General features: G+C 41.4%; 44 protein-coding genes (1 of these 44 running past the window's edge). 27 read left to right on the top strand and 17 right to left on the bottom strand.

Translation table 11 applies throughout. The annotated features are described in order from the left end of the window. The coding region (locus tag VK179_13220; protein ID HLO59701.1) for a TldD/PmbA family protein at window positions 1–1,017 on the top strand (1,017 nt) is incomplete at its 5' end. Window positions 1,018–1,030: 13 nt separating this feature from the next. Beyond that, complete coding sequence (locus VK179_13225) at window positions 1,031–2,347, top strand: TldD/PmbA family protein (GenBank protein HLO59702.1); 1,317 nt, start codon at window positions 1,031–1,033, stop codon at window positions 2,345–2,347. A 48-nt stretch (window positions 2,348–2,395) separates the two neighbouring features. Here the strand turns inward: VK179_13225 and VK179_13230 are convergent, their stop codons facing one another. The 3 genes from VK179_13230 to VK179_13240 form a co-directional block, all read right to left on the bottom strand. Beyond that, entirely contained in the window at window positions 2,396–3,652 is a 1,257-nt protein-coding gene (locus tag VK179_13230) for a uroporphyrinogen decarboxylase family protein (protein HLO59703.1), read from the bottom strand. 64 nt (window positions 3,653–3,716) lie between these two features. Next, window positions 3,717–4,247 carry an RsmD family RNA methyltransferase gene (locus VK179_13235; protein ID HLO59704.1) on the bottom strand — a complete coding sequence of 177 codons (531 nt, stop codon included), beginning with the start codon at window positions 4,245–4,247 and terminating at the stop codon, window positions 3,717–3,719. Then, a complete protein-coding gene (locus tag VK179_13240; protein ID HLO59705.1) occupies window positions 4,202–5,089 on the bottom strand; it encodes a DUF3822 family protein in 888 nt (295 codons plus the stop codon). The genes VK179_13235 and VK179_13240 overlap by 46 nt, the downstream gene beginning before the upstream one ends. An 86-nt stretch (window positions 5,090–5,175) precedes the next feature. Here VK179_13240 and VK179_13245 point away from each other — a divergent pair, with 86 nt between their 5' ends. Further along, complete coding sequence (locus VK179_13245) at window positions 5,176–6,591, top strand: AAA family ATPase (protein HLO59706.1); 1,416 nt, start codon at window positions 5,176–5,178, stop codon at window positions 6,589–6,591. A 133-nt stretch (window positions 6,592–6,724) separates the two neighbouring features. Here the strand turns inward: VK179_13245 and VK179_13250 are convergent, their stop codons facing one another. Continuing rightward, a complete protein-coding gene (locus VK179_13250; GenBank protein HLO59707.1) occupies window positions 6,725–8,779 on the bottom strand; it encodes a LamG-like jellyroll fold domain-containing protein in 2,055 nt (684 codons plus the stop codon). A gap of 80 nt (window positions 8,780–8,859) precedes the next feature. Then, window positions 8,860–11,211, bottom strand: a complete 2,352-nt coding sequence (locus VK179_13255; GenBank protein ID HLO59708.1) for a TonB-dependent receptor — start codon at window positions 11,209–11,211, stop codon at window positions 8,860–8,862. A gap of 80 nt (window positions 11,212–11,291) precedes the next feature. Between VK179_13255 and VK179_13260 the strand changes: the two genes are divergently transcribed. Both VK179_13260 and VK179_13265 read left to right on the top strand, forming a co-directional pair. Then, complete coding sequence (locus tag VK179_13260; protein HLO59709.1) at window positions 11,292–12,068, top strand: LuxR C-terminal-related transcriptional regulator; 777 nt, start codon at window positions 11,292–11,294, stop codon at window positions 12,066–12,068. A 25-nt stretch (window positions 12,069–12,093) separates the two neighbouring features. Continuing rightward, window positions 12,094–12,480, top strand: coding sequence for a phosphoribosyl-AMP cyclohydrolase (locus tag VK179_13265; protein ID HLO59710.1), 387 nt, complete (start codon window positions 12,094–12,096; stop codon window positions 12,478–12,480). Between the two features lie 2 nt (window positions 12,481–12,482). Here VK179_13265 and VK179_13270 read toward each other — a convergent pair whose 3' ends face one another. The 3 genes from VK179_13270 to VK179_13280 all read right to left on the bottom strand — a co-directional run bounded on the left by VK179_13270 (window position 12,483) and on the right by VK179_13280 (window position 17,160). Beyond that, entirely contained in the window at window positions 12,483–13,106 is a 624-nt protein-coding gene (locus VK179_13270) for a hypothetical protein (GenBank protein ID HLO59711.1), read from the bottom strand. Window positions 13,107–13,116: 10 nt separating this feature from the next. After that, window positions 13,117–16,260, bottom strand: a complete 3,144-nt coding sequence (locus VK179_13275) for an ATP-binding cassette domain-containing protein (GenBank protein ID HLO59712.1) — start codon at window positions 16,258–16,260, stop codon at window positions 13,117–13,119. A 69-nt stretch (window positions 16,261–16,329) separates the two neighbouring features. Further along, window positions 16,330–17,160 carry a hypothetical protein gene (locus tag VK179_13280; protein ID HLO59713.1) on the bottom strand — a complete coding sequence of 277 codons (831 nt, stop codon included), beginning with the start codon at window positions 17,158–17,160 and terminating at the stop codon, window positions 16,330–16,332. A gap of 211 nt (window positions 17,161–17,371) precedes the next feature. Here VK179_13280 and VK179_13285 point away from each other — a divergent pair, with 211 nt between their 5' ends. The 22 genes from VK179_13285 to VK179_13390 all read left to right on the top strand — a co-directional run bounded on the left by VK179_13285 (window position 17,372) and on the right by VK179_13390 (window position 48,148). After that, window positions 17,372–19,315 (top strand): KUP/HAK/KT family potassium transporter, encoded by a 1,944-nt coding sequence (locus VK179_13285; GenBank protein ID HLO59714.1) that lies wholly within the window; start codon window positions 17,372–17,374, stop codon window positions 19,313–19,315. Window positions 19,316–19,318: 3 nt separating this feature from the next. Beyond that, a complete protein-coding gene (locus tag VK179_13290) occupies window positions 19,319–20,017 on the top strand; it encodes a 16S rRNA (uracil(1498)-N(3))-methyltransferase (protein ID HLO59715.1) in 699 nt (232 codons plus the stop codon). A 142-nt stretch (window positions 20,018–20,159) separates the two neighbouring features. Next, complete coding sequence (locus VK179_13295) at window positions 20,160–21,596, top strand: MBOAT family O-acyltransferase (GenBank protein HLO59716.1); 1,437 nt, start codon at window positions 20,160–20,162, stop codon at window positions 21,594–21,596. 12 nt (window positions 21,597–21,608) lie between these two features. Beyond that, entirely contained in the window at window positions 21,609–22,742 is a 1,134-nt protein-coding gene (locus tag VK179_13300; GenBank protein ID HLO59717.1) for a hypothetical protein, read from the top strand. An 18-nt stretch (window positions 22,743–22,760) separates the two neighbouring features. After that, on the top strand, window positions 22,761–23,537 hold the full coding sequence (gene rfbF, locus VK179_13305; GenBank protein HLO59718.1) for a glucose-1-phosphate cytidylyltransferase: 777 nt from the start codon (window positions 22,761–22,763) through the stop codon (window positions 23,535–23,537). A 52-nt stretch (window positions 23,538–23,589) separates the two neighbouring features. Next, window positions 23,590–24,636 (top strand): NAD(P)-dependent oxidoreductase, encoded by a 1,047-nt coding sequence (locus VK179_13310; GenBank protein ID HLO59719.1) that lies wholly within the window; start codon window positions 23,590–23,592, stop codon window positions 24,634–24,636. Next, the gene (gene rfbC / locus VK179_13315) at window positions 24,633–25,184 is read left to right on the top strand and encodes a dTDP-4-dehydrorhamnose 3,5-epimerase (GenBank protein HLO59720.1); all 552 of its coding nucleotides are present in this window, start codon (window positions 24,633–24,635) and stop codon (window positions 25,182–25,184) included. Before VK179_13310 ends, rfbC begins: the two co-directional genes overlap by 4 nt. Next, entirely contained in the window at window positions 25,181–26,410 is a 1,230-nt protein-coding gene (locus VK179_13320) for a class I SAM-dependent methyltransferase (protein ID HLO59721.1), read from the top strand. Before rfbC ends, VK179_13320 begins: the two co-directional genes overlap by 4 nt. Before the next feature lie 60 nt (window positions 26,411–26,470). Next, a complete protein-coding gene (locus VK179_13325) occupies window positions 26,471–27,727 on the top strand; it encodes a DUF4910 domain-containing protein (protein HLO59722.1) in 1,257 nt (418 codons plus the stop codon). A 22-nt stretch (window positions 27,728–27,749) separates the two neighbouring features. Further along, window positions 27,750–28,679 carry an aminotransferase class IV gene (locus tag VK179_13330; protein HLO59723.1) on the top strand — a complete coding sequence of 310 codons (930 nt, stop codon included), beginning with the start codon at window positions 27,750–27,752 and terminating at the stop codon, window positions 28,677–28,679. Window positions 28,680–28,845: 166 nt separating this feature from the next. Then, window positions 28,846–31,923: a LamG-like jellyroll fold domain-containing protein gene (locus VK179_13335; GenBank protein ID HLO59724.1), complete on the top strand. Its 3,078-nt coding sequence runs from the start codon at window positions 28,846–28,848 to the stop codon at window positions 31,921–31,923. A gap of 80 nt (window positions 31,924–32,003) precedes the next feature. Further along, window positions 32,004–35,144, top strand: coding sequence for a LamG-like jellyroll fold domain-containing protein (locus VK179_13340; protein ID HLO59725.1), 3,141 nt, complete (start codon window positions 32,004–32,006; stop codon window positions 35,142–35,144). A gap of 101 nt (window positions 35,145–35,245) precedes the next feature. After that, window positions 35,246–37,477, top strand: a complete 2,232-nt coding sequence (locus VK179_13345; protein ID HLO59726.1) for an Ig-like domain-containing protein — start codon at window positions 35,246–35,248, stop codon at window positions 37,475–37,477. 52 nt (window positions 37,478–37,529) lie between these two features. Beyond that, window positions 37,530–38,729, top strand: coding sequence for a hypothetical protein (locus tag VK179_13350; protein ID HLO59727.1), 1,200 nt, complete (start codon window positions 37,530–37,532; stop codon window positions 38,727–38,729). Beyond that, window positions 38,726–39,961 (top strand): acyltransferase, encoded by a 1,236-nt coding sequence (locus VK179_13355; protein ID HLO59728.1) that lies wholly within the window; start codon window positions 38,726–38,728, stop codon window positions 39,959–39,961. The genes VK179_13350 and VK179_13355 overlap by 4 nt, the downstream gene beginning before the upstream one ends. Beyond that, entirely contained in the window at window positions 39,958–40,920 is a 963-nt protein-coding gene (locus VK179_13360) for a glycosyltransferase family 2 protein (protein HLO59729.1), read from the top strand. Before VK179_13355 ends, VK179_13360 begins: the two co-directional genes overlap by 4 nt. Further along, window positions 40,917–42,341 (top strand): lipopolysaccharide biosynthesis protein, encoded by a 1,425-nt coding sequence (locus tag VK179_13365; protein HLO59730.1) that lies wholly within the window; start codon window positions 40,917–40,919, stop codon window positions 42,339–42,341. The genes VK179_13360 and VK179_13365 overlap by 4 nt, the downstream gene beginning before the upstream one ends. A gap of 23 nt (window positions 42,342–42,364) precedes the next feature. After that, a complete protein-coding gene (locus VK179_13370; GenBank protein ID HLO59731.1) occupies window positions 42,365–43,528 on the top strand; it encodes a glycosyltransferase in 1,164 nt (387 codons plus the stop codon). Window positions 43,529–43,547: 19 nt separating this feature from the next. Further along, complete coding sequence (locus tag VK179_13375) at window positions 43,548–44,468, top strand: glycosyltransferase family 2 protein (GenBank protein HLO59732.1); 921 nt, start codon at window positions 43,548–43,550, stop codon at window positions 44,466–44,468. A 14-nt stretch (window positions 44,469–44,482) separates the two neighbouring features. Further along, the gene (locus VK179_13380; GenBank protein ID HLO59733.1) at window positions 44,483–45,652 is read left to right on the top strand and encodes a glycosyltransferase; all 1,170 of its coding nucleotides are present in this window, start codon (window positions 44,483–44,485) and stop codon (window positions 45,650–45,652) included. A 12-nt stretch (window positions 45,653–45,664) separates the two neighbouring features. Next, window positions 45,665–46,657 (top strand): polysaccharide deacetylase family protein, encoded by a 993-nt coding sequence (locus VK179_13385; protein ID HLO59734.1) that lies wholly within the window; start codon window positions 45,665–45,667, stop codon window positions 46,655–46,657. Window positions 46,658–46,666: 9 nt separating this feature from the next. Further along, entirely contained in the window at window positions 46,667–48,148 is a 1,482-nt protein-coding gene (locus VK179_13390; protein HLO59735.1) for a hypothetical protein, read from the top strand. Here VK179_13390 and VK179_13395 read toward each other — a convergent pair whose 3' ends face one another. The 9 genes from VK179_13395 to VK179_13435 form a co-directional block, all read right to left on the bottom strand. Beyond that, complete coding sequence (locus VK179_13395) at window positions 48,149–49,144, bottom strand: NAD-dependent epimerase/dehydratase family protein (protein ID HLO59736.1); 996 nt, start codon at window positions 49,142–49,144, stop codon at window positions 48,149–48,151. Between the two features lie 32 nt (window positions 49,145–49,176). Continuing rightward, complete coding sequence (locus VK179_13400) at window positions 49,177–50,001, bottom strand: WecB/TagA/CpsF family glycosyltransferase (GenBank protein HLO59737.1); 825 nt, start codon at window positions 49,999–50,001, stop codon at window positions 49,177–49,179. A gap of 22 nt (window positions 50,002–50,023) precedes the next feature. After that, entirely contained in the window at window positions 50,024–50,878 is an 855-nt protein-coding gene (locus VK179_13405; GenBank protein ID HLO59738.1) for a hypothetical protein, read from the bottom strand. Window positions 50,879–50,883: 5 nt separating this feature from the next. After that, a complete protein-coding gene (locus VK179_13410) occupies window positions 50,884–51,894 on the bottom strand; it encodes a Gfo/Idh/MocA family oxidoreductase (protein HLO59739.1) in 1,011 nt (336 codons plus the stop codon). Beyond that, a complete protein-coding gene (locus VK179_13415; GenBank protein HLO59740.1) occupies window positions 51,891–52,907 on the bottom strand; it encodes a DUF354 domain-containing protein in 1,017 nt (338 codons plus the stop codon). Before VK179_13415 ends, VK179_13410 begins: the two co-directional genes overlap by 4 nt. 131 nt (window positions 52,908–53,038) lie before the next feature. Continuing rightward, window positions 53,039–54,232 (bottom strand): hypothetical protein, encoded by a 1,194-nt coding sequence (locus VK179_13420; protein ID HLO59741.1) that lies wholly within the window; start codon window positions 54,230–54,232, stop codon window positions 53,039–53,041. Continuing rightward, on the bottom strand, window positions 54,232–56,376 hold the full coding sequence (locus tag VK179_13425) for a bi-domain-containing oxidoreductase (GenBank protein HLO59742.1): 2,145 nt from the start codon (window positions 56,374–56,376) through the stop codon (window positions 54,232–54,234). Before VK179_13425 ends, VK179_13420 begins: the two co-directional genes overlap by 1 nt. Before the next feature lie 10 nt (window positions 56,377–56,386). Beyond that, window positions 56,387–57,151, bottom strand: coding sequence for a ChbG/HpnK family deacetylase (locus VK179_13430; protein ID HLO59743.1), 765 nt, complete (start codon window positions 57,149–57,151; stop codon window positions 56,387–56,389). Between the two features lie 12 nt (window positions 57,152–57,163). Then, window positions 57,164–57,671 carry the end of a glycosyltransferase gene (locus VK179_13435; GenBank protein HLO59744.1) on the bottom strand. The gene runs 572 nt beyond the window's last position, so 508 of the gene's 1,080 nt are visible here — the last part of the coding sequence; the start codon falls outside the window, past its right edge — the gene reads right to left on this strand; it ends in the stop codon at window positions 57,164–57,166.

Raw genomic sequence — 57,671 nt, forward strand, 5'->3', positions numbered from 1 at the left:
CGATTGAATGACGGCATTTTTGCCGGTGACAAACGCGTTACAAAAGTGAATGTATACCAGAACGACAGCAGTTCTTATATTCTTTTCTATAATTCAGAAGGTCTTCTTGCTTATGACTACCGTCCGATGGTTGCCCTGAGCGGAGTTTGCATTATGGAAGACAACGGCCGTACCGAAAATTTCTATGTAAGCCGTTCATACAGGAAAGGCGCTGAATTCCTGACTAACGATATGGTTGATGTTCTTGTGAAAGAAGCCATTGATAAAACATCCATCCTGTTTGAAGCCGGCAAACCAAAGGCCGGTGAAATGGAAGTGGTGATGGGCGCCGGAGAATCGGGTATCCTGTTGCATGAAGCCATGGGTCATGCCTTTGAGGCCGACTTTAACAGGAAGAATACCTCCATTTTCTCGGATAAAATGAATAAGAAGATTGCCGAAGATTTTGTAACCATCGTGGATAACGGAATCAGGCCTGGTGACAGAGGTGCCCTTAACTTTGATGACGAAGGTAATAAATCCGAAATTACTACGCTTGTTGAAAAAGGTATACTTAAAAGTTACCTGCACGACCGCATCAGCGCAAATTTCTATAAGGTAGCGCCAACAGGAAACGGAAGAAGACAGGACTTCAGGAATATTCCGATTCCGCGTATGCGTTGCACGTACATGGAAAACGGACCTCATAAAAAAGAAGAAATCATAGCCAGTGTTAAAAACGGTATCTATGTCGAAAACTTCAGCAATGGTGAAGTGAATATCGGACAGGGCGATTTTACTTTCTTTGTAAAGCTTGGATATATCATTGAGAACGGTAAGCTTACCAAACCTATAAAGGACATAAACATTATCGGTAACGGCCCGCAGGCGCTTGCTGATGTGGTTATGGTAGCAGACGACCTTGCCATCGCCGAAGGCACCTGGACATGTGGTAAAAACGGCCAGGGTGCACCGGTTACACAGGGCATTCCTACAGTGAAAATAAAAAAACTTACCGTTGGCGGTGTAAACGCCTGATAAATCAATTGCTATGAATACAAACGAAAAATACGAACTCGCAAAACTTGTGATGGAGCATGCTCTCAAAGCAGGTGCCCAGCAGGTTGCTGTCAAAATATACGATAGCAGGAGCAGCAATATTGAAATCCGCGATCAGAACATTGATACCCTGAAAGAATCGAACAGGGCCGGACTGACAATTGATCTGTATGTGGATAAGAAATATTCATCGAATTCTACAAACAGACTTAAAAAGGAAGACCTTTTCAAGTTTGTGGATGATAACGTTGCCGCCACCCGTTTTTTGGCCGAAGATGAATTCAGGATCCTTCCTGATACGGCGTTGTACTACAAGGGTAACGGTCCGGATTTGAACGTTTTTGATCCTAAAATGGATCAGGTAGAGGCCAAAACAAAGATCGACCTGGCCATGAACGCCCTGAATGAAGCTTACAAAAAGGACGAAAGGATTGTTTCTGTTACTTCGGATTACGGCGACGGAATATCAAACGAGGTAATGGTTACCAGCAACGGGTTTAAAGGGGATCAGAAAAACACATGGGTATCCATGAGCGTAAGTGTTTCTCTGAAAACCGACACCGGAAGACCTGTGGATTACTGGTATGAGAATAACATTTTCGCCGATAAACTGATCACAAAAGATATTGGTAAAAAGGCACTTGAAAAGGCCATTCAAAAAATCAATCCTTCAAAGATTGCCTCAGGGAAATATACAGTTGTAATCGACAACAGGGTTTCCGCAAACCTGCTATACCCTGTATTCAATGCACTGAACGGCTACAGCCTTTACCAGAAACAATCCTTCCTGGTTGGAAAAATTGGAAAACCGGTTGCATCACCGTTACTGAACGTTGTTGATGATCCTTTCATTCCGTCAGGTCCCGCATCGAGACTATATGACAGTGAGGGTCTTGCCCTTGTGAAACGTCCTGTAATCGAAAATGGTGTGCTGAAGACTTACTATATTGACACCTATTACGGACGTAAGTTAAAAATGGATCCTACAAGCGGTGACAGCACCAATTTTATCTTCACACTGGGTACAAGAAACCGTGAGCAAATGATCGGTGATGTTAAGAAAGGCGTGTTGATCACCGGTTTTATAGGAGGTAACTGCAACGGAACAACAGGTGATTTTTCCTATGGCATCGAAGGATTCGTGATTGAGAACGGTAAACTTGGTCATCCTATTAATGAAATGAACATTACGGGCAATATGAGCGACTTCTGGTTCAACCTCGCTGAAATGGGTAATGATATCCGTGAAAGCGATTCGATCAGAATACCATCAATTATGCTTAAGAATGTTGACCTGAGCGGAATTTAACCGTAATATAGAATTAAAAAGCCCCGGTAAATTCCGGGGCTTTTTTTATTAGTAGCCGTTAAACCTATTTAGTGCCTTAAATATGGCCGCAATATTTTCTACCGGCACATTAGCCTGGATGTTGTGAACCGTATTGAATACAAAGCCACCGTCTTTCGAAAAGATTTCACACAGATCAAGAACCTGTTTTTCAACATCCGCAGGTGTTCCAAAGGGCAATACTTTTTGGGTATCAACTCCCCCACCCCAGAAAACAAGATCCTTTCCGTATTTCCTTTTAAGTGTTGCCGGGTCCATACCTGCTGCGTTAATCTGAACCGGGTTGATAATATCAAAACCCGACTCAATAAACGATGTCATGAGTGTTTCTACTGCCCCACAGCAATGTTTGAATGTTTTCCACTCTGTATGCCCGTGGATCCAGTTATTCATTTTCTGATAATACGGTTTGAAAAGCTCATCAAAAGTATCAATCGAGCAAAAGGTTGAATCCTGTGTTCCCAAATCTGTCCCGCAAAGAAAAACAGCATCGATATCATTTCCGACTATTTCATAAAGAAGCCTGAAATTTTCAAGGGCAATGTCGGTTTGCTTTTCGAATATACTTTTAAGGTAATCCGGTCGAAGCATCATGGACATATACCACTCCGCCACATCGCGAATACCTTTAGGCCTTTTCAAAAACAGGCCAGGAACAAGGGCAATATCGCCCACTGCTGTGCCGCCGAAATTGGCTATGATTCCTTTGCCCGATTCACGGCCAATGGCCACCTGGTTCTTCCAGTATTCAAGATCAATCGTCGACAATACGCCAAAATCTTCAAGATTGTCTACAGGGTCCAGGTTTTCTTCGACAATCGGTTCCTGGCGGATAATGGCATCGAAAAAGAAGCCTGTTTTGGGCATTTTTCCGCTAGGGGGAACGGTTACATCGCCCTCCGGACAAATCAGGTAATCGCCATTTGAGTCGGTAATGATATTGAATAACTCAGGTACAAGCAATAGCTGATTCCAGTGGGTACGGTATTCTCTGAATTTCTCATTCGGAAAACCGAACATGTTATTCCTGGGATTTATTCCAATGGTATCCAGGTGCAATACTTCAGCAAGATCGTCATCAACCTGGCCCAGCATCTGAAAAGGTTCAATAAGCTTTACCGGCCTTTTTTCAAGACCATAAAAATCCCGAAGCCTTTCCAGGGCCAGAACATGTATACCCGTCACACCTGTTGTGCCCATGTCCACCGGAACCTTGTCGGTCTGCCTGTGATTGAGGGCCGCTTTAAGACGCTCACGCTTTGTCATACCCGTATATTTAAAAATAAATATAGCGAAAGCATTTGTAGATTGAGCCTCCTGAATAAAAAAACTATCTGAAGAAGGAGAAATGAACGCTGCCGTAATTGCGTTCTTCGGAAAAGCGGGGATGATTTGTAAATTTATTCGACTTGCCATGTTCAAGTACAAACCAGCCGTTCTCTTTAAGCAGGCTGAACTGCATGATCAAATCAGGGATAGTCTCAATATTTTTTAGTTCATAAGGAGGATCTGCAACAATAATATCATACTTCTTATGACACACTGGGATAAACCTGAAAACATCCATCCTCACGGCATGAATTCCTTTCATTCCAATCTCCCCGGCTGTTTTAGAAATAAATTGAGTGGCCCTCCCGTTGATCTCAACAAGGTCGATATTTTCACAGCCCCTTGAAGCAAATTCAAAACTTAAACTGCCTGTTCCACTGAAAAGATCCAGCACTGCAGCATCTTCAAAATCAAAATGATTGGTGAGAATATTAAAAAGGGCTTCGCGGGCAAAGTCGGTTGTAGGTCTTGAATCAAAACCTTTGCTTACCTCAATCCTTCTCCCGCTGTATTTTCCACCGATGATCCGCACATCTGTAAATTTAGTAAATTTAGGAACCTGGAAGTGACCAGTTGTTTAAGTCCTGACGCCAAGGCCGGAATTTCTGCCGGTTCATCATACCGGCAATCCTGGACATATTGTGAAATTAAATCCCAGTAGCTGAGTTTGGATGCCTGCTCTCCTGAGATTCTTAACGGAGTTTTAGCCGGATCCAGTCCCATTTTCTGAAATACAAGCAGCAGGTAATATAGAAGGTCATTTTCATTGGTATATTGGAATGTGTTATAAATCCTGAGTTTTGAATTCCCCGTGCAGGCGATGTCAAAAAATTCAGGATACAATCCCATGAAAACACAGTTCGCAGTAAAATGATTGGGTTGAACGGCTATGTGCCGGACAAAAGGTGTTGTCTGGCTTAGAAATTCAACCTTGCGGAAATGCAGGCTGACCAATGAGACGAGTTCCTCAGGTAAGGCAAAAACGTTAAACAGTCCTGCTTCTGGAATGAAATTGCTGAAAACCGAAATGTGAATATCTTCGCCCTGGTTGAATTTAAGATACTTGTCAGTTACATTTTGATCAAAGAATTCCTGTGGTATTAGTGTTGTGTGCTGTGTATAACCGGCGAAACAAACATTCCTGAAAGGAAGTGAAAGAAAATCATCACTTAAAAGGGCTTCTTCAGTTTTCCTCACCAGGTCACCGGTCATAATGACCTGCTCAAATCGTTTACGGCGGAAAACAACATAATTTTCAGTTGCCGGGTTATAAATGCAATAGGAAAGTCCTTTTTTATTAACCTGAATAAGCAGCGAATACTCTTCTGCGGCTTCCTGTTTAAATGTCCTGTCGATATAATTAATCTCGTGCATCCGGTGTCTGACTTTTGCGAAATTAAATAAAATAACGGGAATGGTAAGTGGTATAATCAATAACTTTGCGAACAGATGAATTAACTATGATTGCTGACCATTTCATTCAACAGATCAGGCAAAACCTTGGGCATGTGCCTACGGAAGGCCAGGAGAAGTTGATGAAACAATTAACTGAATTTATTCTTGACCCTGGCAGCAACCGTATCTTTGTTGTCAAAGGGTTCGCCGGCACCGGGAAAACCTCACTGATCAGCGCACTTGTTAAGACGCTCGATTCAATGAAGATCAAGTCAATGCTCATGGCACCGACAGGAAGGGCGGCCAAGGTTTTTTCAGGATATGCCGGTAAAAATGCATTTACCATTCACCGTAAAATATACAGGCAAAAAGCCGCAGGCGATGGCTTCGGTGAATTTGTCATCAGTAAAAATCTATACAGCAACCTGGTTCTCATTGTGGATGAGGCTTCCATGATTTCGGATTCATTGAATGAAGGAACCCGTTTTGGTTCAGGAAGGCTGCTGGCCGACCTCATGCAATTTGTCAGGGATGGCGCCAACTGCAAGCTGATCCTGATAGGCGACACGGCGCAACTTCCACCTGTAGGGATAGTCGTGAGCCCGGCACTCGACAGAAACCAGCTGGCCCTGTATATGCCCGTGGCAGGCGAATTCCTGCTCAGGGATATCGTAAGGCAAAATCTCGATTCAGGAATCCTGCATAATGCCACACTGGTAAGGAACCAGATCACGGAAACCAATATGTCGATGCCGGCACTCGAATATAAAAAATACAGGGATATTTTTTTCATTGGTGGCACGGAGCTAACCGATGTTATGGAAAGTGCCTACAATAAATACGGCATCGACGACACCATTGTGCTGTGCCGGTCGAATAAACGGGCAAACCAATACAACGCCGGCATCAGGAAACAGGTGCTGTTTCGGGAAGAAGAACTGGTTCCGGGCGATCTGCTGATGATTGTAAAGAACAATTACTATTGGATTAAAGACCAACCTGAAATCGAATTCATTGCAAACGGTGACATTGTAAAAATCCTGAAGATAAAAAAATACGAAGAGCGCTATGACTACCGGTTTGCCTACGCGCTGATGAAACTGGTTGATTACGATATTGAATTCGAAGCCCGGATCATGCTGAATGCATTGACGGCTGATTCTCCCTCCATGAGCCAGGAAGATAACCGCAAGCTGTATTACAGCGTTTATGAGGATTACCAGCACCTGAATTCAAAAAGTAAGCAATACAAGGCGGTTAAAGAAGATCCCTTCTTCAATGCCCTCCAGGTGAAATATGCCTATGCAGTTACATGCCATAAGGCGCAGGGCGGCCAGTGGAAAGCAGTCATTATTGACCAGGGTTTCATGAAAGGTGAGAACATCGACATGGAATACCTGCGATGGCTGTATACTGCCATTACAAGGGCCACAGAAGAATTGTATTTTGTAAATTTCCCGAAGGAGTTCATTAAAAATTAAACACAAAGCCGCTAGTGCCGGAATCTTTGTAGTATTCACTTTTGCTATTGACAAAGAGCCACGCTAGTGGCGAAATCTAAGATATCGCCACTAGTTTGGCTCATGCTCCGTGGGTGGCCTGTATTAAAAGCAACTATTCCTTCATCAGTTTCATTTCATGATTGCCTGAACTGGTTCTGAGTTGCAAAATATACATTCCCGGTTTCAGGGCAGATACATCAATACGCTCAGAGCGTCCTGAACCGGCAACATTCCGGTTGATCACAAGTGAACCTGTAAGATTGTAAATCCTGAGGCTGTTCACTTTTTCAATGTAGTATACTGTCAAATAGTCTTTCACCGGGTTCGGATAAATCATAAAACCAGATTCATTTTCCACAGGTGGCACACCGGTTACTACCAGCCCGATATCAACATAGTTCGTATCATGTGCCACATTAATGGTGGTATCTGCATTCAGGTTATTCACCACAATTCTCCACGAATGATCGGTCGGAGGCACCTGGTACACGTTGTCACCGTTAAAGTCGATATAATAATCAATATGATAATCCTTATCTTTTTGCAGCGAATCAAGAACCAGTGTGAAATCAGCGGTATCAACCGGGGTCAGCCTGAGGCTATCCAGAAAATCTCCGGTTTCCTTATCTCTCAGATAAAGTACCAGATTCTTTCCTGTTTCAGGAGTGAACCCTGTGAAATTTATTGTGATTGAAACAGCTGAGTCTCCTCCAGACACAGGGAATATATCCGTGTATTCGGTATTGTAAGAAACGTTCATCACTGTATCCTTTGTGATTACCGGTAATTCTTTTCTCCAGGCATGATCCACTGGGGGTGCGGAATACATGCTGTCGTTATTGACATCGGAATAGTAATCAAGATTATAACGTTCTCCGACTGTCAGCGAATCAAAAGCAACCGTGAAATCACCCGAATCTACAGGTGATAAATACAGACTATCAACAATGCTGTCATTTTGCTGCTGCCTGATGTAGACTGTCATATTCCTGTCAACTTCCTGGTTGAAACCGATAAAATCCAGAGCCAGGCTGAAATGCGTTGAATCCACCTCGGGCTGAACATCAAAAATCCGTGTGTAGTTGGTGGAATAAGCAAAATTGATTGCTGAGTCCGAATTGAGCTTTATGTTTTCAACCCGCCATGATTCATCTACAGGTGGTGCGTTATATTTACCGTTTGCATTTTTATCCGACCAGAAATCAAAATCGTATGCTGTCCCGGCCAGGATCGAATCAAATCGAACGGAAAAATTCCCGGTATCAAATGTCAATGTGGCACTGTCAAGCCTTTCTTTACTATTGTGGTTAATTACATACATACTGAAAGGTTTATCTATAACGCTTGTCATCCCTGTAAAATTCACTGTAAGTGCATAGGGACCTGTAGCCGGTTCAGGGGCAACCTGGCAATAAGCTTTGCCGGCACCGTTGTTAAAATGTGCCCTGAAGAGAGATGTATCAATAGCCGTGTTATACAGGGCCAGTTCATCGAGGTAACCCTCAAAGTGATACTGCTGTCCCGCACTCAGCCATCCTATACCAATGGGCGCTATTGAAGCAAAGTCATCAGTAAACGTATAGGTTGCAGTAGTATCCAGCTGACCGTCAATAAAAATACTAGTTGTTTTTGCCGTACCGTTTCTTACTATCCCAATCAGGTGCCACAGTCCGTTAATCACCCCTTTCTTGCTTTCGAGTGTCTGGTTAGTGCCATCGTTTGAAATGAGTGTAAAATTCACTCTTCCGGGATTCGTACAGCTGATTCCGGCCCACCAGTGAACCTGGGTTACATTATCATCCCTGCCAATAATCACATTATTACTTGAATTGTTGCGGTTAGGACAGGCATTTGTTTTCCTCACCCAGAATTCAATTGTAAAGCTTGCATCTTTGCCCCAGTTAAAGTCCTGGTTGGCAGGCAGGGTGACCTGTTTATTCCCGTCGAAGTAGGCGGCTGAATCCACCTTGCCGGGAACATACTCCGGAGGCGATTGAAATTCGCCATCCAGGTTACCAATACGATCCACAATTTTACTGTGTGATCTTGTATCGAATTTCCAGAAATGGATCAGGCTCTGGGGGCACTGATCCTGTGCTGCCGTATTGCCGGAACTGAGATAAATCGCAATTAGGCATAACGACAAAATCGTAAAAAATCTTTTCATAGACATTGTTTTATAAGTTTATTGCTGATAAGTGGAATTGCGTAAATCAGGAACAAACCCATAAAACGAAAGTTCAACTGTCAGAAATCGATTCTATAGCTCAGATTCGGAATGACAACCACTTCACGAAGGGGCTCAACACGGTCCGTTCTGAAATTATACCTGTAGCCGTAAAATTCTTTCTGGAAAAGGAGATTCACAAATTGGACCGACCAGGTGGCTGAATACCGGGGATGATTTTTATGCCAGGAGGCCGTGAAATCAAGATACCAGACATCCGGTTTTCTTTCCTGAAACGCATGCTGTTCATCATAAATAACGTCATTACTGATATACGAAGCGGCATAATTTACTGGCGATATACGATCCCCTCCCAATACACTAAACTTCCAGTTTAAGCTGAGCAGGTTATTTCTATTTTTTCCCGGTGTCCATTCTTTTCCAAAGAGGAAATTAACCACATAATTTTTATTGAATCTTGAATTTCGTTCTACGCCGTCACCTCCTTTGTATTTTGAATCAAATAACGATGCCGTAAAAAGATAGTAGAATCCGTCGTGCAGAAACCGTTCAAGAGTAATATCAGCACCCACATTATACCCTGATCCTCGATTTACAAGGGAGTCATAAAAAAACCAATCCATTTCAAGGTTTTGCATTGAAAAAGAACTGTTGGGCATAACAGGCACCTTTGACATTTTCTGAAAGTATGGTTCAAGGCGGAAACGACTGTATTCACCTGTTTTTAATTCCCAGGATAAAATATAGTGTTGAGAACGGGTAAATTTTAGCCGCAGGTTAGGCTCAATAGTGCGGCCATCCATTTGCTGCATGGCAAAATAGAATCCAAGTGGTTCCATGCGACTATGCAATCCGTAAGCCACGCTGAATGAATTTCTGTCAGTGGCATTCCATTTAAGGCTGATTCTCGGCTCAAAGGTCAGATCGCTGTTGAGCGTGAACCATTGCGAATGAATTCCTGCATTGAGTATGAAATGATCAGCAAGATCTATTCTTGATTGAGTGTAAGCCTGAATCAGTGTGCTGTTCCCGGTTTTGTCGGCAAATGTCCTGAATTGATCCCTTCCGTCATTTTGCTTCAGGTTTACCTTGTATGTCAGGTAATTGATATTGATACCGGTACGATTGATATGGCGGCTTCCGAATTTATGATTTACAAGGAATGAGAGCGTGTACTTCCTGTCATTCTGGGCTATTTCATCCCTGGGATACAAATTCATGGCACTGTCAAGTCGCTCCCTGTGCCAGTAAATCAGGTTGCCTGTGGCTGCAACAGCTGTATTCAGGTAAGTGCTTTCTGACAGGATCGTTTTATAATTTATTCCTGCTGCTCCCATTCGGTTTTTATTCACATCTTCCTCTATATCCTGGTAATAAATCCATTGGGTGGAATCTTCCTTAACCTTTGAACCGGTCCGGTCAGTTGAAAAAAGTCCCCAGGCACTCAGTGTGCCCTTCCTGCCCATGGGAAAATTAAGTTTGAATGAAAGGTCCTGGTATTTTATACCCTGCGCATTCTGCGGCAGCAAGGGAGATATCAGTGCCAGCGTTGAGTATCTGTAATTCATAAGGTATGATGACCTGCGACCTTTAATAAATGGCCCTTCGGTGGCAAAATCAATTCCAATAATTCCGGCTTTAATTGTGTGTTCGCGTTTTTCATTGTTTCCGTTCCGTATTCTCATATCAAAAACACCTGAAAGGGCATTTCCGAATTCAGCAGGAAAGGCCCCTGTGAAGAAATCGGAATTACTCAGCATTTGAGAGCTTAAGGCAGTTATACCACCTCCGCCGAATGTGGATACATTGGCAAAATGACTGGGGTTGGGAATTTCAATCCCCTCCATCCTCCACAATAATCCTTTTGGTGCATTTCCGCGGATCACTATGGCATTTGACGACAAGGAGCCGGCCACTCCGGCAAATGCCGTTGCAAGTCGGGCAGGGTCATCGATTCCCCCGGCATATCGTGAAGCTTCTTCCATTGTAAGCTGGCGCGAACTGATCATAGCCATGGGATTTACTGCCTGCTCCTTGTTTGCAAAAGCCTTTATTGAAACTCCTTCAAGTGCCGTTGCCGATTGTTTCATCAGAATTTCAAGGATAGTCTCCTTACCCGTTTGCACAAGCACTTCGGCCACCACCGTTGATTCATAACCGATATAACTAACTTGTATGCTGTATCTTCCGACAGGAATATTTTCGATTCTGAAAGCTCCGTTGCCATCTGTTGTTGTTCCCAGTAAGGGATTTGTATTTAAAATCATAATGGTGGCACCGGGAAGAGTTTCCTGTGTGTTGCGGTCTTTCACAATACCCCTGACAATCCTGTTCTGGCAATCCGCATCAAAGGACAGGGTGAAATAAAGAACAAAACCTAAACCGTAAATTGACGATTTTATACCTTTCATATCTATTTTACTAATTTTGACAAAGATGGCCACATGTATTTTTTTATGAAATCCTGAAATATCAGTATTTTTAACTCTCTATGGAACTCAAGGAATTATTCACGGAATATATGGCTCTTCTGGATGAACAGGTTTTTAAACCCGAAGATCTCGATTATCGGATCCTTGATTACCATTTACCCCTGCTTGAAAGAATTGATGTGGTAGACAGCGGTTGCATCTCTGTTTTTGATTTGTACAAAAGAAAACACGTTTATTACTCACCTAAATATAAGTCACTGCTTGGATGGGATCCTGAAAGGGCTTCAGAGGATATGAATTACACGAACAGCATGATTCATCCGGATGATTTGATTCCCCTTATGAAAGCCGGGCTTTATTTTATCAGGCTTGGTTTTTCATTACCCGATAAAAAGGAAAGCCTCCATTATAAAACCATTTTTGAATACCGGGTAAAAGGCAGGGATAATGAATATGTAAGAGTAATTGAACAACAGGTGCCGCTTGAGTTTGACGCATCGGGAAATGTATGGCTGGCACTGAGTATGCTTGACCTTTCTCCTGACCGGGACATTACGGCGCCTTTCAGGGGAAGACTTAAAAACCAGGTGACCGGAGAATTATATTACTTTCCGCCTGAAGATGACTTGCCGGTTTTGAAAGAAACCGAACTGACTTCAAGGGAAAAGGAGGTCCTTCAGTTAATTGCCCGCGGACTGATCAGCAAGCAAATCGCTGATAAACTGTATATCAGTGTGAACACCGTGAATACACACCGGCAGCGGATTATTGAAAAGCTGAATGTAAGCAACACCTATGAAGCCATCCGGTATGGGCAGGATCGCGGGCTTTTCTGATAACTGCTGCACTAAAAAACCGATTATGTTAAAAGAAGATACAAATCAATTAATGCTTGATTTCGGGAAAGACGGGAATCAACTTGTACCTGTAATAACCCAGAATTCAATCACGAAGGATGTCCTTATCCTATCATGGGTAAACAGGGAGGCTTTTGAAGAAACCCTTAGGAGCGGGTATGCTACCTATTGGAGCAGATCGAGAAAAGAGCTCTGGAAAAAAGGTGCCACATCAGGTGATTACCTGAAAGTGGTTGACATAAGAATAAACTGTGAACAGAACTCACTTCTTTTCCTTGTGATTCCTGAAGGCAAGGGAGTATGTCATGCCAGAAAACCTTCGGGACTGCCCTACTCAACCTGCTATTACAGGCAAATCGTTGAAGGCGGATTGAAAATTATTGAAGAATAAGATCAGAAACTTACAAACAGGCTGAAAACGCCAATAATGATGAGGACTATCCCAGACAATAGTTTCTCATGATGGTCGAGAAAATGCGACTGGATTGACCGAACCCCTTTACTGGCAAGAAATACAAGGAGAAGCATACCAGACACTGTAAGGATAACATACACAGCTGACACCATAATAATTCCCAGCCACCCGGCTGCAGCGGCCTGCAGGTAATAAGCTTCAATTTCAAGACAGGGACTCAGAAACATGGCAAGGGCAAGTGAAGTGATAATGGCCATTTTTGATTTCTGATTTACCGGTCTGTCTAAACCATGGTGATGCTTGTGATGATGAAGCCTGTCGATTACCAGGTAAATAATGCCAAGCAGGATCAGCAATCCCGGTGCGATTTTCTCTGAAATAACTTTATAGTTGCTGCTCAGACTGATTCCGATAATGCCAATAGTTATCCCTACAATTATGGTACTCAGTGTATGAGCAAAACCGCTGATTCCGGTAACCATCATCGTTTCGCGGAGAGTCCATTTCTCTGCCCTTCCAATGGCCACAACAGGCAGCCAATGATTCGGAATTACGGCGTGAACCATGCTTAAAAGGAGACTTCCAAAAAACAGCTGAATCATATAGCCAAAGTTATCTTTTTGTTCTGATGTTCACGCTCAGATCGGCTATTTTTAGTAACCTATTGAGTTTGATTTTATTCAACCGGTTAATTCGCAAGGTTTCCATGTATGTCAGTGCACGGCGCATCACATCATAATACAAAAGCACAAACAACAAACCTGTGAATAACCATATCACACAAAGGTTAAACCAGAAGGTAGCCACATAATAATTGAAAAAGTCTTTATGGGGAGCATAAAAATGGGCCCGCCATGAATTATTTGCTGGTTCACGGTATATGGCATCCTTTATGGGGATCATTTCGCCGTCATGGATTGTATAATGCATGATCTCCTTCTCATTGGTAAGAACTGCCGCAAGCTGTTTGTTGAAATATTTCTTTTTGAATGTCAGGAAATTATCCTCACCTCCCAATTTCTCTATAAGTTCTTCATAAATCCGGTCGCGCTCGGTGACCGCGTTATTATACCTGTTTTTGTAAATGCGGAGAGCTTTATTCAGGATTTCATTATATGATTTATTCAATGAAGGTTTATAGGATTTTCTGTCAAGACTGTCAGAAAAGGAAGGCAGCGGCGTTCCGATATCGTGGCAGATTCTTTTGAGTTCCGATTTAAGAACATTCAGATTATTGTTGAACCGGAAGGTATCTGAGTTATTAAAGTAAAGGTCTTCAGAATCATCAAGCAACTCCTGTAACCCTGTAATTGCATATGACCTGTAATAACCTGCTGAATTGGCCCTGCTTTCGGCATCAAAGAAATACCTCTCATACAGGTTGTCCTTGAATTGTGTTACTGCGAGCGCTTCATAAGCCCACCTTGAGGTCATCAGGTCTCCGATGATCGGAACCTGTTTATCATTCGATATCTTATTGTGCATTTTCGAAAAGTCGACGACCACGCCGCTGAAGAGCAGCTGGGGAACCAGGATAAGCGGAACAAGAATATAGATAGTAACTACCGAATTAAATCCGGAAGAGATGTTCAGTCCCAGCATGTTTGACCAGCACGCGGCAGTAAAAAGTACAACCCAGTAACTGAAAAGCATTCCCCTGATTTCAAGCATTGAGTTGCCTATCAGCACAAAAATGAGGGATTGCAGGGCTGAGATGCCGAAAAGGATTATAATTTTAGAAAAGAGGTAACTCGACCGGCTCAAATTCAGGAACTTCTCACGCCTGAGGATCTTGCGGTCCTTGAAAATCTCTTCGGCACTGATGACAAGGCCCAGGAAAAGGGCAACAATTACCGCCATGAAGAGAAATGCCGGGATTACCTGGTTTTCACCGAATATATATTTCGGCATACCATTCACAAAAGTGTAATTTTTTGAAAAGAAAGCCAGTATAAAACCCAGTATAGGTGCTTCAAGCGCCAGCAGCATCAGGTACTGCTTATTGTAGTATTTTGCCAGCAGGTCGCGTTTCAGGAAGATCAGAAACTGGTTGAAATGATCAGGGATCCTGAAATTGTTCTTGGGTACCTGGGCATCGTGTTCTCTTACGATCAGCTTGGTTTGCGTGTCAATTTTTGTAAGGAATCTCTGGTACCATTCTTCGGGTGAAGTTTTGCGTTTGCGGGTCAAACGGCCATTGGCATCCACTTCGCGGGCCTCAACAATTCTGAGAATTTCATCTGAATTGATGTTACCGCAACTGAGGCATTCGGTCTCCTCGGCGTCAGGATAATGAGCTTCCTGCTTAAAATAGGTTATTGCGCTCATCGGATGCCCGTAGTAGATAACGCGGCCACCCTGGTCCATAACCAGCAGCTTGTCGATCATCCTGAACACATCGGATGAAGGCTGATGAATATTGGCAATGATAAGTTTTCCTTTCAGCGTTTGCCTTTTCAGAAGGGTTATAACTTTTTCAGAATCGGCAGACGACAATCCGGACGTGGGTTCATCCACAAAAAGGATCCATGGCTCCCGGATCAGTTCAAGGGCAATGTTGAGACGCTTCCGTTGGCCACCGCTCAGAAAAGTTGTGAAGGCATCACCTACATTCAGGTCGCGTGCTTCCAGCAAATCAAAATCGATAAGCGCATCCTCGACCACATCAGCAATCTCTTCCTCGGTATAAGAATCAAAGCAGAGCTTGGCATTGTAATACAGGTTCTCGTAAACGGTAAGTTCTTTAATTAGCAGGTCATCCTGTGGCACATAACCGATAATACCTTTTACTGATTCCTTATCCTTATGAATATCATACCCGTTAATCCTTATAGAACCGTGCCTTGGCTTAAGATTGCCGTTCAGCACATTCAGAAGCGTAGATTTTCCGGAGCCACTTCCACCGATTATGCCAACAAGTCTTCCTGATTCTTCCGTAAGGTTAAATCGTTTGACACCGTTACGGCTGTTGAAATAGTTAAACTCAATGTCTTCAGCCGTAAAAATGAATTTCACTTCAGCCATGGCATGGATAAACTTTCCGCGAACCCAGCTGAAATAGATAGAACCTATTTTGGGACTCCGGATAACCGATCCGACAGACCATATGTAGGAACGCCCTGAATGAATGCGGTGACCATTCAGAACGAGTTTCATATTCCCGTAATAGCGGAAGACATAAACATCAGCGCTTGGAATATGGAGGACCAGGATCTGTCCTTCGAGCTTATCAATGCCCAGTTGCTTAATGTCAGAAGTTGTAGCGTCTTTTGGCCTGATTACAAGTAACCAGTCACGGTTTACGATATCATTGATCTCTTCAAAAGTGAAATGCTTGGCATCACGGAATTCATCATCGCTGATCTTAAGGAAAGATGCTGCTGTGCGAACAAGGCTTACCTCTAAACGTGTAAGTCTTTCACCGCTGTGAATGAAGTCGAGAAGATACACAAGAACAATGATCTTCTGTTTGTGCTCAAGCTCTTCATTGATCTGGGTGCAAAGTTCGATGATCCGGCTCTGTGCGTTTTTTTTGCGATCATCAGGGTTTGAGATTATCGGATCATTATTGAGCTGATGAAAATACTTAACCTGTTCATCAAAGAAATTGATGTATTTCTGAACTATTTCACGGCTGTATTGCTGATCGAGGTAATCCATCACAATACTTCGCTTATTATCCGATTGTCCGTTCTTTTTGATATCGGAAACAATCGCGAATAACCGCATCAATGCCCGGAGAATAGATTCATTCATAACGTATTATGCTAAAACAGCCCTGCGATAACAGGGCTGTTTGTGTAAAAAATACCGACTGTTATACTATCAGATCAGTGAATTCCTGACCTGTTTAATCGTATTTAAAATCACCGTGTAATCAGCCTGTGAAAGACCCTGGTCAACCTTGGCGAATGCAGCCTGCAAAGGCTGAAGTTTTGTTTCAAGGTCTTTAATGTCAGGATTTGAATTACGGCTTGCCAGAAGGCTCATTACTTTTTCATAGGATGCTTTTTGTTTCACAATGAGGTCAACGAGACCGGTGAAATTATAGGAGTCCTGTGAAATATTGGTAGCAATATACATCAGTTCAACCCAGGCGCCGGTAACCATATCAACAGCCAGGTCAGGATTGCTTTTTTCTTCGAGATATTTGTATGTTCCATAAATTGTATTCGTTACAATCTTGGTAAGTGAATCCTTGTTGCTGTATTTTGCTTTGTATTCTTCTGACATCAGTTTCTCATAATCATAGGAAACACCAAGCTGATCGGCAAGAGTTTTTATCGAACCAAGATAGGTCTGAACGTCCTGCTGCTGCTCGAAGGTTGCAGCATACGAAAGGTCAGCTACATAAACTCCCATATTCAGGGCTTTGCTCTTTTCAGTGATATACTTTTCAACTTTATTGGGAGCGTTGAGATTCTTTGATGTATACTTTGCTCCGATGTTATTGAGCATTTGGGTCAGTTCAAAAGGTGAAGGCAGCGGATACAGAATTTCCTGAATGTTTGTAGCCAGGGTATCCTTACTCAACGAATCAGATGCAGCCTGATTCTGATCATTTGTGGTTGTGTTCTTACATGAAACAACAACTATCAAGGCTGTTGCAATCATAAGAAATGAACAGATCCTTTTAACCTGATTTTTTGTATGCATAGTATTGATTAGTTTAATAGATTTAATCTTAGAGTTTAACACCGTGCAAATATACATATTGTTTCACACCTCAGCAAACACGGTTAAACATAAAATTAAACAGAGGGAATCATTTTAACTGAAAGCAGAACAATAAGAAACCAAAATATTAGCTTTCGAAATTGAACTTTTAGAGTAATTTAGCAGTCTTTTTTGAAAACAGAATAAATAGATGAGTGGCAACGGGAAAAGCCATGGTATAAAATTCAGCTTAGCAGGGATTATTATAACTCTTGGCATTGTTTTCGGTGATATCGGCACATCACCCCTTTATGTGATGAAAGCGGTTATCCGTGGTGTTGATCCCGGCCGGCCTGAATTTGTACTCGGCGTTCTTTCTTGTGTGATATGGACACTCACCATACAAACAACTGTAAAATACGTCCTGATCATGCTCAGGGCGGATAACAAGGGTGAAGGCGGAATTTTCTCACTATTTGCCCTTTTGCGCAAGAGCAAAAGATGGATTTACATGCTGGCTATTGCAGGGGGAAGCCTTTTGCTGGCTGACGGAGTGATTACACCTGCCATCACTGTAGTTTCATCAATTGAAGGGTTGAGAATGATCAACCCCCAAATCAGTGTTATTCCCATTGTTATCATTATTCTCACCCTGCTTTTCTCAATACAGCAGTTTGGTACCGAATACGTAGGCCGGTTTTTCGGCCCCATTATGTTTATCTGGTTTCTGATGCTGGGTGTGCTGGGTCTTCTTGAGATTCATGAAAAGATACTTGTTCTTAAAGCATTCAATCCGTATTATGCTATTAACCTGCTTATAAACTACCCGGGCGGCATATTGCTGCTTGGCGCCATTTTTCTGTGTACAACCGGTGGAGAAGCGCTGTATGCCGATCTTGGCCATTGCGGTATAAAAAACATCAGGGTTTCGTGGATATATGTGAAGATAATGCTGATTCTGAATTACCTTGGCCAGGGAGCCTGGATTCTCAGCCATGGTGAGCAAATGAAGAACATTATAAATCCTTTTTTTTCAATTATGCCTGCCTGGTTTCTGCCTATTGGTGTGCTTGTTGCCACAGCAGCCGCCATTATCGCCAGCCAGGCGCTGATTTCAGCATCCTATACTCTTATCAGCGAGGCCATTTCGCTTAACTTCTGGCCGAAAATAAAAATCAAATACCCCACCCTGCAGAAAGGGCAGATGTACATTGCCAGCATCAATATTTTTCTCTGGCTTGCCTGTATGGCCGTTGTTCTAATATTCAGGGAATCGGATAAAATGGAAGCCGCATACGGGCTCTCCATCAATATTACAATGCTTATTGATACTTTTCTGCTTATCGTTTACCTGTCAAATAAAAGGACCAACCCGTTTCTGATCTTGCTCTTCTTCGTTGCATTTGTAACTGTGGAAGGTTCTTTTCTGTACGCCAACATGTTTAAGCTTAAGGATGGAGGTTGGTTTCCTTTAACAATAGGAGGCTTTCTGGCCATTATTATGTTATCATGGTATAACGGCCGGAAAATTGCCAACCGGTTCCTCAGGTTTCTACCTCTTGAACAGTATGTGGGCGTAATAAAAGATCTCAGGAATGACAACAGCATTCCGAAAACTGCAACCAATCTGGTATTTCTTACAAAAGCAAACAGAGCTACTGATATTGAATCCAAAATTGTATTATCCATTCTGAACAAGCAACCCAAGAGGGCTGATCATTACTGGCTTATTCATGTTGATATTACTGATGAACCAAGAACCCATGATTATAAGGTTACCCATATCATCCCGGGTATACTTACCCGCGTCGACTTCTCTCTTGGCTTTAAAGTTGAACCGCGAATCAATGCCATGTTCCGGCAGATAACAAATGAAATGGCAAGTACCGGTGAGATCGACCTTTTCAGTGGTTACCCGTCGTTGCGGAAACATAATATATTGACCGATTTCAAGTTCATTTTGATTGAACGTCTGAATATTACCGAATTTGATTTTAAATTCAGGGAACGCATCCTAATGATACTCTACCTTTTTATTTCAAGGAACAGCCTTTCCGATGTGAGAGCGCTCGGCTTTGATGCCAGCCTTGTGCAAATCGAACAGATGTCACTTGGTTATGATACAATTCCGTACCACCTGAACCGAAAAAACTAATTCATGCATGTTTTCTATAATACCGGAATAATTGACAGGAATGCGGTGTTGAATGCCGAGGAATCAGCCCATTGTGCAAGAGTACTAAGGCTTACAGCCGGTGAAACGGTGCTTTTGCTTGATGGCTCTGGCAAAATGTACAGGGCAAAACTCACCAGCTCTAATCCCAAAAGATGCGAACTCGAAATAGTTGAGACAATTGCTGTAAACCGGTCCAGGGATTTCGATATCAGTATCGCAATTGCCCCGACTAAAAACATGGACCGTTTTGAATGGTTTGTTGAAAAAGCGGTTGAAATAGGTGTTGATACTATTACACCGCTTCTTTGCCAGCGTTCGGAAAGAAAGGTTATCAATATTGAAAGGCTTCAGAAGCTTGTAATTTCAACAATGAAACAGGCGATAGTAGCTAAGATGCCTGTCATACGGGAAATGACAAAGTTTGACAAATTCATATCCGCCTACGACGGCCCTTTACAGAACCGGTTTATTGCCCACTGTCTGAACGATGACAAGAAACTCCTTCAAAAAACTATACTTCCGTCAACACATGCCGTTATCCTGATTGGTCCGGAGGGCGATTTCACACCCGAAGAAATCCAATCCTCTCTGAATCATCAATTTATTCCGGTTTCGCTGGGGGATAATCGGTTGCGGACTGAAACGGCCGGCGTTGTGGCATGTACCGTTTTAAACGCCTGAAAGGTTTTGCCAAATTTCCCACAGGATTAATCTAAGGAATAACCCCCTTGGTAAAAATTACCCTGTAATAATTTTAAAAAAAAACAACCTTTGCCAGCGATTAAATGTATATAGATAAAATTGTTAAAAGTCATTATCAAAAATGCTATTTAATTCGCTCGAATTCCTAATCTTCTTTCCTATTGTTGTTGCGCTTTATTATGCGCTTCCCCATAAAAACCGCTGGGCGCTCCTTCTGATAGCGAGCTGTTACTTTTATATGGTATTTGTCCCGATTTACATCCTGATCCTCGGCTTTACAATCGTCGTGGATTATTTTGCCGGAATTTGGCTTGAAGATGCTAAAGGGAGGAAACGAAGACTTCTGCTTATTGCCAGCATTATAGCCAACACAGGCGTTCTGGCTATTTTTAAATACTATAATTTTCTGAATGAGAATCTTACAGTGCTTTTGAAAGGTTTCTCAGTTCAGAATCCCATACCATTTTTATCTATTCTGTTGCCTATCGGACTTTCGTTCCATACGTTCCAGGCCATGAGTTATACCATCGAGGTGTACAGGGGAAACCAGAAGGCCGAGCGCAATTTTGGCATATATGCCCTGTATGTTATGTACTTTCCACAATTGGTGGCAGGGCCTATTGAAAGGCCTCAAAATATGCTTCACCAGTTTCATGAGGAGAAGTTCCTCAGTTTTGAAAATTTCGCTGAAGGACTCAAACATATTGTTTGGGGACTTTTCAAAAAAGTGGTTATTGCCGACAGGATCTCGGAATATGTAAATGTGGTTTACGGAGATCCCCACCAGTATGGGGGGGCACAGTTGCTGATGGCCACTATATTTTTCTCCTTCCAGATTTATTGTGATTTCTCGGGTTATTCATCCATTGCAATTGGCACATCACGGATTTTTGGAATAAGGCTTATGCAAAACTTCAACCGGCCCTATCTTTCATCAAGTATCCGTGAATTCTGGCACAGGTGGCATATATCACTGTCAACATGGTTCCGTGATTATCTTTATTTTCCTTTAGGAGGAAACCGTGTTGCCATTCCAAGAGCCTACCTGAACACCTTTATTGTTTTCGTAGTGAGCGGATTGTGGCACGGAGCAAACTGGACATTTGTCATTTGGGGTGCACTCCATGGGTTTTACCAGATTTTCGGCAAATTGACCCAGCCTGCACGTGACCGGTTCAACACGTTAATCGGAATGAATAAAATTCCCGGTATTCATAAGACTATTCAAATTGCTATCACATTCATGCTTGCTTCCTTTGCCTGGATTTTCTTCCGTGCCCGCTCGCTTGATGATGCCATGTATATTGTGACCCATATTTTCAGTGTACGGACCTTTCAGAACCTGAATCTTTTTGAATTCCGCGCCGACATGGTCATGGGTGTCCTTCTAATCATTCTGCTTATGCTGCTTGATGTTCTTGAGGAAAAAATAAAGATCTCGGAAAAATTAAGGCTTTCGCCCTCGGCTGTCCGCTGGACTGTTTACGGTGTTTCAGTTCTCGCACTTATGATATTCGGGATATGGAAATCAGCTGACTTTATCTATTTTCAATTCTAAGCCAGTGAGAATATGAAGGAAAAAAATTTACGGATATTAGTTTACATCACAGGTTTTATTTGCCTTATTGCATTTATCGCGATCCGCAACTTTCCATTGATGAATGCTCTCTTAAGCGATAAGATGGACCGGGAAACAAAAGATTTTGAAACATACGGCGATTTGTATTATTCTAACAACATAAACCATTTCAAAGTTGATTTACCGAAACGGATCAGAAAATACAGGCTTTCTGAAAAAAATCCTGCAGTAAACGATGCCGATATACTGACCTTTGGTGATAGTTTTTTTGATTTTTCTTTTCAGAAAACATTTCCTGAAAGACTTTCGGATACATTGAACCAAAAAGTTTATTCCTTCGTAACCCAGGATCCGGTGCTGTCGAATCCTTTCTGTGTATTAAACCAGGCATCATATCCGCTTCTGGATAAGCCCAAAATCGTAATATTTGAAACGGTTGAAAGAAATATTCCTATAAAATTCACCAGTACATACGATATCAGTTGCCGCCGGAATGAATTCAAAAAAAGTCTTTACAACGAGATCCATGCTTTTATCTTCAAACCTAATTCGGAACAGCTCTATTCTTTGCTTTTAAAAAGGGGGCACTTTATTCACAACATATATTCTGCAATAGTCACACTGCGTTTTGACTGGTTCGGGTACATATCTCCCATGACCGCTAAATATAAAATGCAGAAAGATCCATGGCTGTTCTATGAAAAGGAATTCTGCAATGAACCGGGCGGATTTTATTATAAATATTCGGATCAGGAATTAAATAACATTGCCGACAACATTTTCAGGTTGCAGGAAAATCTGAAGGAAAAATACAATCTCGACCTCATTTTCATGCCTATACCGAACAAGTATTCTCTTTACCATAAAATGATCAATAACGATCAGTATAATAATTTCCTGCCCTTGCTCTATGCCGAGCTTGACAAGCGCGGTGTGAGATACATTAACCTTTATAGGGAGTTTTCTTCTGCCAGGGATACCTTGTATTACGGAACCGATACACACTGGAACAAGAAGGGTCTTGACAAGGCATTAAACCTTATGCTGAACGAGATGTACAGCGATTCATCGCTTGCAGTGATCCGTGAAAAGAAATCACATAATGACAACCCGGATAACAATTAACCTTAAATATAAATCAACATGAAGGCAGTTTTACTGGCAGGAGGCTTTGGTACAAGGATCAGCGAAGAAAGCGGTATCAGGCCCAAGCCCATGGTTGAAATTGGCGGAAAACCAATCCTCTGGCATATAATGAAAATCTATGCGCATTTTGGCATAAAAGACTTTGTCATTTGCGTAGGTTATAAAGGAAACATCATCAAGGAATTTTTTGCTAACTATTTCCTTTACCAGTCTGATGTAACCTTTGATCTCAAATACAACACCATGTCGATTCTTAATAACCAGTCGGAAGAATGGAAAGTAACCCTTGCCGACACCGGTTTGAATACAATGACGGGTGGCCGTTTAAAGCGGGTTAAGGACTATATAGGAAATGAGACCTTCTGTATGACATATGGTGACGGAGTGAGTGATGTGAAGATTGATGAGATAATTAAGTTCCATAAACAGGAAAAATCAATAGCCACGCTCACTGCAGTGCAGGAACCGGGACGATTCGGAACCATTTCACTGAAAAGCGATCAGACCAAGGTGAGCAACTTCAGGGAGAAACAGAATGATGAGAATACGGCCTGGATCAACGGCGGTTTCTTTGTTCTGGAACCTGAAATCTTCAAATACATTGATGATGATTCCACTGTATTTGAAAAAACGCCGCTTGAGAAGCTGGCCAAAGAAGGGAAACTTTCTGCCTTCAGGCATAATGGATTCTGGCAGCCAATGGATACCATACGCGACAAGAACGTTTTGGAAGAGCTTTGGAGTTCGGGGAAAGCACCATGGAAGATATGGTAACACAACCATTTGCAATTTACAACGTAGTATTAAAAATTAAATCCAATAAAAAATGAAAATATTAATTACCGGTAATCTCGGATATGTAGGATCAGAACTTGTCAAACTGCTCAGGAAAAATTATCCCGACGCACAGCTCATTGGTTTTGACATCGGGTATTTTGCAAAACATATCACCAACCGGAATGCTGCCCCTGAAATTTATCTCGATAATCAATATTATGGCGACGTAAGGAAGTTTCCTGAATGGCTTCTCGAAGGAGTTGATGCTGTAGTGCAGCTGGCAGCCATTTCAAATGACCCTATTGGAAATAAGTTTGAAGAGATCACCCTCGATATAAATTATAAATCGGTAATTGATATTGCAAAAAAGGCAAAAAAAGCAGGCGTAAAGAAAATGATCTTTGCATCGAGTTGCTCGGTTTATGGATTTGCTGAAGAATCAGCCCGTACCGAAGAATCCTCTGTAAATCCTCTTACAGCCTATGCACGTTCCAAAGTATTTGCAGAAAGGGATCTTCAGCCGCTTGCTGATGACAAATTCACGGTTACCTGCCTTCGTTTTGCCACGGCATGTGGTATGAGCGATCGTCTGAGGCTCGACCTGGTGCTGAATGACTTTGTTGCAGGTGCTATTTCCTCTGGAGAAATTAACATTATGAGTGACGGTACTCCCTGGAGACCGTTGATCAATGTAAGGGATATGGGCCGCGCCATCATCTGGGGCATTGAAAGAAAAGCCTCAAACGGCGGAAATTACCTTGTAATCAATACAGGAAGCAATGTATGGAATTACCAGGTTAAGGAGCTTGCCTATGCCATCAACAAAATATTGCCTGAAACACAGGTCTCAATCAACAAGGATGCCCAGCCCGATAAGAGATCGTACCGCGTAAGCTTTGATAAGTTTGAGAAACTTGCCGCTGGTTTTACACCGGTTTACAGCCTTGAACAATCAATCAATGACCTGGTTGACGGGCTTAAAAAAATTGATTTCAATGATAAGAATTACAGGCAGTCGAGGCTGATCAGGCTCTATGTGGTAAATGAACTTCTTGACCAGCAAATTGTAAATAACCAGCTGGAACTCATCAAATGAGATTCACTGAAACTCCCTTAAAGGGAGCCTATATTATAGATCTGAATCCAATTTCAGACGAACGCGGCATGTTCATGAGAACATACTGCAAAAACGAATTCGCTGAAATCGGGCATGATAAAGAATTTGTGCAGTTCAACCAGTCGGTCACCCGGCAAACAGGCACAATCAGGGGTATGCACTACCAGGTGCCCCCTTTCAGTGAAATAAAGCTGCTGCGTTGCATACGGGGAAGCGTGTTTGATGTGATCATCGATCTGCGTCAGGACTCCCCTACTTTCCTGCAGTATTTTTCAGTTGAACTGAGTGAAAGGAACATGCTTTCGCTATACATTCCTCAGGGATTTGCACATGGTTTTCAGACTCTTGAGGATAACACTCAACTGATATACCATCATTCGGCGTTTTATACCCCCGGATTTGAAGCAGGAATCCGTTACAACGACCCGGCGATTGGTATAAACTGGCCATTATCCGTATCGGTTATCACAGAAAAAGATAAGAATCATCCACTATTGAATAATACCTTTAAAGGAATCACATTATGAAATGCAGACACTGTAAACATGAACTGAAAAATGTATTTGTAGATCTCGTGAACTGCCCTCCGTCAAACGATATGTTAAAACCGGAAAAGCTAAACGAGCCTGAAGTATATTATCCTCTTAAAATATATACCTGTGATCAGTGTCTGTTGGTGCAGGTTGATGAAATGAGAAAAGCAGACTCCATCTTTAACAGCGAGTACACTTATTTTTCATCCTATTCCACAAGCTGGCTGGCGCATGCCAAAAAGTACACGGATATGATGGTTGAGCGGTTCGGTTTCAACAGCAACTCACAGGTTGTTGAAATTGCAAGCAATGACGGCTACTTGCTTCAGTACTTTAAGGAATACAACATTCCGGTTCTTGGCGTAGATCCGACAGCCAATACGGCTGCTGTTGCCATTGGCAAGGGCATACCGACTATCATCGATTTCTTCGGCGCTGATTTTGCACAAAAGAAACTGGTGGATCAGAATATTAAAGCCGACCTGATTTTAGGTAATAATGTACTGGCTCATGTTCCCGACATCAATGACTTTGTGAAAGGCGTTAAAACAGCCCTCAAACCCGAAGGTGTGGTTACTTTTGAATTCCCGCATCTTTACAGGCTTGTTGTGGAATGCCAGTTTGATACCATATATCATGAACATTTTTCATACCTGTCCTTTACCGTTGTAAAGCGGATCTTTGAAAGCCAGGGACTTGAGATGTTTGACGTGCAGGAACTGCCTACCCATGGCGGATCCCTGAGAATTTTTGCGAAACATAAAGATTCAAAAAGGCCTGTTGAGGAAAATGTGGCCCTCATGCTGAAGAAGGAAGAGGAAGCCGGAATGAAGACCATGAAATACTATGATGGATTTCAGCCCCGCGTTGATGAAATCAAGTATCATGTATGGGAATTCCTTATTGGTGCCAAACGGCAGGGTAAAAAAGTAATCGGTTACGGGGCTGCCGCAAAGGGGAATACCCTTCTCAATTATTGTGGTATAAAAGGCACCGACCTTATACAGTTTGCAGTTGATGCGTCACCGCACAAACAGAACCTGCTGCTACCGGCCAGTCATATACCGGTTCGCGGACTGGACAGCATTCGTGAATACAAACCGGATTATGTCATCATTCTCCCCTGGAACCTTAAGAAAGAAATCAGTGAACAACTGAAATATATCAGGGAATGGGATGGCAAATTCGTGACTTTCATACCTGAACTGAATGTTTTTTGATTTCATGCTCTGGTCCGCCTCACCCTCGGACTCAGCTCAGGGTGACCGTTTTAAAAAAATATGATAGACTTTATAAAAGAATTATATCCGATTTGCAGAAGCATAACGGGAGACGGGTTGCGACAGACCCTTAAACTGATCAAAGACCAGATACCTGTTGTATTGCATGAGGTGCCTACCGGAACGAAAGTTCTCGACTGGGAAATTCCGAATGAATGGAATATCCGGGATGCTTACCTGAAGGACAGTTCGGGCAATAAGGTTATTGATTTCAGGAAGCTCAACCTTCATGTGCTGAATTACAGTACCCCTGTAAACAGCAAAATGAATCTGACAGAGCTGAGGCCTCATTTGTTCAGCATTCCTGAAAAACCGGAACTGGTGCCCTACCGAACTTCATATTACTCTCCTAACTGGGGCTTTTGCCTCAGCCAGGATCAGCTTCAAACGCTGAAAGACGGCACATATGAAGTGGTGATCGACAGTGACCTGAAACCGGGAAGCCTGACGTATGCCGAGCTGCTTATTAAAGGACAGGTGGAGGATGAAGTGCTTATTTCAACGCACACATGCCATCCCTCGCTGTGCAATGATAATCTTTCGGGGATTGCGGTTTGTACCGAACTGGCAAAATGGGTGCTGAAGAGCAACCCGTATTATTCATACCGTTTTCTTTTCATTCCAGGTACAATTGGAGCTATTACCTGGCTGGCACGAAATGAAGATAAAATTCAGAAAATAAAATACGGTCTTGTTACCTCATTGCTGGGTATTGACAGCGTATTTACCTATAAGAAATCGCGCAGGGGTGATACACGAATCGACCGCATCGTTGAGCATGTGCTTGCTTCCAAAGGATTACCTTTTAAAATCATTGATTTCATTCCTTACGGGTATGATGAAAGGCAATTCTGTTCACCCGGCTTTAACATGCCGGTAGGAAACCTTACAAGGGTTCCCTTCGGGGAATATCCTGAATACCATACATCGGCAGATAATTTTGACCTGATTTCAGAAAAGGGGCTGCAGGATTCGCTTGAAGTATTTAAAGAAGTTGTATTGAATATTGAAGCGGACCGGAAGTATATAAACCAGTTTCCAAAAGGAGAACCTCAGCTTGGAAAAAGGGGTTTGTATGATAATATCGGGGGCAGGAACGACAGCAAGACCCTGCAACTGGCTTTTCTGTGGGTTCTGAATTATTCTGACGGGGAACACAGCCTGACAGACATTGCGGTTTTATCAGGACTTAAAACCAGCCTTATTGCTGAAGCAGCCGAAATGCTTAAAAGTAAGGGCTTAATTAAACAGACTTAACAACACTTAAATATAAACTATAATGGCTACAAAATTACAAAGACCTGATTACGCCTACATGGGCGGCAAGATCATTCCCTGGGATGAAGCCGTTTTGCATGTTGGTTGCGAAGCGGTAACGCGGGGTCTGAATGTTTTTGAAGGTATCAAGGGATACTGGGACATCAATGGAAACTTCGGTATTGTTTTCTTAAGGAAGCATTACAACCGGCTGGTTCGTTCGGCCAGGTTACTTCACATCCCCTGCCCCTGGACCTTTGAACAATACCAGGATGCCGTTTTCCAGCTGATCGGAAGACTGCTGACAAAGGAAAGGGACATGTGGGCCCGTACTACCCTGTATGTTGTAGAAGGACACTGGGGCGAAGGAACAAAGGCCGACCTGATTCTTACCGCTTATCACCAGGATAAGGTAATTCCCGAATCCATTAACCTGGGTGTGAGCACATGGCAGAGGGCTACTGATTCAGCCCTTCCGGCAAGGATCAAAACCTCATCAAACTACCAGATGGGACGGTTGGCAAGAATGGAAGGTCGGATGCGCAATTGTTCCGATATGATCCTGCTGAACAACCAGGGTAGAGTTGCTGAAGCAACAGGATCATGTGTGCTGATGGTAAGGGATGGTGTTATATACACCCCGCCCGCATCAGAAGGAGCTCTTGAAAGCATCACGCTCGATTTCATTGAGGCGTTGGCTAAAACACTTGGAATTCCTTTCGTAAGAAGGCCTATCGATCACACTGAACTTATCATTGCCGATGAACTGGCTATTTGCGGTACACTGGCCGAACTGGTAACGATCAATTCGATTGATGGTTTGCCTTTAAATCCTGATGGTCCGCTTCTTACATCCATAAGGGACAGATTCTTTAAAGTAGTGAGAGGAGAGGCCACAGACGCGGGATTTGAAACGTCAATCATCCCGAAAACCTACATAAAAAACGCATAGCACAAAAACCAGCAGGTTAGTCATAAGGGAACAGGCATTGATCAAAATAACGGATCACCTGTTCCCTATTCCCGTATATTTAAACCGTTATTGTAATTCGTTTTATTTGTAACCTAATGAAAATACCGTCGTTATAATAAGAATAATAAATTCTAATCACATGAAAATGAAAAATCTACTCCCTAAACTTGGATTTTTAACGCTGTTGCTATTCCTGGTCAACGGCTTATTTGCTCAAACATGCCCAACAGGTATGGTTTCATATCATAAATTTGAGGAGACTTCCTCTGCTGTTTTTGATGATGCTTATGGCAGTAACAATGCTGCAAGTGATGCAGCCCTTTCAAGTGTTCCCGGAATTGTTGGGAATGCGATCTGGGTGGATTCAAATACAGTTGACATTCCTTCTGCTTCTTCCTATAACTTTCCGGCAAATTCAAGCTTTTCAATTGAATGCTGGGTTAAAATACCAAGTCTGGCACCAGGCCAAAGAGACTATGTTATTATCAGTCGAGGAGATTATGACGTACCGGGCACATACTGGTCAATACAGGTTAGTAAAACCACCGGTGCAGTGGATTTTGAACTCCGGGATGCCAATGGTTCGGGATTATCAAATTTCACTTATATCTCATCCATCGGATCCATTGAGGGGAACAGCTGGCATCATATAGTAGCTGTAAGGGATGATGCTGCCAATAAAAATTACCTGTATGTTGATAAGACTGCTTATTCTACAAACTACGATTATTCAGGAAGTTTCACCTCAACAGCACACACAGCCGTTGGTTATATGATGCGTGGCGGTGTGGCCAGACATTTCATGAGAGGCGGAATTGATGAAGTGATTATATATAACCGGGCATTGACAGCAGCTGAAGTAACCGATCATAATGGCAAAGGAACTAATGGTATCGGAGTATGCGACGGATGGAACCCTAAAATTATATCCATTGCGCCCAATAAAGCTACTGTAGGAACTGCCTATACATACGATGTGAATGCAACTGGATTGCCCTCAATAACCTACACACTGGCAACGAAGCCAAGCGGCATGACCATAAATCAGACAACAGGTGTTATATCCTGGACTCCTTCAAGCATAAACACAGACGGATTTGTAAAAGTCGTAGCTACCGGTCAGGTTGCTCCTGCCGATACACAGAAATTCAGGATCTTTCTTGGCCAGGTTGAAGGTTGTCCGACCGGTTTGATTTCATTGAACAAATTTGATGAAACTTCCGGACCTACCTACTTTGATCATTATAACATGCATAATGCCACGGCACTTGTTGCTCCTTCGTCAGTGCCCGGTAAAATAGGCAATGCCCAGTCTTTTAGCAACAATACAAAAGTTGATATTCCGGACAATGGTCCTGAATTTGAATGGGCTGCCAATGCAAGCTTTACAATCGAGCTGTGGTTAAAAACAAGCAGCCTTGGAACACAGGTTGCCATCGGACGTAGCCGTAACGATCCTTATGCCCGCTGGTATGTAGGAACTGATAACGGTTTTGTAATGTTTCATTTAAGGGATAATTCCGATCCCACTGACTGGGTTGAAATACAAAGTGATGATCCGATAGCCGATGGTGCATGGCACCATGTTGTTGCCGTTCGTGACGGAGCTGCAAATATGAACAAACTTATCGTGGACGGAGTTGAAAAAACCCAATCACATACATATTCTCATTCCTTCATGGCTGATGATCCCGCACCTGTTACCGTTGGTTACCTGTTTAATACAGGGAATGAATACCATTTTAACGGAAGCATTGATGAAGTAGCCATATACAGCAGGGCAGTGCCCCTTTCAGAAATTACTGCCTACCTGGCTGATCCTACCGGACATTGTGCGGTTAAAAATTATGCCCCGGCTATTACTTCAGTTGCCAAAACAGCCGCTTCACAGGGCACACCCTATTCATACCAGTTTACAGTGGAAGATGTGGATGCCGATGACGTGATTGTTTTAAGTGCTCCTACAAAACCCGATTGGCTTACCTTTAACTTCACGGCCGGACATAAATATGCCGTCTTAAGCGGAACTCCGGGTAACAATAACATTGGAACATTCGCGGTTACATTAAGAGTATCCGATGGAACTGTACAAAAGGACCAGTCTTTCAATGTGGTTGTGGCTAATGTTAATGACGAACCGATTATTACATCCAGTCCGACGACATCAGTAGATGAAGACGCAGCATACACTTATACTCTCACCGTCACTGACGCTGATGTTAATGATGTGATCAATATGTCGGTTGTTACGAAACCCTCATGGCTTAACTTCAGTTACACTGCCGGTCAAAAAACGGCCACTTTATCAGGAACTCCATTAAACGGTGACCAGGGCGGAACCGTAACAATAACCATAACCGATGGAACAGCCACCATCCAGGAATCCTATACTCTCACAGTAAACGCAATCAATGATGCACCGGTTATCACCGGCCAGGCTGAAATCACGGTTGATGAGGAAACTGTTGTCACTCTTGACATGAATGATTTAACTGTAACTGACGTAGATAACCAGGCGAGCGATCTTAGCCTCGAGGTTCTTGCCGGCCAGCATTACACTTTTATCAATGATGTGGTTACACCGGATGCAAATTTCAATGGCGACCTCATTGTAAATGTAAATGTTCATGATCTGGACGTTGCCAGCGCCAATTTTGAACTGCATATTACCTACACACCTGTAAACGATGCGCCCGTTATTACTTCTGTTCCCGAGGACAGTGTTTATATGGGTAATCTGTATGCCTACGTGTTGGCTGCAACCGATGTGGACAATGCCACCCTTACCTATTCAGTGGTGCAAAAACCGGATTGGCTTGGCTTTTCCGCAACAAGTGGAGTTCTCACTGGCACACCTCAGCAGGCCAATGTTGGACAATCTCTTGTTATACTAAGAGTTTCTGACGGTGATAAGTCAGCTGATCAGAGCTTCATTCTTAAGGTAGGAGGCCCGCTTGTAGGAGTAAGCAGTTTCGATGCTAAGGGAATAAAAGTATATCCTGTTCCGGCACGCGATTTCCTGAATATCCGTTTTGATAATCTGAAGCAGGAAACCTATGCTGAAATCATTTCAACAAACGGAAGCATTGTAAAAAAACAAATTATCTCAAAAGACCAGGTTAATACAACAATTGATCTCGGAGGCATTGAGAATGGCACTTACCTGCTTCGTCTCAGAAATAATGAGATGAACGCGGTTGGCCGGATCCTTATCAATAAATAATTCATGAATAAAGGCCAGGGGTACTTTGTAAAAGAACCCCTGGTTTTTTTGTATAACCAAATCATCAAAATAATTACACTATGAATAAGAGAATTCTACATTACGCAGGAATAATGCTGTTTGCACTGTCTCTTTTTTCAGGAACCATTCTTGCCCAAACCTGTCCGACCGGTTTGATAGGCTACTGGAAAATGAATGAATTAACCGGGCTTACCCATATTGATTCTTATGCAGGACATAACGCCACATCAAACAACCAGATTGTTGCCGACGAATATGGTATAGTGGGCACTGCAAGAGTTTTTAATACAACAAGTACTTACGAAGGTGATAAAGCTACTATTGCCAGCAATAGTGCGTTTAACTTTGCTGCCCAGTCCAGCTTTTCATTTGTTTATTGGTTTAAAACAAACGATAAAGCATACAATGGCGATGATCATATTATAATCAGCCGGGGTAACTGGCATCCGACTGCAGCTTATTGGTCATCGGGAATTAATGGCAGCGGTAAAATCAATTTTATCCTGTATGATTCGGATTTAAAATACGGGATATTGGAGACAACTGATGGCAAAGATTATGCTGATGGCGAATGGCATCAGGTAGCCTTTGTAAGAAATAACAGTACGGATATGGACATTCTGTATGTGGACGGCCATTTAAATCAATCTATATCTGTAGATCATACCGGTAATTTTGCAATCAGTGAACCGATCCAGATCGCCAACCTGTTATCTGGCGGTGAATATCATTACTTTTTCAAAGGATCCGTGGATGAGATAGCCATCTATAACCGGGCATTAAGTGAAGCTGAAATTTTGGATCAACATGATAATGCCCATTTGGGCATAGGCATTTGTGACGGTCCCAATGCTGTATTTTCAAGTAATCCAAAAGTTACAGCTACCGTCGGCATGCCATATACTTACACTGTGCACGCTGGTGGCAAGAATCCCATAACCTATTCCCTTTTAAAAGCTCCTGCCGGTATGACAATGGATGCATCAGGAGTAATTTCATGGACACCCGCCTCCATAACTGCTGACGGCCTTGTGAAAGTAAGGGCGGTTAATAGTTATCCTCCTGCAGACACACAGACTTTCAGAATCAATATAGCCCAGGGAACAGCCTGTCCGTCTAACCTGACTTTTCTGTTAAAACTGAATGAGGCCAATGGTCCGAATTATGCCGATTATTACGGAAACCACAATGCAACATCAACAGGCTCCCCTACTCCCATAGCCGGGAAAGTGGGAACTGCACAGAATTTTAGCTCAGGAACAAGAATTGATATCCCTGATAACAGCACTGAATTTGAATGGGATGGTGCATCCAGTTTCTCCATGGAAGTATGGGTTAAACCGGCCAATGTAGTAACATCCGGTATGGTGGCTTTGGGACGTATCAATATAGACGGCGGCATTGAATTATCCGAATGGCAGCTTGGGGTTACGCCAACCGGGTATGCAAATTTCGAACTATTTGATAATCATAAGAATCTCGGGTCCACTGGGTCCATTCTTACTGGTACCTCATTGCTTACTGACGGTAACTGGCATCACCTGGTTGCAGTAAGGGATGGTTCAACAAACACCAATAGGCTTTATGTGGATGGTGAATTGGAAGACAGTGAGATTATAAGCTATTCCTATTCATTCAAATCAGATGTACAGCCGAATCCAATGAACCTTGGATATATAAAACGGGCTTCAGGAAGTTCCGAAGAATATCATTTCATTGGTGGCATCGATGAAGCAGCAGTTTTCAGTAAAGCTCTTACACAGGCAGAGGTCACATCATTTTATAATAACGGAAATCCGGTTGGCCATTGCTCCGAAGGAAATTTCGCACCTGTTATTACTTCTGATCCTGTAACAAACGGCGCTGAAGATGTATTATATACGTATCATTTCACTGTAGACGATTATGATGCCACGGATACATTGACCCTGAGCGCAATAACCAAACCTTCGTGGTTAACCTTCAGCTGGACACCTCATCAGAAAACGGCTACCCTTTCAGGTACCCCGAACAGCTCGCAGGTTGGAAACCACAATGTAACTTTGCGTGTAACTGATAATCACGTACAGGTTAACCAGTCATTCACCATTGCAATTGCCAATGTAAATGATCCTCCTGTTGTCTCTTCAGTTGCAGTGACAACCGCCAATGAAGATGCCCTGTATTCCTATACTTTAACCGTTACGGACAATGATGTAAATGATGTGATTGGTATGTCAGTGGTTTCAAAACCATCATGGCTCAATTTCGCTTATACTCCCGGCAATAAATCGGCTGTTCTTTCAGGAACCCCCGATGATGCCAATATCGGCAGCGGAGATGTAGATATCAGCATCACTGACGGACATGAAACCATTCATCATAGCTATACACTTGTGGTATCTGCAGTAAACGATCTTCCGGTTATCATTTCGCAATCAACCTTGTCAACGAATGAGGATGTTGCCTTTACATTATCAAAATCAAGTTTCACCATAACCGATGAAGATAATACTCAGAATGAACTATCTATTGAAGTGAGATCAGGTACAAACTATACTTCAGTTGGAAATACGGTTACACCGGCCGCTAATTACTCCGGAGAACTCTCCGTAAACCTGGTTGCCAAAGACGGTACAGGTGAAAGTGCCGTATTTCATGCCCTTGTTACCGTGAACCCGGTGAACGATGCACCGGTGGTGACTTCAGCACCTTCGCTTACGGGCTATGTAGGAACTCTGTATGCTTATATTTTTATAGCAAGTGACGTTGACAATGCCAGCCTGGTATATTCAGTAGTTGAAAAGCCGGCCTGGCTGCAATTCTCAGCAGAGACTGGCGTGCTAACGGGTACGCCTGCAGCAGGTGACAAAGGTGATAACCTGGTTATTCTAAAGGTTTCTGATGGTACCAACGACGTAGAACAGAATTTTGTAATTGCCGTTGATGGCCCGGATGCTGTTCAAAACCTTGAAAGTGCCGGAATCAGGATTTACCCGGTTCCTGCCCGTGAATACATGAATGTATCTCTTGACATGCAAAAAGAAGATACTTATGTTGAAATATATTCGCTTTCAGGCTCCCTGGCTCTGCAAAATGTAATTCCTTCGGGACAAACCTTATATAAAATTGATTTTAGGGGTTTGAAAGCAGGAATGTATTTCCTTAAAATTCATAACAACACATTGAACAATTTTGGCCGCTTTACGATAATAGAATAGCGGTAATTGCTTTCAACCAGGATCCGGATAAAAATTACCCGGATCCTGGTTTCCAATTAAAATTTGCCTAACTGACCAGTAATCACCTTTAAGATGATTCGATGAAATACGTTTCTTTTTCAACTCTTGCTGCGATAGTTCTGATGTTCCTGGTTTCGCTAAATAGTTCAGGTCAACAGACAATTAAAATTATGGGACTTGGCGATTCCATGATTGAAGGATGGATGGATGGTGATGAAAACAAAGACGGTTCAACAGAAACAGTCCAGGACAGTGCAAAAAGAAAAGGTTTCCGTTATGAATTGAAACAACTTTTAGAACAGGCTGGTTACAGTATTGATTATGTCGGTTCAAAAAGAACCGGCTTTTACTATTTTAGTGATTGCCAGAATGCCGGGATAAGCGGCACCAGGGACCAGTATCTTGAGCGCATGCTTATTGATGGCTGGGATGAGCGTTGGAGTAAGTGGGAAGTGAATCACAGACCTTACCTGGATGTTTTTAAACCGGATATCATTTTGCTCAATGTGGGTACTAACGATATCACTCATGAAGATGGCATTAAAGAACCGGATGCTATAATAAATCAGCGTGTTTCAGCCATTCTTGACCAGATTGACCAATATGAAATTCGCTCAGGAAAAAATGTACCGGTTTTTCTGGCCCTGATTATTAACCGAAGGATGTTAATCGGGGGAGGATATCCGGATAATTATTACTATACCCATCAATGGAATCTTGCCATAAAAAATATGGCACAGCAACGTATTAGCAATGGAGATAATATAGTAATAGTGAACCTGGAGGAAGAAGCTGGTATAAATTATGGATATTCTGCCGGGGATATGTGCATCACTGATCCCCAGGGTCTGCACCCCAGCGAAGCCGGGTATAACAAAATGGCAAACCTGTGGTACCAGAAATTCATGCAAAATTATAACCAGGCACCGGTTATTGCTCATATTCCCAACCTCAGTGCAAGTGAAGGCACTAATTTCAGTACCCTTTCACTGGATAATTATGTAAGCGATGTGGAAGATGCGGATCAGTATATTACCTGGACCTATACACAGGTTGGCACAAGTAATTTAAATATAAGCGTTACCAACCGTGTTTTATCAGTTTCGGCTAAAAACGGCAACTGGAATGGATCTCAAACCGTAATTTTTAAGGCGACCGACAGGGGCCATAATCTGGCCGCTGCAAAATATGATCTTGACACGGTTGTTTTTACAGTGACCCCTTTTAATGACCCGCCGGTGATAACAGCACAAACCAGTCTGACCACTATTGAAGACACCCCCATAACCCTTAAATTATCTGATTTTACAATTTCGGATCCCGATAGTGATCCTTCGACATTCCAGTTGGTGATAAACTCCGGAAACCATTATACTTTCAGCGGTACAAGGATAACACCCGAATTAAATTACAACGGCCAGCTTACAGTTAATGTTTCAGTTAAAGACGCTACTGACACAGGCCCTGTATTTAATGCCCTGATCAATGTAACGGCGGTTAATGATCCTCCTGCATTCATAAGCCAGCCTGAAATCAGTATTAACGAGGATAACAATTACACAGTCGATTTACATATTCTTTCAATCAATGATCCGGATGACAATGTGGATAATTTGAGCCTCGTGTTGTTACCAGGATTGAATTATTCGATTGAAAATGAGAATACAATTTCACCTGACAGCAATTATTACGGAGACCTCTTTATTGAATCTTATCTCCAGGATCCGCAGGATGCTGCCAGCCAGGTTTTCTACCTGCATATTATTGTCAACCCGGTTAATGATGATCCTGTTTTCACTACCGAACCGATGGACAGTGCAATTGTATCAAAGCAGTATATATATGCCTTTCTGGCAACTGATCCCGATCAGGAAAATCTCACTTATTCGGTACCTGTGAAACCTGACTGGATGACGTTTTATCCGAACTCAAAGTTAATAGCCGGGATCCCTCCGGCGAATGCCAAATATCTGAATAACATTGCCATCGGCGTTTCCGACGGCCATAAAACAGTTTTGCAGACTTATATACTTCGTATTAAAGGCGTGATTGACCCGGTGTCGGAAACTTCTGAGGATAAATTAACTGTTTTCCCGAATCCTGCAAGTGATCATATCGAGATTCAAGGTCATTCATTGACCGATGAAACTCTGTTCCTCCTTTACAGTATGGATGGAAACCTTATAATGCAGGAGCAATTGAGTAAGGGAAATTCAATTCTGTACTTTAAAAAGGAACTTACCCCCGGCATTTATTTCTATTCTATACGGAATAAGATAACTGTTTCAACAGGCAAGTTGTTAATAGAATAACTCATACTGAAAAATAAAATAGAATAGATTTGCATAAATCAATGCACCTAAGATGTACAGAACCTTTAATAATTTTCTGATCAGTTTTGTTATTCTTTGCTCGACATCTTTTTATAATATAATATTCCTGAGTTCCACAGGCCATAAAATGGTCGATCTTGCCGGATTGGCACTCGTGATTGTTTTGCTTATCATACATGGTGTTTATGGCGATCCTTCGAAAATAAAACGTCATTTCACTGTGTTTATAGGCCTCATTTTTTTGTCTTTGCTTACAAGCGTCCTTACTGCTGCTTATACACGTGAGCAAACCTTTGTGCAATCATTATTTGCTGAAAGAGCTCTTTTCTATTACCTGTTTTACCTGCTTCTTCATCAGATGCGACCCAAAACATCGGATATTGAAAAAATCATTATCGTTTTCGGTATTCTTCATGGTCTTTTATTTTTAGCCCAATTTTTTGCTTACCCAAAGATACTGTTTGATACATTTATACTGATAGGCAGAGGTACCATCAGGATTTATCTTGCAGGTTCCGATTATCTTGCCATCTGCTTTTTCATGAGCGCTCTCGCTTTTTTAAGAACCAACAGGCCAAGATACCTGGTTTTCATGCTCCTTTCCTTTTCCGTTTTTATACTTCTCGGTGGACGTCAAACCATGGCCCTGATGTTATTTGTAATTTTGCTTGCCATCCTTTTCGGAAGGAAAGTAAGATCAAGAGTGGGCATTTTCATTATCGGAGGTGCAGGTGTGGTTCTTCTTTTCTTTCTATTTCAGCCCATTTTTCAGGGTATGCTGGAAGAAACCACAAGAAACCGGTCGCAGGGCGCAGACTATATTCGTTTCAGGGCAGCCAGGTACTTTCTGACTGATTTTTACAGTACAAAAGTTGCCTATATAACAGGTAACGGCGTGGCTTTCAGCAATACTCCCTATGGGAACCTTATTGAAAAAATCAAAATTGCCAATGCCTATTATCTCGGTGACATTGGAATTATCGGTTCATATGTACTTTTTGGCGTTTTCTTCCTGGCAGGGGTATTTGGGATTCTTTTTAAAGGTCTTACCTCAAAGCTGTCAGGCAACAAATTGTACATAAAATATGTTTTTATAGGGTTCACACTTTCAATAATAACAGCCAGCGGGTTTGAAAAGGCTGATTTTATATGTGCCCTGTGCTGCCTGCTATACGTTATCGATATTGATCAATCAGCTCATAAAGATCAAATAGCCCTGCACAACCCATGAATCTCGCTTTAAACAAGATGATAAACGGATGGTTTGTTTTCTATGAAAGAATACTGGTTTGGTTTTTTTCAACCTTTCCCGGAAAACTAATACACCGGATAATTAAAAATACGAAACTCTATGGCGCTATCAAAGCCAATGACCGGGTTTCGTCGCTTGATGTGTTTCGTGCCATCGCGATTATCGGTGTAGTCATCTATCATTTTCACCACAAACTTAAATTTGGGAATCTTGGAGTTGACCTGTTTTTTGTCATCTCCGGATTACTTGTCGGAGGATTATTGACAAGGGATTTTGAAAGAGACCAGCGGATCAATGTGCCTAAATTTCTTCTGCAGCGTGGTTTCAAAATATGGCCTTCCTACTATTTTTTTCTGATCTTCGGTTCGTTAATTGCCTTTGTTCTTTACAGGATTTCACATCCCGATTTTCTGATTCCATTATCTGACATTAAAAAATATATTTTCTTTTTCCAGAATTACGATGAATATCCTGTGCACTGGGTATTTGATCATATCTGGTCACTTTGTGTGGAAGAACACTTTTATATTATGCTGCCGCTTGTTTTTGTCTCAATTCAGCTTTTTTCACCTAAACGAAATAAACGGAAAGCGTTATACGGTGCGGTCATTTTCGCCATTCTTTTTGGTATTGTTGCAAAGTATGTATCCTTTTATTATACCAAAAGCGGCGATACATATACCGGGACTCATAACCGGATAGACGCACTGGCCTGGGGAGTACTATTAAATCTTGTGATTACGGGATTCGGAAAAAGGTTGAAAGAAATAAAATGGATGCCCTTATTATCACTTCTTGGAATCATATTGTTTTCAGTTGCCATTTATATAAATCTCAACACTGCTGACCTTGTATATAAACGGATCGTCTTGCAATCATTGACGCCGGTATGCTTTTTTATGATCATCCTTGGAGCCTATTATCTCGATTTCAGCAGATTTTATATTTTACGTTCAATAGGATATTACAGCTATAATTGGTATTTATGGCATCCGATGTTTGTGTGGGTAATAACTGATATAATGGGTCCGGGAAGATTAGGCCTGGCAGTTTATACAGTGATTTCTTTGTCAATGGCCATACTGGCCACTATGTTTGTTGAAGAGCCATTTCTTGAACTCAGAAAGAAAGTGATACCAAAGATTTTTAAGAAAAATATAAAAATACAGACTTCCGATAGGGTTATTCCTTACATAAAAAACAATTTATGATGATGCACGATTCTTCACCCCTTGTTTCTATTGGTGTTCCTGTATATAACGGTGAAAAATACCTTTCTGAGTGCCTTGCCAGTATTCTGGCCCAGACCTACGCAAACTGGGAATGTTTTGTAATCAATAACCAAAGCACTGACAGGACACCTGAAATTGCCGAAGAATATTCAAGGAAGGATCCTCGTCTTAAAGTGGTCACCAATCCTGAATTTGTGGATATGACCACTAATTTCAACAATACAATTAAACCGATTAATGATTCAAGCAAATACTTTAAGGTAGTTTGCGCTGACGATTGGTTATTTCCGGAATATCTTGAAAAAACGGTAGCCTTGATGGAAAAAAATCCCGGTGCCGGGTTTTGTTCCTCCTACCGCATTGATGGCCGTAAAGTAAGCTGCCAGGGATTGAATATTATGGACGGATCCCTGTTTAACGGTAAGGATATACTGAGGCTGCAACTTATGGACACTATTGATATAACAGGATCTGAGACAACAGTTCTCTACCGCATGGAAGCACTGAAAAGGATATCGACATTTCCTGTAATTTACAGTTACAGCAGCTACCATTTCGACACTACGCTTGCCTTTGAACTGTTAAGTATGTATGATGTGGCTTTTGTTTTCCAGGTGCTGAGTTTTACAAGGAGGCATGAAGAAACCTACACAAGCAAGTATGTCGACAGGTTCAGAACATCTTTGAATTTCAGGGAGCAGGAACTGCACCGTTACCGTTCTGAAATACCCGGTATTGAAAAAGAATACAAAACAATAAGGGCATATTACGGTCTGTATCTGTTGAAATGCAAATTAAAAGGTGACACAAAGAGTCTTGACTGGCATGATAAGCACCTTCATAAGGACAGAAGATTCACAATGTCCGAATATGTCAGGTGTCTTTGGTATGTTCTTATTTTCAAGATAAACTACAAACTTAAAGGTAAAAAAGCATGAGTTTTCGTAAAAGCCTGTTTAAAAATATAATCGTACTGGGAGGATTCAGTTATACGACACAAATTCTGAGTTTTCTTTCCAGTATTGTACTGTCAAGGCTTTTACTACCCAAAGAATATGGATTTGTAGCACTGATCACAGTGTTCACCGGTTTTATCAATCAATTTTCCGACGCCGGGTTGTCCTACCTGATTATCCGCAGTGATTATAACAGACTTTTTCATTCAGCCATTCATTTCCTTTCGGTTATGATAGGTGTAATACTGGCTGTAATTGTCGTTTTGCTGGCCTACCCCATTGCTCTGTTTTACAATAACCCCGCACTTGTTCTGCCAACAATCATCATGTCATCGAGCTTCATTCTGCGCTCCTTTACCATGGTGCCATTCGGAATTTTGTCGAAAGATCTTAAATTTCAGAAGCTTGGTATCATTGAACTGGTATGCACCGGAACTGAAATTTTAATAATGATGGTTTTTGCTTACCTGGGATTCTCTTACTGGTCACTGATTCTACCCAGTATTGCAGGCAATATTCTCAGGATTATCATGTATCACAGGGCTGCCAATATCCGTTTCAGATGGTTAAAACGGAAGTTCATTGTTGTTGGTTTCAGAAAGGCAAAAGGGATCATAGGAAATCTTACCGGTTTTAACCTGTTGAATTACTGGGCACGAAATTCGGATAACCTTATAATCGGTAAGGTCTTCGGTACTGCAAGTCTTGGAATATACGACAGGGCATATAAATTATTAAACCTTGCATTGAATGTTATGAGCAGCCTTTTCGGAAAAGTACTTTATCCGAGCCTGAAAGACCTCCAGTCGCAGGGTGGCGATGTGAATAAAGAATATTTGAACACGTTGGGAATTGTAAGTTTACTTAATTTTCCGGTGAGCATTCTTCTCATCTTTTTTGCCAAACCGCTTGTTCTGATCCTGTGGTCTGAAAATTGGATCCAGGTGGCCGATCTTCTCCCCTACATAGGAATACTCATACTTTCACAAACCCTCAATTCCACCACCGGAAATATATTTATCCTGAAAGGTCGGGAAAGAATACTGATGCTCCTGGGTATTCCCACCAATATTATAATTATTCTTTCAATTGGGGCCGGGGCCTTTATATCAATGATTCATGTACTGAGATTTTATTCGCTCGCCTTCATTCTTTTTGATATACCGCTGGTGATGTATTACGGTTTCAAAAAATCATTCGGATATACAATGCCAGTAATACTGCGGTTCTGGGTCCCTAAAGTCATTCTTTCCGGTCTTATGGTGGTATCTGTCTGGATTAATCTTAAAGAATTAACTGTAATTCTGGCTGTTCTGTATTTTCTCCATTTAGTTTTCGATCAGAGAGAAGATATTCTAAACGTTTTTAAATTTTTACGTAAAAGAATGGCATCACATGAATAACCGATTTCTATTCTACAAGTAAAATGAAGTATAATCCTGTCATTGTTGTTGTTGCTTTTAACAGGCCCCGCTCGCTTGAAAGGGTGCTGTATTCCCTTTCAAGGGCAAAGAATATTGAGAATGCAAAGCTTATAATAAGTATTGATAATAAAGCCCCTGAAAATTATCCTGTGAAGGAAATCGCTGAAAAGTTCAACTGGTCTTTCGGTGAAAAACAGGTGGTTTATCAGCCAAACAGGTTGGGGTTAAAAAAGCATATTCTCACCTGTGGAAGTCTTTCCATGCAGTATGGTTCTGTAATCATTCTTGAAGATGATCTTTTTGTGTCGCCGTATTTTTATGAATACGCTCAGAAAGCCCTGGAATATTATGAAAATGATGATCAGATAGGTGGTATTTCACTGTATAATCATACTTATGAAGACATCAATGATATAACCTTCCAGCCTCTTGAGGACGAGTCTGATGTATATTTCATGCAATTCCCATCATCACTGGGACAAGCTTGGACTAAAAAACACTGGGAAAATTTCAGTACCTGGTTTGAAAATCATCCTGATATTTCCAATATACCCATTCACAGGGATATTATCAATTGGCCGGAAACTTCATGGAAAAAGTATTTCACAGCCTTTCTTGCTGACACAAACCGGTATTTTAGTTTCCCGAGGCGTTCCCTTACATCCAATTTTAATGACCAGGGAACTCATAAACTTGATGCATCAAACTTCGTTGGCCAGGCCCCGCTTAGGCTTGAAGGAGAGCCTTATCGGTTTAAGCCATTACGTGACTCTTTTTGCGTATATGATTCGTATTTCGAATTGCTACCTGAAAAGTTGAAAATCCTGGTTCCTGAACTGAGTAATTATGATTTTGCCGTGGATTTATATGGTGAAAAGGATATGTTAAAAGTTACGGCTCCCTATGTGATTACTTCGAAACCGACAAAGAACAAATTGCAGACTTTTCAACGAGCACTTAAGCCCCATGAGATGAACCTGATTTTCAATCTTAAGGGTGATGACATTTCATTTGCCCGCAAGGAGGATATCGTTGATTTCGGATGTGCCTACAAAAAGGAACTGAATGATTTCTTCTATTTTTATACTTACAGGATCCCCGGTAAAAAAGCATTTATTTATAATTACCTGAAAAAGAAAAAACTGATATCCAAAATATTAAAATAAGCATCTAAAACTATTGTACATGACAAGCATTGGATTTGTTATTCCGGTTCATAACCGGCTTCCGTATACACAGGAATGCCTTGGAATACTGAATGAACAGAAAGGTACTTCATTATTTACAAAAAATAAGATACATATCATTGTAACGGACGACGGATCTACTGATGGTACCGGTGAATGGATCAACAAGAATTACCCTGAAGTCATAGTTCTGAAAGGAAACGGAAACCTGTGGTACAGCGGAAGTATGAACGTGGGTATGAGATATGCCTTTGAATCCCTGAACTGTGATTATATTATGGTTTGGGAGAATGACATATACCCGGTAAATAATTATTTTGAAAACCTTCAGAAAATAATTGAAACCTGGGACGGTAAAACGGTCATATGTTCAAAACTCTATTATAAAATTCGGCCTGAAGTGATATTCGGAATTGGGGGAACCTATAATTCAAAAACCGGTGCCAGGAGCCTGATTGGCAGGCAGGAAACCGATGGGCCACAGTATAACAAAATTATTGAAGTCGACTGGTTCCTGGGCCAGGGAGTGCTTATCCATCGTGATATTGTAAAAGTTGTGGGGTACTTCGATGACGTACGTTTTCCACAATACCATGCCGATATTGACTATGGCGTAAGAATGAAGGAGGCTGGATTTCATAACCTGGTTTACCCTGACCTGCAACTGTTGAATGATACAGCCACAACAGGAATCAGTCATATTAAAAACAAAAGTTTCGCTCAGTTTTTCGACAGCCTCGTTTCAATAAAATCAAATACCAATATCCGCAAGGATATTCAGTTCCACAGAAAGCATGCTACAAGTGTTACTGCCTGGAAATATATTTTAATGAAATACGGTGTGTATACGGCCAGCTTTTTAAAATGGAAAATCCTTGGTTGGTTCGGTATTCACAGGAAAAGTGATGAATTATATTGATTAGGTAATTTTTCATGAGAATCCTTTCGATTGCCAGTATTCTGCCGGTTCCCGGTATCAAAAAGGGAAATGATTTTGTATTTCAGACTTATTTGAATTACAAAAAAAGTTATCCCGGAGATGAGATCATAATCATTAAACCACTTAAGATTGACCTCAATCCGTTAGTTTTATTAAAAAATATTATAACCTGTAAACTACCGAAAATTTATGATACAAAATTCATCAATGGTTTCCGTGTTGAGATCATGCCATTCTTGTCATGGTGGACTTTCCGTGATATGCACTCATTGCTGAGCCGCACGCTTTATTACTTCAACAGGAAAAGAATTCTAAAAGTTCTGAGTACAGGTAAATTTGACATCATTCATGCACAGTTTGTATATTCTGACGGGATGCTTGCCAACATGCTGTGCAGGAAATACGGAATTCCTTATGTCATCACCACGCATAATGAACGATTTTATTTCGATCATCCGATTTCAGCAAGAACAGGAAGAAGAATATTAAATCAAGCCTCAGGTGTTTATCCGATAAATCATTCGAATTATACCTTTTTTAAAAAACTGCAGATACCGAACCTTGAACTCATCCCGTTAGGATTCAATTCTTCCTTTATTAAGCCACAAAAACCACAAAAGACCGGTCCGGTTAAGGTTCTCACTGTATGTGAACTAATACCATTAAAGAACGTTGATAAAGTGATTGATGCAATTCACGTAATCTCCGGAAGGCATGAAGTTCATTTAACTGTTATAGGACGGGGGCCTGAGAAAAAATCACTTGAACAGAAGGCAATTTCGCTTAAAATGGAGCCTGTTGTAAGTTTTATCGAATATATTCCCTATGAAGAAATAGGTGAAGAAATGTATAAGCATGATATCTTCATCATGCCAAGCTATTTCGAAACATTCGGAAGAGTTTATTTTGAAGCCATGGCAATGGGCATACCTGTAATTTGTGCAAAAAATTCTGGAATTTATGGCATTTTCAAAGAATATGAAGAAGGCATTTCGGTTAACCACAACAGTAACGACGATATTGTCAATGCACTTGAGTTTCTTATTACAAAACCTGAAGAAAGGTACAGGATTGGCGCAAATGGAAAGAACCTGGTTGAAGGCTTCACCTGGTCAGCCATAGCTGAAATACTGCATTCCCGGTATACCGCAATTTCCCGGTAAAACACGATCTGCATGATGATCAATACGATGAAACTCAGTTCTGCGCTTCCCTTGCGTTTTCTCAGGCGGGTTTCAAATGTGAATCCCTTAATCATCAATTACCATATGGTTTCAGATCAGATGCTGCCATATGTCTGGCCTGTTTACCACTACAGGAACACTAAGGTTTTCAGGCAGGATCTTGATTTTCTGTGCCGGCATTACAATCCTCTCGGAATGAAAGATCTTATAGGGCACATAACTACAGGTGCACCAATACCTGAGCATTCTTTTATGATCACATTTGATGATGGTTTTCGCGAAGTATATGATATAGCTGCCGGAATTCTTTCAGAAAAAAAAATACCGGCCACCTTCTTTGTCACAAAGAATTTTATTGACAATAAAGAATTGAACTATGATAATAAAAAAGGTCTCATTGTTGATAAAATTCAGAAGAACAGAAATCTCAGGAATGCAGTACAAGCTGCACTGAATCTGCCTGAGAACTCAGAAATAAGTAAAGAGGTATTTAATCTGCCTGTTTCAAAGAGATATGTGGTAGATGAACTTCTTGATGCGGTTGGTGTTAATATTTCTGATATACTTAGAGATGTTAAACCGTATATGAGTTCCCGTCAGATAAATAAACTTGTAGCTGAAGGTTTTTCAATCGGTGGTCACAGCATTGACCATCCTAATTTCGCAGAATTAAGTGTGTCCGAACAGGTAAAACAAACTGTGGAAAGCATTGACTTTGTCAGAGAAAATTTTGGTGTTGATTACAAAGTATTTGCATTTCCATATTCTGATCGTACCATTTCATTGGATTATTTCAGGCACATCGAGAATGTAGCGGACCTTACTTTCGGCACACATGGTCTCCATGAAGATATTATAAAAACAAACTTACAGCGAATAAGTGTTGAAAAGCTTCCCTATCCGGGTGAGTCAACCATAAAGTTTTTTTATTTCAAAAAATTAATTTACACTACTGCCGGGAAGAATAAGATAAAGAGGAGATAAATACGTGTGATGATTGACAGTGAGAAGAAGCGTCTTTATTACCGAAGGCAGTATCTGTTGGTTCCTGAAGCTATTGAGTGTCCGTTCGAAAATCACAAATACAAAATAACGGATAACTATTTCCTTTATTCACACATTGATTTAGGGGTAACTCTTTATGAAAAAAAGGATACCAGAATTATCCTTTTAGGTGATGTTTTTGATTACCGCAATCCTGAATGGTCAAATGATCAGATTTTACAGAATTACTTTAAAAATGACCTTAACGATTTCATTGAAGAGACATTTCACCTGGCCGGAAGGTTTGTTTTCATTTTTTCTAAAGCAAATCACATTTCAATTTTCACCGATGCCAGCGCAACCCGGAAAGTTTTCTACAGTACGGTAAAAAAGGGGTGGATATCATCCCAGCCTCATCTAATTGCCAGAATGCTTGGCTATACCTTTACAACAAACCGGGAGATTTTAAAATATTATCATTCCAACGACTTTATAAAATTTTTTAGTGCCAATATCGGTAATCTTACGGTGTATGATGAGATCCGGCAGTTGCTTCCCAATCATTATCTGGATACAGCCAATCAGAATATCATCCGTTTCTGGCCTGTAAAACCCATTGGAAATCGCCCGGCTGATGTGGTGGCAAAAGATTGCGCATCCGTCATAAAAGGTTATGCATCATCCATAGCTAACCGCTACGATCTCATGCTTCCGGTAACTGCAGGAAAAGATTCAAGAACTCTTTTCGGAGCTTTCAGGAATATTCAAAAGGATATCTACTATTATATAAATAAATACCCGGGGATGCCGGAAAATGATCCGGATCTTATTATCCCCCGGAATATTTGTGAGAAACTGGGAAAGACGTTTCATATTGAAACATTTTCAAAGGATGTAGATCCGGATTTTGAAAAAATTTATTTTGATAACAATCCACTGGCATCGCGAAGATTTCTTACGGTTGTTTATCACTATTATAAATACTTTCCCAATCGGGTTAACTTACCGGGAAACACTGCTTCTGCCGGGTTGGAGCATTTTAAGTTTGGTCTTAAAAACCCGGATGGCTTTGAACTGGCACGACTGAATTATGGAATACAGCGTTATGATTTTGCCGTGAAATATTATGATGAATGGATTAAGGAGGCAGGAACGTTTTGTTCGAAATACGACCTGGATCCGGTTAGTTTGTTCTATTGGGAAGAGAGGCTCGCCAACTGGGGCACTCAAATAACAATGGATAAAGATATTGCACAGGAAGATATAAATCCTTACAATTCTCATCACCTGGTTACACTAATTCTGTCATCGAATAAAAGATGGCAAAGGAATCCATCCTACCCGTTGCACAGAAAGATACTGGATCAATTGTGGAGTGAATACAATGAATATCCTTTGAATCCGGGATTAATTCCGACAGTAAAAAGAATAACTTTTAGGGCCGGTTTGCTAACCCCTTTCTACAAAATTAAATTCAAATTGAATTTGTAGTCAGTCTTTCTGTTCCGCAATTCTTTGTTCAATCCACTTATATGTGGCTGTCAATCCTTCTTTTAATGATACCCGGGGCTTCCATCCAAGTACTTCTGTGGCCTTTGAATAATTAGCAGCACGGGCTTTATCTCCTTCCGGTTTTGTGGTATCAAAGACAATCCTGATATCTTTTCCTGAAATCTCAACTATCTGTGATGCCAGTTCGGCAATCGTAGTACTGTAATCAGGACCAATCTGAATGTATCCTTTTCCAAGACCTTTTTCAAGACCGAGGATCAACCCGTTAATTATGTCATCGATATGCAGAAATGCCCTGCCCTGCCGTCCGCTACCCCAAACAATAAAATCTTCCGAAGGATAATTGATGGCTTTCCGGATAAGTGAAGGTATTACCTGACTGCGTGCGGTGCCGAAATCACAGGGTGCTCCATACACGTTATGAAAAATAAGAGTGAGTACCGGAATTCCGGATTCTTTTTCAAGAAAATCAGCCTCATATAATCCCATCAGCTTACTCCAGCCATAGGCAGATTCAGGATTGGCGGGAAAAAGTTCATCTTCTTTAAGAAGTTTATAATCGAAAGAATTCTGGAGTTCGAGAGGAAATGAACAGGCCGTGCCGGCATAAATAAAGCCCTTTACTCTCAGTTGCCTTGCCATTTCAATTGTGTTCGAATTGATCATTACATTTTGCCTGAAAATGCTTCCCTGGTTGTTGAATACATAACTAATACCAGCCACTACGTCGGCCAGATGATAAATGTAATCAGTGCCTTCAAAAGGTTTAAGATCAATAATTGGCTGCGACAGGTCGATATTGAAGAAATTCCTGTTAAGGTCAATACATGGTTTCCCGTTATCATCATTAAGGTAGTCGAGCTTTCCCCGCCATAAATTATCAATAATCAAAACATTATGATTTTCCTTAACAAGTCTTTTTACCAGGTTTGATCCAATCATTCCGGCACCACCTGTTACTAATATTTTCGACATAAATTTTAATCTGTTATATGAATAATTACATTTCAGCTTATTAACAAAGATACCTGGTCTATAATTGAATACTCCATGAGTATCCCAATAAAAAGCAGAACCTTACGGGGTATTTTTGGAAGATGGAACTTTATCTCTTTTAAAAACATTTTCAGGAAGGGAAGGTATAGGACTTTATATCGTTTCCCATAATAATGAGGGTTTTGTAACGTACGATGAATTCCTTCAAGTCCGATCCTTTGCATCCACTTTGGAGCGCGGTTCACTTTGCCACCCATACAATCAAATGCTCCTCCCACACCTTGTGCAAATCTTGCATTCAGTACGTTCTTGTATTTATGTATGAACACTTCTTTCTGAGGCGTTGGCAATCCCACAAAAAGCATATCAGGGCTCAGAGTACTTATTTCTTCAACAATTCCGGCTTCATCTGCCTGCTTAAAATAGCCATTCCGCATTTTAAGAATTTTAAGATCTGGATATTTTTTCGCAAAGTTTGCCTTCATTTTATCAATCACATCCTGGGAAGCACCCAGGAAATATACTGTATATCCTTTTTTTTCGGCCAATTCAAGAAGCAGCTCAAAAATATCGGTACATGCTGCTCTCTCAGGTACCTTGTAATGAAGCAATCTTAAACAAGTGGTCACAAGCATGTTATCAATATTCACAATCTCTGAATCATAAATTGCCTGTCGCAGCTCGGGTATCTGAGTGGCATGACTTATTGTTTCAGGATTGACCCCTGTTAGTTGAAATAAACTGTCATTATGAGCAATATGATTATCCACTATTTCGAGGATATTTGATTTTGTGAGGGGGTTAATTTTAATACCCCAAATATTAATCTGTTCCATGAGAGTGAAAATGAGAAAGAGATTAACCGATTTTCTTAATTGTTTCTACGCTATTTTTTATATGCTCACGTGACGAAGCTCCAAAAAGAATTGACTCAATATTCGGCAGGCGGCATACATATTCGAATGCTTCATTGGGACGTATTGCCCCGGCAGCCAGAACCTGCATTGCAATTGGCCTGAATTGCCTTTCGCGTATAGTTTTCTCATACAACTCTTTTCCGCCTGACATACGAAAGCCGATTTTATTGATTGAACTGCAGATAATCGGATTTTTTATCCCGATACCTTCCAATGTATCAAGTAACAAAGGCATGTTCATTGTTATGTAGCCCGGTTCTGCGTTGTATTTTTTTACTATGTACTCATGATATGCCTTGAATACATCTTTCATACCCAACCCCAATATCAGGTCCGTGATGACATTCTGAATGAAGATGACAGGCGTATCTATCCCTTTGAACATTTTCATTTCAGCATCGATCATCAGTTCCATCATGGCGATGAAGTCCTTGCGGGCAAATGCCATCCCACCCTTTGCCAGTGTGGAAAAGATATTTCCCGGAAGATATTCTTTTAAAGCACCCACTATACCAAGTTCTGTAACCGCATTGGCATATTTGTGAGCATACGGCATACAGGGATAAATCTTGAAGCCTTTATACTGTGCGGGATTTGCCCTGATATGGTCGCATACGGATGAAATCCGGTCATGTGTTGTGCACATAAACGTTTTAACACCCTCTTCAATCGCGATATCAAGAACTTTTATTATTGCATCATTCTTTCTGAACTGGATGGACTGTGCCCGTGATTTTTCATCTGAAAGATGATTGACAGCGAAAAACTGGTTGTCTCCGAATAATATTCTGTCCATATTGCTTAGCTGGCTTTTGATTTGATTAAGTCAATTACAATATCTGTTTTGAGTGCAGATGAAAAAGAGTTTACATTCTCGACACTTTTCGCTTTTACCTGGCGGGCAAAATAATCGATTTGTGCAGAGTATTCTTCGCCTCTGAGATAGAAATCCACATTCTCGGTCAGATCGGTAATATATCTCATATTCCAGCCTTTCTCAAATCCGAATTGGGGATTGTCGCTCCTCAGGTAAATTTTCACTTCCTGTGCATCGGCTATGATCTTGCCTTCCGTTCCCATTACGGTTATCTGGGTTGACATTTTGCGATAGGTTTCATCGCTCCAGTTAACAGAAAGTAACCCGGTGAGGCCGCTTTCGAGCGATACTCCTGAATATACAGCATCTTCAACTCCTTTTGAGAATATTTTTTTAAGCATTACTCCGTTTACATCGTGAATATCGCCCAGAATAAACTGTACGAGGTTAATCACATGTGAAGCGTAGTCAAAAAGGCATCCGCCACCCTCCGAACTTTCGGAGCGCCATGTGGCTTCCTTCTTTTTAATAACAACAGGGCCGTAAGCCTCGCCCACAAAATGGTACAAATCGCCAAGGATTTTACTTTGTATTAATTTCCTGACGAAATTAAAAGTACCAATGAAGCGGTTATGATAGCCCACCTGGTTCACAAGATTATTGGATGATGCAAGTTCTACCATTTTCAATCCGTCGCCTACAGTGAGGCTGAATGGTTTCTCACAAAATACATTGACTTTTTTAGCCAGGGCCTTTAACACCATTTCAGCATGGAATTTTGTAGGAGTAGCCACAAACAGGGCTTCAAGGTCATTTTCAGCCAGCATCTGGTTATAGTCGGAATACGTTTTAAAATTTCCGTATTTCCTGAGGGCTTCAAGGATCAGGGCAGATGCATCACAAACAGCAACCAGGTCAAGGTCGGGATGCGCATTAATAATTGAAGCATGAGACAGGCCCATCTTTCCAAGGCCAATAATTCCGGTTTTTATCATACTGTTACCACTGAAAGTTTATGAATCAGCATTTCCTTAATTAAATTGTACGTTTCTTCACCGCGCTGAAGCAGGTCATAATTCGGCTCCTGGTTTTCGCATTTCTGAAGATACTCGTACGCAAATTCGCCTGTAAGATCCGGTTTATGGATCATCATCCCCTTATCAATGAGGTACTGATCAACATCGAGTAAAGTGTCCTGGTATACGGAAATTGTAGGAATCCCCAGGACGGCCATTTCCCTTGTCATCGTGCCACCGGCGCCGATAAAAAGTCTGCATTGAGAGGCGATATCCTGCAAACTCTGGGGCTTATTTAAAACAACTATACCCTTAAACCGCTCATCTTCGTAATGAACAGCCTGTTCTTTTCCTCTGGGAAGAAGTACAACCTCAGCCCTGTCTTTCAAATACAGCAGCAGGTCATCGAGAAAATTGACAGCACCTTTATAGTATTGAGCAATCCATGGTTCAGGCCTTACATATATTTTTTGTACTTCTTGATTCTTATAACTGATTGGACTGTTCCAGAGGTAAATACCTTCTTTAACCCCCGGATACTGGATAATTTTGGAATCACGTGCCCATTGCTTATGAACCTTTCTGCGGTCAAGGAACTCAGGAATCAGGATCTTTGTAGCAAATACAAACGAAGGAATATTCCCCATCGCATGCTCGTTGTCATTCATATAAATAGAAGGGATTCCAAGAAGCCATGCTGTAATCGGACTGTGAAAAGAGCTCTGTGAAATGGCAATATCCGGTTTTTGTTTTTTCAGGAAATTATACAATTGTGAAACTCTGACAGGATAGCCGAAAAGTTTACTTGTAAGTTTCCCTCCATAATGCTTACCTACAACAGTGTATTTGAATTGGTACAAGTCAAGGAGTTCAATGGTGTTAGCCAGTGGTCTGCAAGTGATCATTATTTCATGATCTCTGGAAAGATCCCGGATAAGTGCAGCAAATAAATTGATGTGTGGAGAATTCGAAAGGTCAAACCAAATCTTCATAAAGGTCTAAATGTTTTGCCTATAAAATTAGAGATTAAATGCTTTGCAAAATCCTGATTTCGTTACAATTTGATGAATCCGTTTATTTGTTATGCGTGATATAGTTTTTTTACGATGGAATTTCAGTATAGTTATAAAGGATTACTTTTTTTAACCGATTTAATATATTCAGAAAGGGCATAAAACATCCAGGCCTGTGACCATCTTATATAGGGTATTTTGATTGTATACCACTTGTTTTGCTGATAGAAGAAATAACCCTGCCTTTTGTCCTGCATATGATCAATAGTCCAGTTCAAAACCCGGTCGACAAGTTCTTTGTGTTGCGGTAAAACACCCATCCGGCTTAGTGTCATAACCAGTTGTGAAGGGGCATGTACATCCACCGGGTAAACGGATTTATTATAATATTTCGGCATTCCTGTCGGCAGGAAAAAATTATCCAGGTAATATCCGAGGCCTTTTTTCAGGTTGTTTTCATAAGATTTGTTCCCGCTGAAAACCTGGTAAGCATATATACATTCAAGATTATAACCGGTATGAAAGCTGTCAATCCACTGGTGAAACGGCAAAGGACTATATGCCCATGAACCGTCCTCATTCTGGTGTTTGCAGCAGAATGCAACCGCTTTTTCAGCAGATGTGATCAGTTCATTATCTTTTGTATAGCTGTAAATTCTTGACAACAATCGTGCTCCCAACAATGATGCATTGAATACACTTGTACTGTCAAGAGGAGAATATGAAAAAGCAAAATCTCCGCCAGCATCATAAGTACGGTTCAGATCTTTGAGGATAAAATGGCTTGAGCTTACTGCTTCATCAAGATATTCGCGGTTACCGGTTATATCATATGCATCAAGCAATGAATAGCCTGCAAAGGTAGTTCCAACAATTGTAGGTGTGAATTTGGGCTGAAAAAATGCGAGTGATTGCCAGTCGAAGTTATATCCCCAGCAGGAACCCGAATACCCTGAAGATTTGGATTCAATCACCTTCCTGGCCAGTTCATTTATGCGTTTCAGAATAGTCTCATCGTGTCCGGCATGATACAGGTTACAATACCCGTTCAGAAATAATGCCAGTCCCTTTGGATTATAATCTTTCTTTACAAAAAGCGGCTTCCGCAGGTTAACCGGATTTTTTTTGAAAGCCTGTATCCAGAATAGCCTGAAATACTTATTCCGGTTCAGAAAAACAAGGCTTTTAAAAAACCGGCTGTTCAAGCCGTCAAAAGGATCCCATCCTTTGAACCGCTGATTTTCACAGTATGCTTTCAGCTTTTCAAAGCTTGTTTCAATCTTGTTCTCGACAGTTTCCGTCATTAAAGCGAAATTTCCTGTGGTAAACCTGTAATAAGTGAATCCTGGATGGCAAACGTTACAAGAGTGGTCAGGCAGAGCGAGCGGAAAGGAATCGGGGAACCCTGACCGGATGAAAGTGAATTAAAGAAAGCATCAATTTCCTGAACATGACCTTTACCACTTGTTTTAATCTGCTTTTCCTTGTTGTCGTGATACCAGTCACCGCTCCGAAAATCATTAATGATGAAAACAGAATTGCCGCCAAAAATTTCAAAACGTTCCTTCGGAAGGGCTTTGTCACCATTGGCTGTATAGATAAGGCTTCCGACAGAACCATCAGTAAATTTCACAGTGATTGAAATGTTATCGTCGTTTTTAATCTTGTCGCTTGTTGTAGTAATGCATTCGGCAAACACCCTGATTGGTTCAGCATCCGTAAAGTATTGCATCAGGTCAATAAAATGGCAGATTTCACCAACTATTCTACCCCCTCCTGATGAAGTTTGTGTCCAATGGTCTTTCGGAATGAATCCCGCATTCACCCTGAAGTTCATAATGAGCGGTTCACCGATATTTTTGAGTGATTGTTTGGCTTCCTGGCTGATATGGGCAAACCGGCGATTAAAGCCTACCATTAAAACCGGCGAGGAAGCGCCGTTATAGGCTTTTATCACTTCACTCAGCTCTTCGCGGTTCATGGCAAGTGGTTTTTCAACATAAACCGCCTTGTTGCTTTTCAGACCTTCAACTGTGTAACTGGCATGTGTATCATGCTGTGTAGCTATAAACAATGTATTTATTGCTGAATTATTCAGGATATCTGAGGCATTGCAGGAGGATTTACTGAATCCGAATTTTTGTGCAACGTTTTTCGAATTCATGCCATCGCGGGTAACAACCGTATCCAAAGATCCGAACTTTTTTACATTCGGCAGGAGATAAGACTGCGCAAAACTTCCGGCACCAATAAAACCGATATTGAATTTCTGAATTGAAAGGGGGTTTACAGATACCGCCTGTTTTTTCACAAGAGCCTGATCAGGGTATTCGAGTACTATTCCTACAAAATATTCGCTTTTCTTTCCGAGTATGATATCGTAAGCGTCTACTGCCTGTTCAATATTGAAAACATGCGTTGTAAGCGGTTTAAGGTCAACACTACCGTTTGAAATCAATTTTAAAAAGGCCTCCATATTCCGCTGTTCAGTCCATCTGACATAACCATAGGGATAATCAAGACCTTCTTCTTCATAAAAAGTGTCATAACGTCCGGGGCCATAGGAACATGACATTTTTAGTTCCAGTTCCTTTCTGTAATAATCGGGGTCACGGGGCAGTTCCATTTTAACCGCACCAACAATGACAACGGCGCCTTTTTTTCGGAGTATCTGCCCTGCAAGTTCGACAGGGTCATTTGTCTGTCCTGCCGCTGTAATGATAACTGTGTCGAATCCGTTTCCATTTGTAAAGTTTTCGGCAGCGGTGATCAAATTCGGATCATTGCGTTCAATTGCAGTGGCTGCCCGGGTATCGTTTGCAAGCCTGACCATTTTTGCTGAAACATCAACTCCAAAAACATTGCAGCCGTTAGCTCGCAGGATTTGACAGGTCATTTGACCAAGCAAACCCAGGCCAATCACGCATACGTTATCACCAAGTTTGGGATCTGCCTGCCTTACACCCTGAAGTGCTATGGCTCCCAGGGTTGTATAACTGGCATATTTCATTTCCACATTATCCGGTATTTTGGCTACAAGATTCTGTGGTACACATACCACTTCGGCATGTGAAGCATACCCAAGTCCGGCACAGGCTACCCTGTCACCCGGTTTAAATTTTCCGGTCCTGTCCATAGAGGCTAGTACAATACCGGCACTACTGTAGCCTAATGCTTTAAGTGAATCCAGCTTTGTTTTGACTTTTTCGATGGTGGCTTTGAGCCCTTCCTTTTTATAATTCTGCAATACCTGTTTTACAAGGTCAGGTCGCATTTTGGCTTTTCCCAGAAGGCTTGCCTGGGCGGTACTCACCGTAGTTTTTTCAGTACCTGCGCTTATAAGAGAATAGGAATTGGCAATAAGAACATAACCTTCACTGATGGAAGGAGCAGCTAACTCATCGACATAAAGTTCCCCTGTTTTAAAATTCTGGATTAGTTGTTTCATTTATATTCGTCTAAAGATTTTTATAATTTACTAAGGTATGATCTTTCATTAAGTTCAAAAACAAAGGATTCTGGAGAAAAAGTGTGTCAAAGTCATTACTGTCATTTGGATGACTTTCGATTTCAACACATTTATAATCAGTTTGAAGCATTAGTGATAATCGTTCAAGATTCTGTTCTACAGCATTTTGAGGATACCGAAACAATTCGAAGTAGCCATCAGGTGTTTTCAGATTGTTTCTTGTAATAAACTGGTGCAGGTTACGGTAGCCTTTTTTAATAAAATCGGGTTTGCGGGGGGCAATTATACGTTGTGAACGGATGGAAGGGATTCCGTATTTCTTGGCAAGTTTGATTACCTGGAATAATATGGGAAAATACAGGTGTAAATGGTGATGGTGGTCTAAATGGGTTACTTTTATGCCGTTATCAAAAACCTTTTGGAGCTGCAGTTCATATTCCTTAAAGATATCGTCGACTGAAAAACTGAAAGTTCTGAGTTTGCGGATAGTTTCATCCCTTTCAAAGAACTGATTTTTAGATGCATCAATAGTCGAATTCTGATAATTGTTCATATTGAAAGGGCCGTCAAGGCAAAGATGAACCCCAACGCCCAGTCCGGGAGAAGATTTTATGATCTTTACTGCATCATCAAATGATTCAGAGTTAGCTATTACAGTGGCACTCAAAATAATACCTTTGTCATGTAGGACTTTTACACATTGATTCAATTCATTTGTCAGTCCAAAGTCATCCGCATTAATAATGATCCGCATTGAAAGTGTAAGTTATTTGCAATATGTAATAAATTGATCCATACGTAAATCCCATGTGTTATTCTTTGCAAAATTCACCCTGGATTGTATAAGTTCGCTGTTATTCTCATTAAATGCCTTAACAATTAAGTCCGGAAAATGATGCATTTCATCCACAGGATAAATTAATTTTTCGGGCAAATCGATCGTTGATAAGCTCTTAAGTTTTGTGGTTACAACGGGTTTCCCCACAGCAAGGTAAATAAACATTTTGTTCGGAATTCCACCTTCATTTACTTTTTTGTTTGCATACGGCGCGATGGCCACATCAAAATCATTCACAGCAGCAAGCAGTTCCTTATCGGTAAGAGTACCTTTACGAATCACCCTGTCCTTTTTTTCTATATTCTCATAGAATTGAGGATCAACAGGGCCAATAAAAGTGATTATACAGTCAACATTCTGCAATATATTATTAACCAAATCAGATGATAGATTATAATTCGAAATGAACCCTACCAGTCCAATGTTCAACGGGTGT

The organism is Bacteroidales bacterium (assembly GCA_035299085.1).
In the GTDB taxonomy this organism is placed as follows: Bacteria; Bacteroidota; Bacteroidia; order Bacteroidales; family UBA10428; genus UBA5072.

Bases quoted from the DNA above. Each gene is read 5' to 3' on its own strand.
- VK179_13270 (HLO59711.1), bottom strand. From the start codon at position 13,106: ATGATTCAGCTGTTTTTTGGAAGTCTCCTTTTAAGCATGGTTCACGCC.
- VK179_13425 (HLO59742.1), bottom strand. From the start codon at position 56,376: ATGAAACAACTAATCCAGAATTTTAAAACAGGGGAACTTTATGTCGAT.
- VK179_13275 (HLO59712.1), bottom strand. From the start codon at position 16,260: ATGAATGAATCTATTCTCCGGGCATTGATGCGGTTATTCGCGATTGTT.
- VK179_13320 (HLO59721.1), top strand. From the start codon at position 25,181: ATGAAATGCAGACACTGTAAACATGAACTGAAAAATGTATTTGTAGAT.
- VK179_13365 (HLO59730.1), top strand. From the start codon at position 40,917: ATGAGTTTTCGTAAAAGCCTGTTTAAAAATATAATCGTACTGGGAGGA.
- VK179_13230 (HLO59703.1), bottom strand. From the start codon at position 3,652: ATGACAAAGCGTGAGCGTCTTAAAGCGGCCCTCAATCACAGGCAGACC.
- VK179_13390 (HLO59735.1), top strand. From the start codon at position 46,667: ATGATTGACAGTGAGAAGAAGCGTCTTTATTACCGAAGGCAGTATCTG.
- VK179_13360 (HLO59729.1), top strand. From the start codon at position 39,958: ATGATGATGCACGATTCTTCACCCCTTGTTTCTATTGGTGTTCCTGTA.
- rfbF (HLO59718.1), top strand. From the start codon at position 22,761: ATGAAGGCAGTTTTACTGGCAGGAGGCTTTGGTACAAGGATCAGCGAA.
- VK179_13355 (HLO59728.1), top strand. From the start codon at position 38,726: ATGAATCTCGCTTTAAACAAGATGATAAACGGATGGTTTGTTTTCTAT.
- VK179_13330 (HLO59723.1), top strand. From the start codon at position 27,750: ATGGCTACAAAATTACAAAGACCTGATTACGCCTACATGGGCGGCAAG.
- VK179_13340 (HLO59725.1), top strand. From the start codon at position 32,004: ATGAATAAGAGAATTCTACATTACGCAGGAATAATGCTGTTTGCACTG.
- VK179_13325 (HLO59722.1), top strand. From the start codon at position 26,471: ATGATAGACTTTATAAAAGAATTATATCCGATTTGCAGAAGCATAACG.
- VK179_13430 (HLO59743.1), bottom strand. From the start codon at position 57,151: ATGCGGATCATTATTAATGCGGATGACTTTGGACTGACAAATGAATTG.
- VK179_13310 (HLO59719.1), top strand. From the start codon at position 23,590: ATGAAAATATTAATTACCGGTAATCTCGGATATGTAGGATCAGAACTT.
- VK179_13415 (HLO59740.1), bottom strand. From the start codon at position 52,907: ATGAAGATTTGGTTTGACCTTTCGAATTCTCCACACATCAATTTATTT.
- VK179_13345 (HLO59726.1), top strand. From the start codon at position 35,246: ATGAAATACGTTTCTTTTTCAACTCTTGCTGCGATAGTTCTGATGTTC.
- VK179_13405 (HLO59738.1), bottom strand. From the start codon at position 50,878: ATGGACAGAATATTATTCGGAGACAACCAGTTTTTCGCTGTCAATCAT.
- VK179_13370 (HLO59731.1), top strand. From the start codon at position 42,365: ATGAAGTATAATCCTGTCATTGTTGTTGTTGCTTTTAACAGGCCCCGC.
- VK179_13265 (HLO59710.1), top strand. From the start codon at position 12,094: ATGTTAAAAGAAGATACAAATCAATTAATGCTTGATTTCGGGAAAGAC.
- VK179_13300 (HLO59717.1), top strand. From the start codon at position 21,609: ATGAAGGAAAAAAATTTACGGATATTAGTTTACATCACAGGTTTTATT.
- VK179_13255 (HLO59708.1), bottom strand. From the start codon at position 11,211: ATGAAAGGTATAAAATCGTCAATTTACGGTTTAGGTTTTGTTCTTTAT.
- VK179_13245 (HLO59706.1), top strand. From the start codon at position 5,176: ATGATTGCTGACCATTTCATTCAACAGATCAGGCAAAACCTTGGGCAT.
- VK179_13295 (HLO59716.1), top strand. From the start codon at position 20,160: ATGCTATTTAATTCGCTCGAATTCCTAATCTTCTTTCCTATTGTTGTT.
- VK179_13250 (HLO59707.1), bottom strand. From the start codon at position 8,779: ATGAAAAGATTTTTTACGATTTTGTCGTTATGCCTAATTGCGATTTAT.
- rfbC (HLO59720.1), top strand. From the start codon at position 24,633: ATGAGATTCACTGAAACTCCCTTAAAGGGAGCCTATATTATAGATCTG.
- VK179_13240 (HLO59705.1), bottom strand. From the start codon at position 5,089: ATGCACGAGATTAATTATATCGACAGGACATTTAAACAGGAAGCCGCA.
- VK179_13335 (HLO59724.1), top strand. From the start codon at position 28,846: ATGAAAAATCTACTCCCTAAACTTGGATTTTTAACGCTGTTGCTATTC.
- VK179_13395 (HLO59736.1), bottom strand. From the start codon at position 49,144: ATGTCGAAAATATTAGTAACAGGTGGTGCCGGAATGATTGGATCAAAC.
- VK179_13225 (HLO59702.1), top strand. From the start codon at position 1,031: ATGAATACAAACGAAAAATACGAACTCGCAAAACTTGTGATGGAGCAT.
- VK179_13380 (HLO59733.1), top strand. From the start codon at position 44,483: ATGAGAATCCTTTCGATTGCCAGTATTCTGCCGGTTCCCGGTATCAAA.
- VK179_13290 (HLO59715.1), top strand. From the start codon at position 19,319: ATGCATGTTTTCTATAATACCGGAATAATTGACAGGAATGCGGTGTTG.
- VK179_13375 (HLO59732.1), top strand. From the start codon at position 43,548: ATGACAAGCATTGGATTTGTTATTCCGGTTCATAACCGGCTTCCGTAT.
- VK179_13350 (HLO59727.1), top strand. From the start codon at position 37,530: ATGTACAGAACCTTTAATAATTTTCTGATCAGTTTTGTTATTCTTTGC.
- VK179_13285 (HLO59714.1), top strand. From the start codon at position 17,372: ATGAGTGGCAACGGGAAAAGCCATGGTATAAAATTCAGCTTAGCAGGG.
- VK179_13260 (HLO59709.1), top strand. From the start codon at position 11,292: ATGGAACTCAAGGAATTATTCACGGAATATATGGCTCTTCTGGATGAA.
- VK179_13400 (HLO59737.1), bottom strand. From the start codon at position 50,001: ATGGAACAGATTAATATTTGGGGTATTAAAATTAACCCCCTCACAAAA.
- VK179_13420 (HLO59741.1), bottom strand. From the start codon at position 54,232: ATGACGGAAACTGTCGAGAACAAGATTGAAACAAGCTTTGAAAAGCTG.
- VK179_13385 (HLO59734.1), top strand. From the start codon at position 45,665: ATGATGATCAATACGATGAAACTCAGTTCTGCGCTTCCCTTGCGTTTT.
- VK179_13280 (HLO59713.1), bottom strand. From the start codon at position 17,160: ATGCATACAAAAAATCAGGTTAAAAGGATCTGTTCATTTCTTATGATT.
- VK179_13410 (HLO59739.1), bottom strand. From the start codon at position 51,894: ATGATAAAAACCGGAATTATTGGCCTTGGAAAGATGGGCCTGTCTCAT.